Annotated in this window: 49 protein-coding genes (2 of these 49 running past the window's edge); 31 read left to right on the top strand and 18 right to left on the bottom strand. The window is 68.6% G+C overall.

Going from position 1 to position 56,529, the window contains the following annotated elements:
* Positions 1-865, top strand: partial view of a replicative DNA helicase gene (locus ACJ7VY_RS09570; RefSeq protein WP_054666361.1) — the 3' portion only. 551 nt of this gene lie to the left of the window's left edge; 865 of the gene's 1,416 nt are visible here — the last part of the coding sequence; its start codon lies off the left edge, out of view; it ends in the stop codon at positions 863-865.
* Positions 866-878: 13 nt separating this feature from the next.
* On the opposite strand, the gene ACJ7VY_RS09565 is transcribed toward ACJ7VY_RS09570, so the two are convergent.
* Positions 879-2,018 (bottom strand): dipeptidase, encoded by a 1,140-nt coding sequence (locus ACJ7VY_RS09565; RefSeq protein WP_409475492.1) that lies wholly within the window; start codon positions 2,016-2,018, stop codon positions 879-881.
* Between the two features lie 554 nt (positions 2,019-2,572).
* Positions 2,573-5,329, bottom strand: a complete 2,757-nt coding sequence (gene acnA / locus ACJ7VY_RS09560; protein WP_409475491.1) for an aconitate hydratase AcnA — start codon at positions 5,327-5,329, stop codon at positions 2,573-2,575.
* A gap of 280 nt (positions 5,330-5,609) precedes the next feature.
* Here acnA and ACJ7VY_RS09555 point away from each other — a divergent pair, with 280 nt between their 5' ends.
* The 4 genes from ACJ7VY_RS09555 (at position 5,610) to ACJ7VY_RS09540 (ending at position 9,796) form a co-directional block, all read left to right on the top strand.
* On the top strand, positions 5,610-5,852 hold the full coding sequence (locus tag ACJ7VY_RS09555; RefSeq protein ID WP_104938999.1) for an AbrB/MazE/SpoVT family DNA-binding domain-containing protein: 243 nt from the start codon (positions 5,610-5,612) through the stop codon (positions 5,850-5,852).
* The gene (locus tag ACJ7VY_RS09550; protein WP_161613677.1) at positions 5,849-6,250 is read left to right on the top strand and encodes a type II toxin-antitoxin system VapC family toxin; all 402 of its coding nucleotides are present in this window, start codon (positions 5,849-5,851) and stop codon (positions 6,248-6,250) included. Before ACJ7VY_RS09555 ends, ACJ7VY_RS09550 begins: the two co-directional genes overlap by 4 nt.
* 41 nt (positions 6,251-6,291) lie before the next feature.
* On the top strand, positions 6,292-8,883 hold the full coding sequence (acnB, locus tag ACJ7VY_RS09545; protein ID WP_409475490.1) for a bifunctional aconitate hydratase 2/2-methylisocitrate dehydratase: 2,592 nt from the start codon (positions 6,292-6,294) through the stop codon (positions 8,881-8,883).
* Positions 8,884-9,028: 145 nt separating this feature from the next.
* The gene (locus ACJ7VY_RS09540) at positions 9,029-9,796 is read left to right on the top strand and encodes an SDR family oxidoreductase (RefSeq protein WP_409475489.1); all 768 of its coding nucleotides are present in this window, start codon (positions 9,029-9,031) and stop codon (positions 9,794-9,796) included.
* 33 nt (positions 9,797-9,829) lie between these two features.
* Here ACJ7VY_RS09540 and ACJ7VY_RS09535 read toward each other — a convergent pair whose 3' ends face one another.
* Together ACJ7VY_RS09535 and ACJ7VY_RS09530 are read right to left on the bottom strand one after the other, a co-directional pair.
* Positions 9,830-10,393, bottom strand: coding sequence for a response regulator transcription factor (locus ACJ7VY_RS09535; protein ID WP_104938996.1), 564 nt, complete (start codon positions 10,391-10,393; stop codon positions 9,830-9,832).
* On the bottom strand, positions 10,390-11,625 hold the full coding sequence (locus tag ACJ7VY_RS09530) for an ATP-binding protein (protein WP_104938995.1): 1,236 nt from the start codon (positions 11,623-11,625) through the stop codon (positions 10,390-10,392). The genes ACJ7VY_RS09535 and ACJ7VY_RS09530 overlap by 4 nt, the downstream gene beginning before the upstream one ends.
* 79 nt (positions 11,626-11,704) lie before the next feature.
* On the opposite strand from ACJ7VY_RS09530, the gene ispG reads away from it, so the two are divergent.
* The 3 genes from ispG (at position 11,705) to ACJ7VY_RS09515 (ending at position 14,565) form a co-directional block, all read left to right on the top strand.
* Complete coding sequence (gene ispG / locus ACJ7VY_RS09525; RefSeq protein ID WP_104938994.1) at positions 11,705-12,970, top strand: flavodoxin-dependent (E)-4-hydroxy-3-methylbut-2-enyl-diphosphate synthase; 1,266 nt, start codon at positions 11,705-11,707, stop codon at positions 12,968-12,970.
* Positions 12,936-13,649, top strand: a complete 714-nt coding sequence (locus tag ACJ7VY_RS09520; RefSeq protein WP_409475488.1) for a phosphatase PAP2 family protein — start codon at positions 12,936-12,938, stop codon at positions 13,647-13,649. Before ispG ends, ACJ7VY_RS09520 begins: the two co-directional genes overlap by 35 nt.
* A 268-nt stretch (positions 13,650-13,917) precedes the next feature.
* Positions 13,918-14,565, top strand: a complete 648-nt coding sequence (locus ACJ7VY_RS09515; protein ID WP_104938992.1) for a response regulator — start codon at positions 13,918-13,920, stop codon at positions 14,563-14,565.
* A 77-nt stretch (positions 14,566-14,642) separates the two neighbouring features.
* On the opposite strand, the gene ACJ7VY_RS09510 is transcribed toward ACJ7VY_RS09515, so the two are convergent.
* Positions 14,643-17,789, bottom strand: a complete 3,147-nt coding sequence (locus ACJ7VY_RS09510; RefSeq protein ID WP_409475487.1) for a ribonuclease E/G — start codon at positions 17,787-17,789, stop codon at positions 14,643-14,645.
* Positions 17,790-18,198: 409 nt separating this feature from the next.
* On the opposite strand from ACJ7VY_RS09510, the gene ACJ7VY_RS09505 reads away from it, so the two are divergent.
* Positions 18,199-19,188, top strand: coding sequence for an RluA family pseudouridine synthase (locus tag ACJ7VY_RS09505; protein ID WP_409475486.1), 990 nt, complete (start codon positions 18,199-18,201; stop codon positions 19,186-19,188).
* 100 nt (positions 19,189-19,288) lie between these two features.
* On the opposite strand, the gene ACJ7VY_RS09500 is transcribed toward ACJ7VY_RS09505, so the two are convergent.
* Together ACJ7VY_RS09500 and ACJ7VY_RS09495 are read right to left on the bottom strand one after the other, a co-directional pair.
* Positions 19,289-19,702 (bottom strand): energy transducer TonB, encoded by a 414-nt coding sequence (locus tag ACJ7VY_RS09500; protein ID WP_313231059.1) that lies wholly within the window; start codon positions 19,700-19,702, stop codon positions 19,289-19,291.
* A 1-nt stretch (position 19,703) separates the two neighbouring features.
* A complete protein-coding gene (locus ACJ7VY_RS09495) occupies positions 19,704-20,048 on the bottom strand; it encodes a 4a-hydroxytetrahydrobiopterin dehydratase (protein WP_054668699.1) in 345 nt (114 codons plus the stop codon).
* An 88-nt stretch (positions 20,049-20,136) separates the two neighbouring features.
* On the opposite strand from ACJ7VY_RS09495, the gene ACJ7VY_RS09490 reads away from it, so the two are divergent.
* Complete coding sequence (locus tag ACJ7VY_RS09490; RefSeq protein ID WP_409475485.1) at positions 20,137-20,736, top strand: NfuA family Fe-S biogenesis protein; 600 nt, start codon at positions 20,137-20,139, stop codon at positions 20,734-20,736.
* A gap of 18 nt (positions 20,737-20,754) precedes the next feature.
* Positions 20,755-22,506: a hypothetical protein gene (locus tag ACJ7VY_RS09485; protein ID WP_409475484.1), complete on the top strand. Its 1,752-nt coding sequence runs from the start codon at positions 20,755-20,757 to the stop codon at positions 22,504-22,506.
* A 341-nt stretch (positions 22,507-22,847) separates the two neighbouring features.
* On the opposite strand, the gene ACJ7VY_RS09480 is transcribed toward ACJ7VY_RS09485, so the two are convergent.
* Positions 22,848-23,309: a cytochrome c gene (locus ACJ7VY_RS09480; RefSeq protein ID WP_312347346.1), complete on the bottom strand. Its 462-nt coding sequence runs from the start codon at positions 23,307-23,309 to the stop codon at positions 22,848-22,850.
* A 9-nt stretch (positions 23,310-23,318) separates the two neighbouring features.
* Positions 23,319-23,711 (bottom strand): c-type cytochrome, encoded by a 393-nt coding sequence (locus tag ACJ7VY_RS09475; RefSeq protein ID WP_409475483.1) that lies wholly within the window; start codon positions 23,709-23,711, stop codon positions 23,319-23,321.
* Between the two features lie 205 nt (positions 23,712-23,916).
* Here ACJ7VY_RS09475 and ACJ7VY_RS09470 point away from each other — a divergent pair, with 205 nt between their 5' ends.
* From ACJ7VY_RS09470 to ACJ7VY_RS09450, 5 genes are read left to right on the top strand one after another with little or no spacing between them, the layout of a single operon-like run.
* Positions 23,917-25,056 carry an efflux RND transporter periplasmic adaptor subunit gene (locus ACJ7VY_RS09470; protein ID WP_104938984.1) on the top strand — a complete coding sequence of 380 codons (1,140 nt, stop codon included), beginning with the start codon at positions 23,917-23,919 and terminating at the stop codon, positions 25,054-25,056.
* A complete protein-coding gene (locus ACJ7VY_RS09465) occupies positions 25,053-28,544 on the top strand; it encodes an efflux RND transporter permease subunit (protein WP_240211999.1) in 3,492 nt (1,163 codons plus the stop codon). The genes ACJ7VY_RS09470 and ACJ7VY_RS09465 overlap by 4 nt, the downstream gene beginning before the upstream one ends.
* Before the next feature lie 5 nt (positions 28,545-28,549).
* Positions 28,550-31,627, top strand: a complete 3,078-nt coding sequence (locus ACJ7VY_RS09460; RefSeq protein WP_313231051.1) for an efflux RND transporter permease subunit — start codon at positions 28,550-28,552, stop codon at positions 31,625-31,627.
* A gap of 52 nt (positions 31,628-31,679) precedes the next feature.
* A complete protein-coding gene (locus ACJ7VY_RS09455; RefSeq protein WP_313231050.1) occupies positions 31,680-32,393 on the top strand; it encodes a DUF4386 family protein in 714 nt (237 codons plus the stop codon).
* 11 nt (positions 32,394-32,404) lie between these two features.
* Complete coding sequence (locus ACJ7VY_RS09450) at positions 32,405-32,815, top strand: DUF6326 family protein (RefSeq protein ID WP_313231049.1); 411 nt, start codon at positions 32,405-32,407, stop codon at positions 32,813-32,815.
* A 22-nt stretch (positions 32,816-32,837) separates the two neighbouring features.
* Here ACJ7VY_RS09450 and ACJ7VY_RS09445 read toward each other — a convergent pair whose 3' ends face one another.
* The 6 genes from ACJ7VY_RS09445 to ykgO form a co-directional block, all read right to left on the bottom strand.
* Positions 32,838-34,067, bottom strand: a complete 1,230-nt coding sequence (locus tag ACJ7VY_RS09445; RefSeq protein WP_409475482.1) for a TraB/GumN family protein — start codon at positions 34,065-34,067, stop codon at positions 32,838-32,840.
* Entirely contained in the window at positions 34,060-34,590 is a 531-nt protein-coding gene (locus ACJ7VY_RS09440; RefSeq protein ID WP_313231047.1) for an N-acetyltransferase family protein, read from the bottom strand. Before ACJ7VY_RS09440 ends, ACJ7VY_RS09445 begins: the two co-directional genes overlap by 8 nt.
* Before the next feature lie 15 nt (positions 34,591-34,605).
* Complete coding sequence (locus ACJ7VY_RS09435) at positions 34,606-35,490, bottom strand: carbon-nitrogen hydrolase (RefSeq protein WP_161613692.1); 885 nt, start codon at positions 35,488-35,490, stop codon at positions 34,606-34,608.
* Positions 35,491-35,617: 127 nt separating this feature from the next.
* Positions 35,618-36,652 (bottom strand): agmatine deiminase family protein, encoded by a 1,035-nt coding sequence (locus ACJ7VY_RS09430; protein WP_313231042.1) that lies wholly within the window; start codon positions 36,650-36,652, stop codon positions 35,618-35,620.
* Between the two features lie 124 nt (positions 36,653-36,776).
* Positions 36,777-37,109, bottom strand: a complete 333-nt coding sequence (locus tag ACJ7VY_RS09425) for a hypothetical protein (protein ID WP_104938975.1) — start codon at positions 37,107-37,109, stop codon at positions 36,777-36,779.
* 235 nt (positions 37,110-37,344) lie between these two features.
* The gene (gene ykgO / locus ACJ7VY_RS09420; protein WP_005409283.1) at positions 37,345-37,470 is read right to left on the bottom strand and encodes a type B 50S ribosomal protein L36; all 126 of its coding nucleotides are present in this window, start codon (positions 37,468-37,470) and stop codon (positions 37,345-37,347) included.
* A gap of 189 nt (positions 37,471-37,659) precedes the next feature.
* On the opposite strand from ykgO, the gene cmk reads away from it, so the two are divergent.
* The 8 genes from cmk to galU all read left to right on the top strand — a co-directional run bounded on the left by cmk (position 37,660) and on the right by galU (position 46,017).
* Positions 37,660-38,337 (top strand): (d)CMP kinase, encoded by a 678-nt coding sequence (cmk, locus tag ACJ7VY_RS09415; protein WP_161613695.1) that lies wholly within the window; start codon positions 37,660-37,662, stop codon positions 38,335-38,337.
* Positions 38,338-38,530: 193 nt separating this feature from the next.
* The gene (gene rpsA / locus ACJ7VY_RS09410) at positions 38,531-40,222 is read left to right on the top strand and encodes a 30S ribosomal protein S1 (RefSeq protein ID WP_054666289.1); all 1,692 of its coding nucleotides are present in this window, start codon (positions 38,531-38,533) and stop codon (positions 40,220-40,222) included.
* Between the two features lie 89 nt (positions 40,223-40,311).
* Positions 40,312-40,617 (top strand): integration host factor subunit beta, encoded by a 306-nt coding sequence (locus tag ACJ7VY_RS09405; RefSeq protein ID WP_054666286.1) that lies wholly within the window; start codon positions 40,312-40,314, stop codon positions 40,615-40,617.
* Between the two features lie 152 nt (positions 40,618-40,769).
* The gene (locus ACJ7VY_RS09400; RefSeq protein ID WP_313248482.1) at positions 40,770-41,060 is read left to right on the top strand and encodes a lipopolysaccharide assembly protein LapA domain-containing protein; all 291 of its coding nucleotides are present in this window, start codon (positions 40,770-40,772) and stop codon (positions 41,058-41,060) included.
* A gap of 6 nt (positions 41,061-41,066) precedes the next feature.
* On the top strand, positions 41,067-42,245 hold the full coding sequence (lapB, locus tag ACJ7VY_RS09395) for a lipopolysaccharide assembly protein LapB (RefSeq protein WP_240212006.1): 1,179 nt from the start codon (positions 41,067-41,069) through the stop codon (positions 42,243-42,245).
* A 3-nt stretch (positions 42,246-42,248) separates the two neighbouring features.
* The gene (locus ACJ7VY_RS09390; protein ID WP_293764041.1) at positions 42,249-43,235 is read left to right on the top strand and encodes a lipopolysaccharide biosynthesis protein; all 987 of its coding nucleotides are present in this window, start codon (positions 42,249-42,251) and stop codon (positions 43,233-43,235) included.
* A 2-nt stretch (positions 43,236-43,237) separates the two neighbouring features.
* Complete coding sequence (locus tag ACJ7VY_RS09385) at positions 43,238-45,139, top strand: nucleoside-diphosphate sugar epimerase/dehydratase (RefSeq protein ID WP_313253146.1); 1,902 nt, start codon at positions 43,238-43,240, stop codon at positions 45,137-45,139.
* Positions 45,139-46,017 carry a UTP--glucose-1-phosphate uridylyltransferase GalU gene (galU, locus tag ACJ7VY_RS09380; RefSeq protein ID WP_293764037.1) on the top strand — a complete coding sequence of 293 codons (879 nt, stop codon included), beginning with the start codon at positions 45,139-45,141 and terminating at the stop codon, positions 46,015-46,017. Before ACJ7VY_RS09385 ends, galU begins: the two co-directional genes overlap by 1 nt.
* Before the next feature lie 617 nt (positions 46,018-46,634).
* On the opposite strand, the gene ACJ7VY_RS09375 is transcribed toward galU, so the two are convergent.
* The 3 genes from ACJ7VY_RS09375 to ACJ7VY_RS09365 form a co-directional block, all read right to left on the bottom strand.
* Positions 46,635-47,843, bottom strand: coding sequence for an acetyl-CoA C-acyltransferase (locus ACJ7VY_RS09375; protein ID WP_321988899.1), 1,209 nt, complete (start codon positions 47,841-47,843; stop codon positions 46,635-46,637).
* Positions 47,844-47,912: 69 nt separating this feature from the next.
* Positions 47,913-50,285 carry a 3-hydroxyacyl-CoA dehydrogenase/enoyl-CoA hydratase family protein gene (locus tag ACJ7VY_RS09370; RefSeq protein ID WP_409475481.1) on the bottom strand — a complete coding sequence of 791 codons (2,373 nt, stop codon included), beginning with the start codon at positions 50,283-50,285 and terminating at the stop codon, positions 47,913-47,915.
* A gap of 31 nt (positions 50,286-50,316) precedes the next feature.
* Complete coding sequence (locus ACJ7VY_RS09365) at positions 50,317-50,970, bottom strand: TetR/AcrR family transcriptional regulator (RefSeq protein ID WP_104938970.1); 654 nt, start codon at positions 50,968-50,970, stop codon at positions 50,317-50,319.
* 208 nt (positions 50,971-51,178) lie between these two features.
* Here ACJ7VY_RS09365 and ndk point away from each other — a divergent pair, with 208 nt between their 5' ends.
* The 7 genes in view from ndk to der are tightly spaced (at most 58 nt apart) and all read left to right on the top strand, a layout consistent with a single transcriptional unit that may run on beyond the window.
* A complete protein-coding gene (gene ndk / locus ACJ7VY_RS09360; RefSeq protein ID WP_104938969.1) occupies positions 51,179-51,604 on the top strand; it encodes a nucleoside-diphosphate kinase in 426 nt (141 codons plus the stop codon).
* Positions 51,605-51,627: 23 nt separating this feature from the next.
* On the top strand, positions 51,628-52,845 hold the full coding sequence (rlmN, locus tag ACJ7VY_RS09355; protein WP_104938968.1) for a 23S rRNA (adenine(2503)-C(2))-methyltransferase RlmN: 1,218 nt from the start codon (positions 51,628-51,630) through the stop codon (positions 52,843-52,845).
* On the top strand, positions 52,838-53,629 hold the full coding sequence (gene pilW, locus ACJ7VY_RS09350; RefSeq protein ID WP_237723439.1) for a type IV pilus biogenesis/stability protein PilW: 792 nt from the start codon (positions 52,838-52,840) through the stop codon (positions 53,627-53,629). The genes rlmN and pilW overlap by 8 nt, the downstream gene beginning before the upstream one ends.
* A 6-nt stretch (positions 53,630-53,635) precedes the next feature.
* Positions 53,636-54,487, top strand: coding sequence for a helix-turn-helix domain-containing protein (locus ACJ7VY_RS09345; RefSeq protein WP_409475480.1), 852 nt, complete (start codon positions 53,636-53,638; stop codon positions 54,485-54,487).
* A gap of 58 nt (positions 54,488-54,545) precedes the next feature.
* Positions 54,546-55,187: a YfgM family protein gene (locus tag ACJ7VY_RS09340; RefSeq protein WP_104938967.1), complete on the top strand. Its 642-nt coding sequence runs from the start codon at positions 54,546-54,548 to the stop codon at positions 55,185-55,187.
* Positions 55,187-56,383, top strand: coding sequence for an outer membrane protein assembly factor BamB (gene bamB / locus ACJ7VY_RS09335; protein ID WP_313248505.1), 1,197 nt, complete (start codon positions 55,187-55,189; stop codon positions 56,381-56,383). Before ACJ7VY_RS09340 ends, bamB begins: the two co-directional genes overlap by 1 nt.
* Before the next feature lie 12 nt (positions 56,384-56,395).
* Positions 56,396-56,529, top strand: the 5' end (the start) of a protein-coding gene (gene der, locus ACJ7VY_RS09330) for a ribosome biogenesis GTPase Der (protein ID WP_104938965.1). 1,267 nt of this gene lie beyond the right edge of the window; only the first 134 of its 1,401 coding nucleotides appear in the window; its start codon is at positions 56,396-56,398; the stop codon falls past the right edge of the window.

The following is a 56,529-nucleotide window of genomic DNA, read 5'->3' as shown; positions in this document are numbered from 1 at the left end:
CGGCGCGTTGAAGGATGCGTTCGAGGAACTGCGCAACCGCTTCGAGAACGGCGGCAACATCACCGGCCTGCCAACCGGTTACAACGAATTCGATGCGATGACCGCCGGCCTGCAGCCGACCGACCTGATCATCCTGGCCGCGCGCCCGGCGATGGGCAAGACCACCTTCGCGCTGAACATCGCCGAGTACGCGGCGATCAAGTCGAAGAAGGGCGTGGCGGTGTTCTCCATGGAAATGTCGGCCTCGCAGCTGGCCATGCGCCTGATTTCCTCCAACGGCCGCATCAACGCCACGCGACTGCGCACCGGCCAGCTCGAGGACGAGGACTGGAGCCGCGTCACCAGCGCCATCCGCATGCTCAAGGAAACCAAGATCTTCATCGACGACACCCCGGGCGTGTCGCCGGAAGTGCTGCGCTCCAAGTGCCGCCGGCTCAAGCGCGAGCATGACCTGGGGCTGGTGGTGATCGACTACCTGCAGCTGATGAGCGTGCCCGGCAACAGCGAGAACCGCGCCACCGAGATCTCGGAGATCTCGCGTTCGCTCAAGGGACTGGCCAAGGAGCTGAACGTGCCGGTGATCGCGCTGTCCCAGCTCAACCGCTCGCTGGAAACGCGTACCGACAAGCGCCCGGTGATGGCCGACCTGCGCGAATCGGGCGCCATCGAGCAGGACGCGGACATGATCGTGTTCATCTACCGCGACGAGTACTACAACAAGGAAAACTCGCCGGACAAGGGCCTGGCCGAGATCATCATCGGCAAGCACCGTGGTGGCCCCACCGGATCGTGCAAGCTGAAGTTCTTCGGCGAATACACCCGCTTCGACAACCTCAGCCACGACAGCGTCGGCGCGTTCGAGTAACGCGCCGGCGATCTCAGCCGTTGCCCCAGATATCGCCGAAGGCGCGGGCGAAGTTGGCGCCCAGGACTTTGTCCACCACGCGCGGCGGGTGCCCGCGGCGCAGCAGCGCATCGGCCACCTGCGCCAGCCGGCGCGGGCTGTTGGCGTCGGGCAGGTAGGGCGTGCGGTTCTCGCCCGGCGCACCGGTGCCGGCCAGCCGGCGTTCGCGCATCTGCCGGTCCATGTCGCGGATGTCCTGCGCGTCCACCGGGAAGAACAGCGCGTCGCTGCCGATCCCGACGTGATCCTCGCCACACACGCGCAGCGCGTGCTCGAGGTGCGCGATGTAGTCGGCCAGCAGCGGCTGGCGGCTGTCTTCGGTGAGGAACGGCAGCATGTAGATGCCGACCACGCCGCCCTTGTCGGCCATCGCCCGCAACTCGGTATCGCGCTTGTTGCGCGGATGCTCGAACACCGCGCTGCAGCCGGCGTGGGTGATCAGCGGTGGCGTGCGGCTGGCCTCGATGCCTTCGCGCGTGGCCAGGGCGCTGGAGTGGCTGAGGTCCAACGCCACGCCGCAGTCGTTCATGCGGGCCACGGCTTCGCGCCCGAGCGGGCTCAGGCCACTGGGCGCGGCGTCCAGGCAACCGCCGCCGAACGGCGAGGCGTGGTTGTAGGACAACTGCATGACCCGTACCCCGAGCCCGCGGAACAGGTCGATGCGCTCGAGCCTGTCCTCGAGCATGGTGGCGGCCTCGAACGAGAAGATCAGCGCCACCCGGCCTTCGCGCTTGGCGCGCGCCAGGTCGGCGTGGTGGACGACCTTGAGGAACATCTCCGGCAGCGATTCGACCAGTTGCTGCGCGCGGGCGATGTCGGCGACGGTTTCCTCGAATGACCCGGCCGCGCCGCCGAGCGTGGTCTTGATCGCGCTGATGCCCGAGTCGCGTATCTGACGCAGGTGCAGCGCCTGCGCATCGTCATCCAGCAGCGCGCCGATCGACGCCAGCACATTGGCATCCAGGACCAGGGCGCGGGCATACAGCGCACTGCTGTCGGCCGAGGCAATGGCGGCGGGCGCTGTCCCGTTCGTCGCGGCGGCCGGCACGGCCAGCCCCGCCAGCAGACCGCCGCCCCAGCCCAGCACGCGGCGACGCGATGCATCGATACCCATCGAACTCCCTTCGTGGCGATGACAGACGGCGATCATGGCCCAATGGATACGCCCGGCACAAACCCGGGGGCCGCGCGTGGTGCCGGCCGGAACGCCTGCGCGCTCCACGCGATGCCAGTCTCGCCGTCGTTGCCGCCGGTCTTCCGGGTTGCAGCAGGCCGCCCCTGCGGGCGAGTGCAGAGGGCCTGTGCGCGGCCCTGCCGCGCGGTGCGGGGCAGAGCCTTCAGGTTGCAGCAGGCACTTACGTCATCTTCTTCGCTGCCGGTGGGCGAAGTACGTGTGGAAGCAGGTCCCTAGCGGGTGAGGGCGGACCACCCGCGCGCGGCACTGCCGCGCGGTACGGACGAACGCCCCGCGCGCTGCGCGGGGCAGGGCAGGGCCTTCAGGTTGCAGCGGGCGCTTACGTCACCTTCTTCGCTGCCGGTGGGCGAAGTACGTGTGGCGACAGGCCCACTCGCGGATGACGGTGGACCAACCGTGCGTGGTACTGCCACGTGGTGCGGACGAACGCCCCGCGCGCTGCGCGGGGCGGGGGTGCGTGTTGCCGCAGGCGCCTACGCCACCTTCTTCGCCGCCAGCTGGCGGAGGACGTACTGCAGCAGGCCACCATTGCGGAAATACTCGACTTCCTTCGGCGTCAGCAGCAGCACATGCGCCTGGAAGCGGGTCACACGGCCGTCGGAGCGGGTCGCGGTGACGCTGGCGCGCTTGGACTGGCCGTCCTCCAGTCCGGTGATGTCGAACACCTCCGAGCCGTCCAGCCCGAGCGTCTGCGCGTTCTCGCCCGGCAGGAACTGCAGCGGCAGCACGCCCATGCCGACCAGGTTGGAACGGTGGATGCGCTCGAAGCTCTCGGCGATCACCGCCTTGACCCCAAGCAGGTTGGTGCCCTTGGCGGCCCAGTCGCGCGAGGAGCCGGTGCCGTATTCCTTGCCGGCCACCACCACCAGCGGCGTACCGGTGGTCCTGTACTTCATCGCCGCGTCGTAGATGGACATCTTTTCCGGCGGCTGCACGCCGAAGTACAGGGTGTTGCCGCCTTCCTCGCCGCCGAACATCAGGTTCTTGATGCGGATGTTGGCGAAAGTGCCGCGCACCATCACGTCGTCGTTGCCGCGGCGGCTGCCGTAACTGTTGAAGTCGGCCGGCTGCACGCCGCGCGACTGCAGGAAGCGGCCGGCGGGCGAGTCCTTCTTGATGTTGCCGGCCGGGGAGATGTGGTCGGTGGTGATCGAGTCGCCGAACAGGCCGAGCACGCGCGCGCCATGGATGTCGGCGATGCTGCCCACGGCCATGGTCATGCCGTCGAAGTACGGCGGGTTCTTGATGTAGGTGGACGCCGCGTCCCACTGGTAGGCCTGGCCCTCCGGCGACTCGATCCGCGCCCAGCGGCTGTCGCCCTTGAACACGTCGGCGTAGTTCTGCTTGAACATCTCCGGGCCGACGGTAGCGGCGATGACGTCGCCGATTTCCTTGTTGCTGGGCCAGATGTCGCGCAGGTAGACGTCGTTGCCGTCGTGGTCCGTGCCCAGCGGTTCGCGGGTCAGGTCGATGTTGACCGTGCCGGCGATGGCGTAGGCCACCACCAGCGGCGGCGAGGCCAGGTAGTTGGTCTTGACCTCGGGATGCACGCGGCCCTCGAAGTTGCGGTTGCCCGACAACACCGAGGCGACCACCAGGTCGCCGGCGGCGATGCCGGCGCTGACCTCGGTGGGCAACGGGCCGGAGTTGCCGATGCAGGTGGTGCAGCCGTAGCCGACCACGTAGAAGCCCAGCTTCTCCAGCGCCTTCAGTACGCCGGCCTTTTCCAGGTAGTCGGTGACCACCCGCGAGCCCGGCCCCAGCGAGGTCTTGACCCAGGGCTGGCGGGTCAGGCCGCGCGCGGCGGCGTTGCGCGCCAGCAGGCCGGCGCCGATCATCACCGCCGGGTTGGAGGTGTTGGTGCACGAAGTGATGGCGGCGATCACCACCGCGCCGTCCTTCAGCCGCACCTTGCGGCCGTCGATCTCGATGTCGGCATGGCCCTTGGCCAGTTGCTCGTTGCCCACCGCCGCGCCGCCGCCCTCGTTGATGAACTCGGCGACCTCGCCGTTGCGCTGGTCGCGGTTGGCAGTGAGCCCGACCAGCGCATCAGCGAAGTTCCGGCGCACGTCCTGCAGCAGCACCCGGTCCTGTGGGCGCTTGGGGCCGGCCAGCGACGGCTGCACCGTGCCCATGTCCAGTTCCAGCGTGGCGCTGTAGCGCGCATGCGGGCTGTCCGGCGCGTGCCACAGGCCCTGGGCCTTGGCATAGGCTTCGACCAGCGCGATCTGCGCGTCGCTGCGCCCGGACAGGCGCAGGTAGTTCAGCGACTCGGCGTCGATCGGGAAGATGCCGCAGGTGGCCCCGTACTCCGGCGCCATGTTGGCGATGGTGGCGCGGTCGGCCAGCGGCAGGTGCTGCAGGCCATCGCCGTAGAACTCGACGAACTTGCCGACCACGCCCAGCGCGCGCAGCATCTGGGTGACGGTCAGCACCAGGTCGGTGGCGGTGGCGCCTTCGGGCAGGCGGCCGCTGAGCTTGAAGCCGACCACCTGCGGAATCAGCATCGACGAGGGCTGGCCGAGCATGGCGGCCTCGGCCTCGATGCCGCCCACGCCCCAGCCGAGCACGCCGATGCCGTTGATCATGGTGGTGTGCGAGTCGGTGCCGAACACGGTGTCCGGGAACGCCCAGCGGATGCCGTCCACGTCGCGCTCCATCACCACCCGGGCCAGGTTCTCCAGATTCACCTGGTGCACGATGCCGGTGTTCGGTGGCACCACCTTGAAGTTCTCGAACGCCTTCTGGCCCCAGCGCAGGAAACCGTAGCGCTCGCGGTTGCGTTCGAACTCGATGCGGCCATTGAGGTCCAGCGCGTCGGCGCGGCCGAACACATCCACCTGCACCGAGTGGTCGATCACCAGTTCCGAGGGAATCAGCGGGTTGATCTGCTCGGCGCGGCCGCCCAGCCGGGTGACCGCATCGCGCATCGCCGCCAGGTCGACCACGCACGGCACCCCGGTGAAGTCCTGCAGCACCACCCGCGCCGGCATGAAGGCGATCTCGGTGTCCGGTTCGGCCTGCGGATTCCACCTGGCCACCGCCTCGATGTGCTCGGGGCCCACGGTCTGGCCGCCGTCCTCGTGGCGGAGCAGGTTCTCCAGCAGGATCTTCATCGAGTAGGGCAGGTGCGAGAGGTCGAAGCGCTCGCCCAGCCTGGGCAGGCTGCAATAGGTGTAGGTCTGGTCGCCGACGGTGAGTTGGCTGCGGGTGGAGAACGAATCGCTCATGGCTGACTCCTGTTGCGGATGGCGTGCGGCGGCGCCCAGGCGCGCGCTGGCTGGCGCGGTGCGCCCCGTTCAGTGAAGCGGTCGCCCGAGTATGGACGATCTTTCCGGGGGCGGGGCCGGTGCAGGCCCCCGAGCATACGCACCGGTTTGTTGCAGCCATGTCACGGGAGGGGCGCAGACCCTTGCGGCACAAGCCTTGTGGCGCTGCCAGGGGCGCCCCGTGCGCTTGGGTATGCGGGTCAAAGTATGTATAATTCGTGCATACTTTGGAGAGCGCCCGATGGAAGCCACCGTTGCTGAACGCGGACAGATCACCCTGCCCAAGGCCGTGCGCGACGCGCTGGGCCTGACCAAGGGCACGCTGTTGAAGGTCGAGCTGGAAGGCAGTCGCATCATCCTGCGCAAGAGCGTGGACGATGCCATTTCCCGCGCCCGTGGCAAGTTCGCGCTGGACGGCTTTCCGTCCGCCGAGCAGGCCGTGCGTACCGTGCGCGACGAGGCCGGCGAGGCCGGCGGCGCATGATCGCCGTCGATTCCCCGGTGCTGATCGAACTGCTCAGCGACGGCCCCCGCGCCGACGCGGTGGAGGCCTGCCTGAGGCAGGCGCTGGTCGGTGGCCGGGTGGTGGTCTGCGGCACGACCCTGGCCGAGATCTGCGCCTCGCTGCGTGGCGGCGCGCAGGTACAGGAGGCGCTGGAGGAAATGGGCATCCATTTCAGCCCGCTGGAGGCCAAGTCGGCGCTGCGCGCCGGCGAGATGCACCGCCGCCACCGCCAGCGCAACGCCGGCGACAGCCGCCGCATCGACGATTTCATGGTCGGCGCCCACGCCCTGCTGCAGTGCGACGGCCTGATCACCTGGAACGACACGTTTTACCGCGACTACTTCAAGGGCCTGAAGCTGATCGTGCCGCAAGCCTGAGCCCATACCCCATTCCTCATCCGTACCACCCGGGAGTTGTCATGTTGGAAGCCTACCGCCACCACGTAGCCGAGCGCGCCGCGCTCGGCATCCCGCCGCTGCCGCTGAGCGCACAGCAGACGGCCGACGTCATCGAGCTGTTGAAGAACCCGCCGGCGGGCGAGGCCGAGTTCCTGCTCGACCTGATCACCCACCGCGTGCCGGCCGGCGTGGACGATGCCGCCAAGGTCAAGGCGTCGTACCTGGCGGCGGTTGCCTTCGGTACCGAGAAGAACGCCCTGATCAGCCGCGAGCGCGCCACCGAACTGCTGGGCACCATGCTCGGCGGCTACAACGTCGCGCCGCTGATCCAGCTGCTGGACGACGCCCAGGTCGGCGCCATCGCCGCCGACGCGCTGAAGAACACCCTGCTGGTGTTCGATGCGTTCCATGACGTGCAGGAAAAGGCCAAGGCCGGCAACGCCAACGCGCAGGCCGTGCTGCAGAGCTGGGCCGACGCCGAATGGTTCACCAGCAAGCCGGAAGTGCCGCAGAGCCTGACCATCACCGTGTTCAAGGTGCCGGGCGAGACCAACACCGACGACCTGTCGCCGGCGCCGGATGCCACCACCCGCCCGGACATCCCGATGCACGCCCTGGCGATGCTGAAGAACAAGCGCGACGACGCGCCGTTCACCCCGGAAGAAGACGGCAAGCGCGGCCCGATCCAGCAGATCCTGTCGCTGAAGGAAAAGGGCCACCTGGTCGCCTACGTCGGCGACGTGGTCGGCACCGGCTCCTCGCGCAAGTCGGCCACCAACAGCGTGCTGTGGTGGACCGGCGACGACATCCCGTACATCCCCAACAAGCGCGCCGGCGGCGTGTGCCTGGGCGGCAAGATCGCACCGATCTTCTACAACACCATGGAAGACGCCGGCGCGCTGCCGATCGAGCTTGACGTGTCGAAGATGGAGCACGGCGACGTCGTCGAGCTGCGTCCGTACGAAGGCAAGGCGCTGAAGAACGGTGAGGTGATCGCCGAGTTCGAGGTGAAGTCCGAAGTGCTGTTCGACGAAGTGCGCGCCGGCGGCCGCATTCCGCTGATCATCGGCCGCGGCCTGACCGCCAAGGCGCGCGAGGCGCTGGGCCTGCCGGCCACCACCCTGTTCCGCCTGCCGGTGCAGCCGGCCGACACCGGCAAGGGCTACTCGCTGGCGCAGAAGATGGTCGGCCGCGCCTGTGGCCTGCCGGAAGGCAAGGGCATGCGCCCGGGCACCTACTGCGAACCGAAGATGACCTCGGTGGGGTCGCAGGACACCACCGGCCCGATGACCCGCGACGAGCTCAAGGACCTGGCCTGCCTGGGCTTCTCGGCCGACCTGGTGATGCAGTCGTTCTGCCATACCGCCGCCTATCCGAAGCCGGTGGACGTGAAGACCCACCACACCCTGCCGGAGTTCATCTCCACCCGCGGCGGCGTGTCGCTGCGCCCGGGTGACGGCGTGATCCACAGCTGGCTCAACCGCATGCTGCTGCCCGACACCGTCGGCACCGGCGGCGACTCGCACACCCGTTTCCCGGTGGGCATCTCGTTCCCGGCCGGTTCGGGCCTGGTCGCCTTCGCCGCGGCCACCGGGGTCATGCCGCTGGACATGCCGGAGTCGGTGCTGGTGCGCTTCAAGGGCCAGATGCAGCCGGGCGTGACCCTGCGTGACCTGGTCAACGCGATCCCGCTGTATGCCATCAAGCAGGGCCTGCTGACCGTGGCCAAGGCCGGCAAGAAGAACATCTTCTCCGGCCGCATCCTGGAGATCGAAGGCCTGCCGGAGCTGAAGGTGGAGCAGGCGTTCGAGCTGTCCGACGCCTCGGCCGAACGCTCGGCCGCCGGCTGCACCGTGCGCCTGAACAAGGAGCCGATCATCGAGTACCTCAACAGCAACATCACGCTGCTGAAGTGGATGATCGCCGAAGGCTACCAGGACGCCCGCTCGCTGGCGCGCCGGATCGAGAAGATGGAAGCGTGGCTGGCCGACCCGCAGCTGCTGGAGCCGGATGCAGACGCCGAGTACGCCGCGGTCATCGAGATCGACCTGGCCGACATCCACGAGCCGATCGTGGCGTGCCCGAACGACCCGGACGACGTCAGGACCCTGTCCGAAGTGGCCGGCGCCAGGATCGACGAGGTGTTCATCGGTTCGTGCATGACCAACATCGGCCACTTCCGTGCCGCCGCCAAGCTGCTGGAAGGCAAGCGCGACATCCCGACCCGCCTGTGGGTGGCCCCGCCGACCAAGATGGATGCCTCCGAGCTGACCAAGGAAGGCGTGTACGGCACTTTCGGCAGCGCCGGCGCGCGCATGGAAATGCCGGGCTGCTCGCTGTGCATGGGCAACCAGGCGCAGATCCGCGAAGGCTCCACCGCGATGTCGACCTCGACCCGCAACTTCCCCAACCGCCTGGGCCGCAACACCAACGTGTACCTGGGCTCGGCGGAACTGGCGGCGATCTGCTCGCGCCTGGGCCGGATCCCGACCAAGGAGGAGTACATGGCCGACATCGGCGTGATCAACGCCAATGGCGCGGAGATCTACCGCTACATGAACTTCGACCAGATCGCGGACTACAAGGACGTGGCCGACACCGTCGCGGCGTAAGCCACGGCGGCACGCACTACCCGAAAGGCCCGGCGCATGCCGGGCTTTTCGTTTCCATGCGCTGCGCCAATGCCACGTCCGATAGCGGCGAGCGCCGCGCGCCGCGGGCCTTCATCCTGCGCGCTCCATCCATCGGGAGCCGCATATGAAGGCATTGCACGACAAGACCATACTGATCACCGGCGCCAGTTCCGGCATCGGCCGCGCCGCCGCGCTGCTGTTCGCCGCCGAAGGCGCGCGGGTAGTGCTGGGCGCGCGCCGCGGCGCCGAACTGGAGGCGCTGGCCGCGCAGGTCCAGGCCGCCGGCGGCGCCGCCACCTGGCTGGCCGGCGACGTGCGCGAGGAGGCCTACGCACAGGCGCTGGTGCGCCATGCCGAGGACACCTTCGGCCCGCTGCATGCGGCCTTCAACAACGCCGGCGTACTGGGGCCGCTGCAGCCCACGCCCGAGGTCGCGCTGGGCGACTGGCAGCATGCGCTGGCGGTCAACCTGACCGCGGCCTTCCTTGGCGCCAAGCACCAGATTCCGTCGCTGCTGCGCACCGGCAGTGGCGCCAGCCTGGTGTTCACCTCGACCTTCGTTGGCCACACCGCCGGCTTTCCGTGCACGGCCGCGTATGCGGCCAGCAAGGCCGGCGTCATCGGCCTGGTGCAGTCGCTGGCGGCCGAGCTCGGGCCGTCCGGGGTGCGCGTCAATGCGCTGTTGCCCGGCGGCACCGACACGCCGATGGCCCGCGAGATGAACCCCGACGAGGCGGCGCTGGGCGCGGTGGCGCGCCTGCATGCGCTGCGCCGCCTGGCGCAGCCCGAGGAGATCGCAGCCGCGGCGCTGTTCCTGGTGTCGCCGGCATCCTCGTTCGTCACCGGCACCGCGATGCGGGTCGATGGCGGGGTGTCCATCCAGCGCGGGTAAGGCACCCCGCTTCCGGAGCGGCGGTGCGCGGCGTCAACGGTGCGGATCGCGCTCCGGGCTCGGCCGCTTGAGCAGCTTGCGCTGCAGCGAGCGGCGATGCATGCCGAGCAGGCGCGCGGCGGCCGAGACGTTGCCGCCGGTTTCGTGCAGCGCCTGCTGGATGTGTTCCCACTGCAGGCGGCTGATCGGGGTCATCGCATCGGGCGGCTCGACGTCCTCATGTTCCTCGCCGCCCTCGTCGGCCTCGCCCAGCGCGCGCAGGATCATCGGCACCGTCGCCGGCTTGGGCAGGTAATCGTCGGCGCCCAGCTTGATCGCCTCCACCGCGGTGGCGATCGACGCGTAGCCGGTGACCAGCAGGATGCGCATGTCCGCGCGCAGCGCGCGCAGCGGCTGGATCAGCGCCAGGCCGGATTCGCCGCCAAGCTTGAGGTCGATCAGCGCGAACGCCGGCGGCGCGCGCGTGGCCTGCTCCAGCGCACCTGCGATGTCATGCGCGGTGACGGTCTCGATCTCGCGCCGGGCGAGGCTGCGTTGCAGGGTGCGCAGGTACAGCGGATCGTCGTCGACCAGCAGGCCGTGGGCAGAAGGGCTCATGGATTGGCTTCCATATTGACAAGGGGCAGCCGGAAACCGACGCGGGTACCGCGGCCTTCGGCCGGGCGCATCCACAGTTCCCCGTGCAGCCGTTCGATGGTGGCATGCGACAGCGCCAGGCCCACGCCCATGCCGCCGGTCTTGCCGCTGTTGAACAGGGTGCCCGGCAGCGCCGCATGGGCGGCGTCGTTGGCCTTGAAGCCGGGGCCGTAGTCGCGGACTTCGCCGTACAGGTGGTCGCCGTCGATGCGGATGTCCAGGTCGACCTGGCCCTGCCCGGTCTGTTCGCCGGCGTCGGCGGCGTTGTTCAGCAGTACCTGCAGCAGGTGGCCGACCCCCGGGTCCAGCGCCAGCTGCAGCGGCGCGTCGGCGTTGCGCCGCAGGTGCACGGTCGGGCGCACCAGGCGCCATTGCTCGAGCACGTCGCCGATCGACACGCGGGCGCGGCGGCGCGCGCCTTCCGCCGGCGCCGCCAGCGCCAGCACCCGCTCGCGGCATTGCACCAGCAGCCCGCGCAGGGTGTCCATGTCTTCCTGCATCAGCGGGTCGCCGGCGTACTGTTCGGCGATGTCGTCGGCCAGCAGGGTCATGGTCGCCAGCGGGGTGTTCAGTTCATGCGCCACCGATGCCGCATGGGTGGCCAGGGCGACGATGCCCTCGTTGCGCACGAAGCGTTCGCGCAGCAGCGCCAGCTGGTTCTCGCGCTCGCGCAGCGCCGCGGCCAGCCGCGTCGAGAACACCAGCACGACCACGCTGGAGAGCAGGAAATTGGCCGCCGCGCCCCACAACTGCAGGCTCATCGAATCGAAGTAACCGCCGTGCAGCGGCAGCCCGAAGATCGCGCTCACCGCATACCCGGCAACGCACGCCGCGGCCACCGCATGGGTCCAGCGCAGCGGCAGGGCCAGCGCGGCGAGCGCGATCAGGACCAGGAACAGCGAGCCGAACGGATTGGTGATGCCCCCGCTCCAGCCGACCATCCAGGTCAGCACGGTCACGTCCACCAGGATGTGGCCGAAGGCGGTGACCGGGGCAGGGTCGCTGTCGTGTACCCGCAACTGCACGTACAGGTTGAACAGCGCCAGCACGCACACGCCGCTCCACAGCGGCAGCTGCGGCAGGTCGAGTCCCAGCAGCCCGGTGGCGACCAGGATCGCGCTGGCCTGGCCGGCGGTGGCCAGCCAGCGCAGGCTGCACAGGGTGCGAAGGAACGAGGCGTCGGCGGAATCCATGCGCGCATCGTAATGGGTCCAGGTGGGCGGTGCTCATGGTTCATGCGGTGGCGCGGGGCGGCGCGCTAAAATGCGCGCCATGCACGACGCCGTCACCCGCCCGACACCTCCCGCCGACGCCACCGCCTGGCCCCGCCGCATCACCCATGCCGTCGATATCGGCGGGGTGAAGGTCGGCGGCGGGCATCCGGTGGTCGTCCAGTCGATGACCAATACCGACACCGCCGATGTCGCCGCCAGCGTCCGCCAGGTGGCCGAACTGTGGCGCGCCGGTTCGGAAATGGTGCGGCTGACCGTCAACAACGCCGAGTCCGCCGCGGCCATTCCGCGGATCGTCGACAAGCTGCGGATGATGGGCGTGGAGGTGCCGCTGATCGGCGACTTCCACTACAACGGCCACCAGCTGCTGGCGCAGGAGCCGGCCTGCGCCGAGGCGCTGGCCAAGTACCGCATCAACCCGGGCAACGTCGGCTTCGGCAAGAAGAAGGACACCCAGTTCGCGCAGCTGATCGAGTTCGCCATCCGCTACGACAAACCGGTGCGCATCGGCGCCAACTGGGGCTCGCTGGACCAGACCCTGGCGGCCAGGCTGATGGACGAGAACAGCCAGCGCGCGCAGCCCTGGGACGCCGGCCGGGTGCTGCGCGAGGCGCTGATCCGCTCGGCGCTGGATTCGGCGCAGACCGCGGTCGAACTGGGCCTGCCGCGCGAGCGCATCGTGCTGTCGGCCAAGGTCAGCGGCGTGCAGGAACTGATCGCGGTCTACCGTGACCTGGCCAACCGCTCCGATTTCGCCCTGCACCTGGGCCTGACCGAGGCCGGCATCGGCAGCAAGGGCATCGTCGCTTCGTCGGCGGCGCTGGCGGTGCTGCTGCAGGAAGGCATCGGCGACACCATCCGCATCTCGCTCACGCCCGAGCCGGGGCAGCCGCGCACCCAGGAGGTCATCGTCGCCCAGGAACTGCTGCAGACCACCGGGCAGCGGGCGTTCACGCCGATGGTCACGGCCTGCCCGGGCTGCGGGCGCACCACCTCCGAGTTCTTCCAGGAGCTGGCCAAGGTGGTGCAGAACCATGTCCGCGAGAAGATGCCGGTGTGGCGCGTGAGCCACCCGGGCGCGGAAAACATGACCCTGGCGGTGATGGGCTGCATCGTCAACGGCCCGGGCGAATCGCGGCACGCCAACATCGGCATCTCGCTGCCGGGCACCGGTGAAGCGCCGGCCGCGCCGGTATTCGTCGATGGCGAGAAGAAGGTGACGCTGCGGGGCGAGAACATCGCGCAGGAGTTCGTGGCGCTGATCGACGAGTATGTCGAGAGCCGCTATGCGCGCCACGCCGGCTGAATCACGCCGCGAAGCCGCCGGCGTGCGCGACTGGCTCGCGCACAACGCCTGGCGCGTGGTCGTGCTGTTCGTCTGCCTGCTGCTGCCGCTGGCCGGGTTCGTTGCGCTGGCCGAGGAGATCCACGAGGCCGAGGCGCTGTACCTCGACCACGCGCTGCTGTGGCGCATGCACGGGCTGGCGTCGCCCGCGCTGGATGCGTTCTTCCTGCTGATGTCGCGGCTGGGCTACCAGTGGGGCGTGATTCCGCTCGACCTGCTGGTGGTGGCGGTGCTCGCATTCCGGCGTCGCTGGCGCGACACGTTGTTCGCCGCCACCGCTTTCGCGGGCTCGGCGCTGTTGAACATCGGCAGCAAGCAGCTGTTCCAGCGCGAGCGGCCGAGCCTGTGGGAATCGATCGCGCCGGAAAGTACCTTCAGTTTTCCCAGCGGGCACGCGATGGGGTCGATGACGCTGGCCGCCACCGCGCTGTTCCTGGCCTGGAATACGCGCTGGCGCTGGCCGGTGGCGGTTGCCGGCCTGGTCTTCGTGCCGTGCGTCGGGCTGTCGCGGGTCCACCTGGGCGTGCATTACCCCTCCGATATCCTGGGCGGCTGGTGCGCCGCGCTGGCATGGGTGACCGGCGTGCACGTATTGTTGTTCCGCCGCCGTTGGTCACCACCGGTTGCGGTGAATCCCTAACTGGCTGAGAGGGATGCACTGATGGCCGCGCGCCGCTGCGGCATGCAGCATGTCATGGTCGCTCACCCGGGGCTTGTCATGATCGGGTCATGCGTGGACAGGGGAGTCGTCCACGTGCGTCGTCCCCTGGGGGCGGGACCGGCCACTTGATTGATAATGAGGGCAGCTTGCGTGACGGCGCGTGGTGGAAAATCCGCGCCCTGGCTCCGGACCACGGAGCCGCAGCCAGCTGCGACTGTCACTGGGTGTCGGGGGGAGGAAGCGGGTAGTGACGATAACGGTATTTCTGATTGACGACCACGCGCTGGTGCGCACCGGTCTGCAGATGATCCTTGCCGGTGAAACCGGCATCGAGGTGGTGGGTGCCGCGGACAGTGGCGAGGTGGCACTGCCGCAGATCCGCCGGCTGAAGCCCGACGTGGTGCTCTGCGACCTGAACCTGCCGGGGTTGAGCGGGCTGGAGATCACCGAGCGCATCGTCAAGGGCGACCATGGCACCCGCGTCATCATCGTGTCGGTGCTGGAAGACGGCCCGATGCCCAAGCGGCTGCTCGAGGCCGGGGCGTCGGGGTATGTCGGCAAGGGCGGCGACGCCCGCGAGCTGGTGCGCGCGATCCACGATGTGGCGCAGGGGCGGCGCTACCTGGCCAACAACATCGCCCAGAACCTGGCGTTGTCCAACATCGACGGCGACGTTTCGCCCTTCGACGAGCTTTCGCCACGGGAACTGGAAGTGGCCCTGCTGCTGGTCCAGGGGCATCGCCAGGAAGAGATCGCGCGTCGCCTCAGCCTGAGTGCCAAGACGGTCAATACCCACAAGTCGCGCCTGTTCCAGAAGACCGGGGTGCAGGACAACATCGCGCTGGCGCGGCTGGCGGCCCAATATGGCGTGGGCGATCCGTCGAAGGTGATCTGACCCGCCTGGCAGTGAGGTCAGCGCATGAAAAAAAAGCGGCCCGGGGGCCGCTTTTTTCATTGCATGACGCGCTGCCTTCAGGCGTCGCGACGCGGCTCTTGCGCATGCGTCGTGGCGGCGTCGGCCCCGACCTCGGCTGCTGCTTCGGCTTCGGCTTCGGCTTCAGCGGCAGCTGCCACCACCGCCTCGGACGCCACCACCGCAACCTGCGGCATCGGTTCGGTGGAGGCGTGCCGTGCCTCGGTTGCCGGCGCCGCTGCCGTGGCCTCGGCGAACAGCTTGCCGTTCTCCGGCAATGCCGGCGCCGGAGCGGCGTCGGCAACCGGCAGCGGCTCGGCGTCGGCCGCAGCTGCAACCGCAACCGGCTCCGCGGGCGCGACCACGGCGGTGACCGGCGCGGCGGGCGTGGCGTCCACCAGCGGTTCCGGACCGGCCGCCTGCGGCGCGGCCACAACGGCCGGCTGCACGCTTTCCGCGGCCGGGGCCACGGCGGGCGTGGGTTCCGGTGCCGGCGTCACCACGGCCTGTGCCGCGGCCTCGGGCTGCGCGGCGACCATCGTCTCCGGACCGGTGGCAGTGCCCTCCGGGTCCGGTGCGGCCGGCGTTGCCGCCGGCGCGGCCTGCTGCGCCACCGGTGCCTCGGTGCGTGCGGGGCGCGGTGCGCGTGCGGGCGCACGGACGATTGCCGGCTCGTCCTCGAAATCGAACTCCGGCTGCGCCGCGGTCGGCGCGGTGGCAGTCGCGCCGAGCTCGTTGCCGGCGTCCTCGGCCTCGTCGGCGAGGTCGTCATCGTTGCCCAGCACGTCGGCCTCGGCGTTGCCGGTGCCTTCGGCATTGCCGCGACGGCGGCGGCGACCGCCACGACGGCCGCGGCGGCGACGGCTGGCGCCATCCCCATTGCCGTCATCGTTGGCCACGGTGGCGGACTCGTCGGTCACGCCGACCTGCGCGGTGGCCGCGGCCACCGCTGCGGTGTCGTCCGCGAGCGGCAGCTGCACCTTGGCAGGGGCCTCGGTGGCATTGGTGTCCACGCTCGCGACCACGGCGGCGGCCATGGCCGGGGCGTCAGCCACGACCGGGCGCGGCGCGTCGGCCTGCGGCTGCCGTGCCGGCTTTTCGCTGGCCGGCTGCACCGCCTTGTCCACTTCCTGCTGCGGCTTCGGCTGCTTGGGCTGCTTCGGCGGCTTGGGCTGCTGCTGCTCGTTGTTGCGCGGCTGCTTGCCCTGCTGCGCCTGTTGTTCGCCGCGCTGCTTGGGCGGCTGCTGGCCGGCGTTCTGCTGCTGCGGGTTGCCCGCGCCCTGGCGGCGTTCGTCGCGACGCTCCTCGCGGCGCTGCTCGTCACGGCGGTTGCCGTTGCCATTGCCGCCGGCACGCGCCTGCTGGCCGTTGTTGCCGCCGTTGTTATTGCGGCCATCGCGGCGCTGGGTGTTGCGGTCATTGCGGTTGCCGCGGCCGCCGTCCTGGCGCGGCTGCGGCTGGGCCGGTGCCGCGGCGGGGGCGGTCTCGCCGCCAAAGACCCGCTTGAGCCAGCCCATCACGCCGCCGCCGGCCGGTGCCGCAGGGGCGGGCGCGGCGACCGGTGCCGGTGCCGGCGCCGGTTCCGGGATCTCGCGCACCGGGGCCGGCTGGCTGTGCTTGACGTGGGTCACCGCCGGTGCCGGCGGGATGTTCAGCTGCGCCTTGGTCAGGGCGTGCACCGGCAGCTTGCGCGGGGTGCCGCGCTGGTAGCTCGGCCTGCCCGATTCCTCGCCCAGCTCGTTCTCGCGCAGGCGGGTGACTTCGTAATGCGGGGTGTGCAGCTGCTCGTCGGCGACGATGATGATCGGCGCGTCATGGCGGCGCTCGATCTCGCGCAGCGCACTGCGCTTCTCGTTGAGCAGGAAGTTGGCGATCTCGACCGGGGCCTGGACCAGCACCTGCCCGGTGTTCTCCTTCATCGCATGCTCTTCGGCGACGCGGATGATCGACAGCGACAGCGACTCGACGCTGCGCATGCGGCCCTGGCCGTCGCAACGCGGGCACACGATCTGGCTGGACTCGCCCAGGCTCGGGCGCAGCCGCTGGCGGCTCATTTCCATCAGCCCGAAGCGCGAGATGCGGCCCAGCTGCACGCGCGCGCGGTCGTACTTCAGCGCGTTCTGCAGGCGGTTCTCGACCTCGCGCTGGTGCTTGTTGGAGGACATGTCGATGAAATCGATGACCACCAGGCCGCCCAGGTCGCGCAGGCGCAGCTGGCGGGCCACTTCCTCGGCGGCCTCCAGGTTGGTCTGGAACGCGGTGTCCTCGATGTCGCTGCCCTTGGTGGCGCGGGCCGAGTTGACGTCGATGGCGGTCAGCGCCTCGGTCTGGTCGACCACGATCGAGCCGCCGGACGGCAGGCGCACGTTGCGCTCGTAGATCGCCTCGATCTGCGATTCGATCTGGAAGCGGTTGAACAGCGGGATGTCGTCCTTGTAGTGCTTGAGCTTGCGCAGGGTCTGCGGCATCACCTGCTGCATGAACTCGCGCGCGGTCTCGTACAGCTCCTCGGTGTCCACCAGGATCTCGCCGATGTCGGCGCGCAGGTAGTCACGCAGGGCGCGCACGATCAGGCGCGACTCCTGGTAGATCAGGAACGGCGCCGGCTTGGCCAGCGCGGCCTCGGCGATCGAGCGCCAGACCTGCAGCAGGTAGTCCAGGTCCCACTGCAGCTCCTCGGCATCGCGGCCGACGCCGGCGGTGCGGATGATCACGCCCATGTCGTCGGGGATGTTCAGCTTGTCCAGCGCGTCCTTGAGCGCGGCGCGGTCCTCGCCCTCGATGCGGCGCGAGACGCCGCCGGCCGACGGCGAGTTCGGCATCAGCACCATGTAGCGGCCGGCCAGCGAGATGAACGTGGTCAGCGCGGCGCCCTTGTTGCCGCGCTCCTCCTTGTCCACCTGGACCACCACTTCCTGGCCCTCGCGCAGCAGCTCGCGGATGCCGGCCTTGTTGTGGTCGACACCGGCCTGGAAGTAATCGCGGGAGATTTCCTTCAGCGGCAGGAAGCCGTGCTTGTCACCGCCGTATTCGACGAAAGCCGCTTCGAGGGAAGGTTCGAGCCGGGTGATGCGGCCCTTGTAGATGTTGGACTTCTTCTGTTCCTTGGACGGCTGTTCGATGTCGATGTCGTACAGGGTCTGGCCGTCCACGATGGCCACGCGCAGCTCTTCGGCCTGCGTGGCATTGATCAGCATTCGCTTCATTGTGCGTTCCTCGCGCGCTGCTACCGCGCGGAACGCCATGGCGTTTCGCCTCTGGACACGGGTCGCCGCCCCTCGCGCAGGCGCGGGTAGGGCGGCTTGGGTTTCCAGCGCTACGACACCACGGCAGGCCGCGGGAGCGCTTGTGTTCTTGGTTTCAGGTGTTTCGGGGCCGGCGGCCGCTCCGGCCGTGGCCGGGGCGTCGCACGGGACATGTTGTTTCGTCCAGCACGGATGCTTTTGGCATCCGGCGATGGCCGGGAGCGCCGACGAGCCGCTAACATGGCCGCCCCGGGGGCGGTGGCCGCGCACTGTGCCGGATCCGTCGGAAGCCGGGCTTCTGGCCCTGGTCAACTTCCAACGAAATCAAACCCTTATATCGCTCCCCGAGTGTAGCAGAATAAACAGGCAGATGACTGACTACGAAGACCGCCGCGCACCCTCCGCGGGCAAATCCAGCGTGCGCATGATCAAGGTTCCGGAAGACCGGGCCGGGCAGCGCCTGGACAACTTCCTGCTGGGCCAGCTCAAGGGGGCGCCGCGCAGCCTGGTCTACAAGCTGGTGCGCAGCGGCCAGGTACGGGTCAATGGCGGCCGGGCCAAGGCCGAGCGCAAGCTGGAGGCCGGCGAGGAGGTACGGGTGCCGCCGGTCAATCTCGCCGAGGTTGGAGACAAGGCGCCGCCGCCGGCCGGCTTCCTGCAGCGCATGGAGCAGGCCATCGTGTTCGAGGATGCGCGGCTGCTGGTGATCAACAAGCCGTCCGGCGTGGCCAGCCATGGCGGCAGCGGCATCAGCCATGGCGCGATCGAGACCATGCGCGCGCTGCGCCCGAACCAGGGGCTGGAGCTGGTCCACCGGCTGGATCGCGACACCTCGGGGCTGCTGGTCATGGCCAAGAAGCGCTCGGCGCTGTCCGAGCTGCAGGCGCTGCTGCGCGAAGACCATGACGGTGCCGGCCCGGGTGGCATCCGCAAGCGCTACCTGACCCTGCTGGTCGGACGCATGCCCGACGGGGTGATGAGTGTGGACGCGCCGCTGCACGTGGGCCTGCGCCAGGGCGGGGAGCGCCATGTGCAGGTGAATGCGGCGGGCAAGCCGTCGCTGAGCCACTTCAGGGTGCTGGAGCGGCGCGGTGGCCATTCCTACTGCGAGGTGAAGATCGACACCGGGCGCACCCATCAGATCCGCGTGCATGCCCAGCACATCGGCCATCCGGTGGCAGGGGACGACAAGTACGGCGATCCTGCGGTCAACAAGCGGCTGCGCGAGCAGATCGGCCTCAAGCGGCTGTTCCTCCATGCAGCCTCGCTGGAGTTCGCCCTCGATGCCGGCAGGACGCCCTATGTGCTCAATGCGCCGCTGGCGCCGGAGCTGGTGGAGGCGCTGGACCGGTTGCGCTGACCGCACGCGGTTGCAGCGGGTGGATGGCGCCCGGCCCGATGCCTGCGCCGACCCGCGGGCGGCGGCCGGTAGGGGGCCGCCCCGGGGATGCGAGCGGGGCTCAGCCGCCGCGCCGCATCCGTTCCTCGATCGCAAAGCAGCTGTCCGGCTTCGGCTGTGGTGGGTTGAAGCTCACCGGCACCTGGATGGTGGTCGGCACCGCCTGGCCATTGCGGGTGGCGGCCTTGAACTTCCATTCGCGCACGCGCTGGATCGCCGCATCGTCGAGCTGGCTGTTGCCGCTGCTGGTGAGCAGCGTGACTTCGGTCGGGGTGCCCTGCGGCCCGACCACGACCTTGAGCACGCTCTGGCCGCCGACCCCGCTGCAGGCCAGTTCGACCGGGTAGTCCGGTGGCGGTGTCTGCACCGCGGCCACTTCGGTGGGGGCGACCACCGGCGCGGCCGGTCCGGAAGGGCTGCAGGCACTGAGCAGGAGGGCGGTGACGAGGGAACCCGGCAGGAGATGCGCTTTCATGTCATTGCTCCACAAGTGCGGATGCCTTGGCGGCACAGATGAAATCGTTCTCGCTCAGGCCGCCCACGTCGTGGGTGGAGAAGCGGACGATGGCGCGGTCGTAGTGCACCCCCAGGTCGGGGTGGTGGTCCTCGCGGTGCGCGACCCAGGCCAGGGCATTCACGAACGCCATGGTGCCGTGGTAGTTGTCGAAGCTGAACGTGCGCACCAGGGCGTGGCCGTCCTCGGCCAGTTCCCAGCCCGGGACCTGCGGCAGCAGTTCGGCCAGCCGCGCCGCGCCGAGCCGGTGCTCGCTGCCCCTGCGTGGAATGCAGTGCGCCTGCGCGAGTGGAATCAGATCGGCCATGGGAATCTCCATCGAAGGGGCTGAACGGTGCCGCGCGTGGAATCACTGTCCCATCAGCAGCCACCAAGACACGGCTAGAATACCCCGCATGATCCAGATTTCAGATACTGCCCAGCGCCATTTCCGCAAGCTGATCGAACGCGAGGCCGTGCCCGGCATGGGCGTGCGCCTGAGTGCGGTCGAACCGGGGACGCCGCGCGCCGATGCGCACCTGGAGTTCGCCGAGCCGGCCGATCTGCTGGGTGACGAGTGGGCGGTGGACTGCGACGGCTTCACGCTCTACGTGGCGGCCACCAGCGTGGCCTGGCTGGATGGCGCCGAGATCGACTACGTCACCCAGGCGGCCGGCACCCAGCAGCTGACCATCAAGGCGCCCAGGATCAAGGGCGAAGCGCCCCGCGAGGCGGCGTCGATGGTCGAGCGCGTGCACTGGGTCATCGAGAACGAGGTCAACCCGCAGCTGGCCTCGCACGGCGGGCGCGTGGCGGTGCAGGAAGTGTCCGCCGATGGCGTGGTGCTGCTGCGTTTCGGTGGTGGCTGCCATGGCTGCGGCATGGCCGACGTGACCCTGAAGCAGGGCATCGAGAAGACCCTGATGGCCCGTGTCCCCGGCGTTACCGCGGTGCGCGACGCGACCGACCACGCCAGTGGCCAGGCGCCCTACATTCCGCGCGGCAGCGCGGGCTGAGCGACCCGCCACGTGCCGGTGACGACGGTTGCCGACCTGATCGACCTGCTGGCTGCCCGCCGCAAGGGCAGCCTCCTGCATGACCGCCGCACCGGCTTCCCCTACAGCTGGAGTGCCTGGCTGCGAGGGGGCGGCCAGGCAAAAGGGCTGGCCTTCGCTGGCGCCGATGCCGCTGCCGCAGCGCCGCCTTGGCGTGGCCCGCATTCCCGCGGAAGCGGCCGTCCGGTTTCGTTCCAGCGTGCCTTGCTGCAGTTGTTGCGCTGGGCCGGGGATGACCCGCCGGCAGACGACCAGCGCCGCATCCGCTGGTTTTCCGCGCTGTGCAGCGTGGCCCTGCATCTGCTGTTCGCGGTACTGCTGGTGTGGGTGGCGCTGGTACGCAGCACCGTGCCCGAGCCGGGGGCGGACGAGGGGGAGCGGGTCCGGGTCGAGTACCTGGGCCGGGGCACCCCGGAACAAGAAGGTGGCGGTGCACCGCGGGATGCGGGCGCGTCGGCGGATCACGCGCAGGCAGCGGCGGCCGGCGCGCTGGCCGACGCTTCGTCGCCACAGGCACCGCCGCAGTCGCAGCCGCCACCGGCGGTGCAGGACGGCAGTGTCGATCCCGCACCGGCGGACACCCCGCAGCCGGCACCCGACGCGGTGGCGCAGCAGCCGCTGCAGGTCACCGAGGTGGCGCGGCCCACCACCGATTTCGTTCTGCCCGCGCCCACGCTGGCCGAGCCGGCGCTGCGCGTGCAGGTGCCGCAGGTGCGCGAGCGTACCGTCGAGAGCGTGGTGGAGCGGCCGGCGAACGTGCGCGCGCTGCCGCTGCCCGATGTCGCCATGCGCGCCCCGGCGATGCCGCAGGTGCAGGTGCGCGAGCGCCCGGTAGAGACCGCGCCGGTGCAGCCGGTGGCGATGGCGCAGGTGCGTCCACGCGAACCCCAGGTGCGCGTGGAGAGTGTCGCGCCGGCCGTACGCGAGCGGCAGATCGAGACCGCGCCGCGGCAGCCGGTGGCGCTGTCCACGGTGCCGGTACGCGAAAGCGGCGTGCAGGTGAAGGCGGCGGACCTGGTGGTGCGCGAGCGGCAGGTGCCGGGCGTGGCCGATGCCGCTCCGGCGCCGGCGGCCGGCGCCGGTGTGGCGACCGCGACCACCACTGGCGCCACGGCGCAGGGATCACGGCCATCGCCGGCTGCGGCTGCGGACGGGCGCGCGGCCAACAGTGCGCCGCAGGCGGGCGCCAGTGCCGGCGCCGGTCCACAGCCGCGGGATCGCAGCGGCGGTTGGGCGGCACCGGTCCGCTCGGACGACTGGGGAGCCTCGCAGCGGCAGGCGGCGGGCGAGGGACGGGCTGCCTCCGACGCCGGGCGTGGCCTGTACAACCGTGATGGCAGCGTGCGCCTGGCGGGCGATGCCGGGAAGGATGCGGCGTCGCCCGATCGCGGCGCGCCGGGTGGCGAATCCGACAACTGGAGCAGGGAGCAGCTCGATCGTGCCGGCACCTGGCTCAAGCGTCCGCCCTACGAGCATGCGCCGACTTCGTTCGACAAGTACTGGGTACCCAACGAATCGTTGCTGGCCGAGTGGGTGCGCAAGGGCATCAAGAGCATTGAAATCCCCATCCCCGGTACCGGTACCCGCATCTCCTGCGTGGTGTCGGTCCTGCAGTTCGGCGGCGGCTGTGGCCTGCGCAACCCGAACATGCAGGAGCAGTCGGCCACGGCGCGGCCGCCGCCGGACATTCCGTTCAAGCAGGAACTGCAGGACGACAACGGCAGCCGTTGAGCGGGCGAAGCTGTGGTTGCCGTCGCCCTGCCGCCCGCCGCCGGGGCGCTAGCGGCTCCTGTGGTGCCGCATGGTGCGCGCCAAGGCGGGGGAACAGCGGCATGCCGCAGACGCGCGACGCGAGGGTTCCAGATGCCGCCCCCGGGACTGGTCCGGGCGGGATCGGTGATGAGCCGCTCCGGTTACGCGCGGATACCGGGGAATCCGGCCGTGGCTGCCGGCCGCGCGACCCGCGCGGCGACCAAGCGTTTTCCGGGTGCGTGCTGTCGCGCGGCGCTCACGCCCGGCCCGGCCAGGTCCGGCGCGCGGGGCCGGCACGCGCAGGTGCCGGCGCGGTGCCGTTACTTGAGGCCGTGCAGGTCCCGCAGCTGGCTGGGGCGCGAGCCGAAGTAGGCCGCCAGGTCGGCGATGTCCTGGTCGCTCAGGCCGGCCGCCTGCGGCGACATCAGCATGTGCTCGCGATCGCCGCTGCGATACGCCTGCAGGGCATGGGCGAGGTAATCGCCATACTGGCCACCGAGCCGTGGATAGCCCGGATCGATCGGCGCGTTGCCGTCGGCACCATGGCAGTCGATGCAGCTCTGGCCGGTGGCCTTGCCCTTGCTGTTGGCCAGCTGCTCGCCGGCGGCGATGCGCCCCTGCGGCAGGCCGGCCGACGAACTGGAACCATGTTCACCGCTGGCATGGCCGGGGTCGGCAGCGGATTTTGCGCTGGACTCCACTTCCGACTGGGTGCAGGCGGCCACCGCGCAGGCAGCGAACAGGGCGATGGCGAGACGCGAGGCGTGCTTGGCTTTCGACATGAGCGGTGCTTACTTGAGAGTGGACAGGTAGGCGGCGAGATCAGCGATTTCCTGCGTGCTGAAACTCATCGATTGCGCCTGCATGGTCGGATGCTTGCGCTTGCCTTCGCGGTATTCGGTCAACGCCTGGCCCAGGTACTGCGCCGACTGCCCGCCGATCTTCGGCACGCGGTAACTCGGATAGGCGTTCTTGTAGCCGGTGATGCCATGGCACCCCTGGCAGGTGTAGGCCAGGGTGCGCCCGGCCTCGGCATTGCCGGTGGCCGGCACCGCCGCGGGAGCGGGCGTGGCGGCGGGTGCGGGGGCGGAAGGTTCAGACTGCTGCGGGTCGGCTTGTGCGGCCGCCCCGAAGGGCAGGGCCAGAGCCAGGGCGAGACATACGGCAAACGGCTGCGGGCGCATGGTTTCCTTGTCCGGTATGCGGGTCTGTTCGTTCCGCCGTGGGGACACGGAACGGCCCGAGTATAGCCCGCGTATTCACCGGTTCGGAACCATTCATGAATGCTGCGACGCGGCATGCGGGCATGACCTTTGGGGCATGGTGTCGTCGTGGGGTGGTGCAATACTTTGCTACAACACCAGCCACTGCATCTCCAAGGACCCCATGATGTCGCCAATCCTTACCCCTTACGGCCGCACCGGACGCTGCGCCGCCGCTCTCCTCGTCACTTCGGTGTTGTTGCTCGGGGGCTGCAAGGCCGGTGGCGAGGATGCCAAGGACAAGCCCAAGGAAGAGCAGAAGGCAAGCGACGCGGTCCCGGTCGAAGTGGCCAAGGCGGCACGCCGCGCCATCGCCGCCAGCTACACCGGTACCGCCTCGCTTGAGCCGCGCGCCGAGTCGCAGGTGGTCGCCAAGACCTCGGGCGTGGCGCTGGCGGTGATGGTCGAGGAAGGCCAGCAGGTCAGCGCCGGGCAGCCGCTGGTACGGCTGGACCCGGACCGCGCGCGGCTGGCCGTGGCGCAGAGCGAAGCGCAGATGCGCAAACTGGAAAACAGCTACCAGCGTGCGCAGAAGCTGGTCCAGCAGCAGCTGGTTAGCGCCGCCGACGTGGACCAGCTGCGCTTCGACCTGGAGAACGCGCGCGCGCAATACCGGATGACGGCGCTGGAGCTGTCCTACACCACGGTGGTGGCGCCGATCTCCGGGGTGATTGCCTCGCGCGACATCAAGCCAGGCAATTTCGTGCAGATCAATTCGCCGATCATCCGCATCGTCGACGCCGGCAAGCTGGAGGCCACGCTCAACGTGCCCGAGCGCGAGATCGCCAAGCTCAAGCCGGGGCAGGCGGTGACGCTGGTCGCCGACGCATTGCCGGGGCGCACGTTCGACGGCGTCGTGGACCGCGTGTCGCCGGTGGTGGACACCGGCACCGGCACGTTCCGCGTGGTGGCCTCGTTCTCGGGCGAGGGCGACCTGCAGGCGGGCATGTTCAGCCGCCTGAGCATCAACTACGACCAGCGCGCCGACGCGCTGGTGGTGCCGCGTACCGCGCTGCTCGAGGACGGTGGCGAGCCCGCCGTGTACGTGGTGCGCGACGGCAAGGCGACCCGTACCCGGCTCAAGCTCGGCTATGACGATGCCGGTTGGATCGAGGTGCGCGAAGGCCTGCAGCCGGGCGAGGAAGTGGTGATCGCCGGCAAGGCGGCGCTGCGCGAGGGCAGCGCGGTGCAGGTGATCGGCAAGGAGAAGGCGGTCGCCGCCGCGGCGCCCGCCAAGGCACCGGCCGCACAGGCAGCCAAGCAATGAGTGCGCGCGATCCGTCGGTTCCCGGCGGTGGCGGCTTCGATCTGATCGAGTTCGCCACGCGCCGTCGCGTCACCATCGCGATGATGACGCTGACCCTGGTGCTGTTCGGCCTGATCTCGCTGTCGAGCCTGAAGGTCGAACTGCTGCCCGACCTGAGCTACCCCACGCTCACCGTGCGCACCGACTATGAAGGCGCGGCGCCGGCCGAGGTGGAGACGCTGATCTCGCAACCGGCCGAGGAAGCGCTGGGCATCGTCAAGGGCCTGCGCAAGCTCAAGTCGATCTCGCGCACCGGGCAGAGCGACGTGGTCCTGGAGTTCGCCTGGGGCACGGACATGCAGCAGGCCGGGCTGGACGTGCGCGACAAGATGGAGACGCTGCAGCTGCCGCTGGAGGCCAAGCCGCCGGTGCTGCTGCGCTTCAATCCGTCGACCCAGCCGATCATGCGCCTGGCGCTGTCCTCCAGGCAGGACGGTGGCAGCGAGGCCGACGCGGTGCGCCGGCTGATGGAACTGCGCCGCTATGCCGACGACGACCTCAAGCGCAAGCTCGAGCCGGTCAGCGGCGTGGCCGCGGTCAAGGTCGGCGGTGGCCTGGAAGACGAGATCCAGGTGGATATCGACCAGCGCAAGCTGGCGCAGCTGGGGCTGTCGCTGGACAGCGTGATCCAGCGCCTGCAGCAGGAGAACGTGAACCTGTCCGGCGGCCGCCTGGAAGAGGGCTCGCAGCGTTACCTGGTGCGCACCGTCAACCAGTTCGCCACGGTCGAGCAGATGCGCGAGATGCTGCTCAACACCGCCGCCGGCTCGGGTGCCTCCTCGGCCGGCGAGAACCGCCAGCTGATGACCGCGATCCTCGGCAGCCGCGATCCGAACGTGATCGCCGCGCTGCGCAGCGATGGCAGTGGCGGCGGCACCTCGCCGGTACGCCTGAAGGACGTGGCCGACGTGCGCCAGGGCTACAAGGAGCGCGAGGCGGTGATCCGCGCCGGCGGCCACGAAGCGGTCGAACTGGCGATCTACAAGGAAGGCGACGCCAACACCGTCTCCACCGCCGATGCGCTGGAGAAGAAGCTCGAGGCGATCCGCAAGCAGATGCCCAAGGACATCGAGATGACCACGGTGGAGGACCAGTCGGTCTTCATCCGCCACGCGATCAAGGACGTCAAGATCGACGCGGTGATCGGCGGCCTGCTGTCGGTGCTGATCATCTTCCTGTTCCTGCGCGATGGCTGGAGCACGTTCGTCATTTCGCTGTCGCTGCCGATCTCGATCATCGCCACGTTCTTCTTCATGGGCCAGCTCGGGCTGAGCCTGAACGTGATGTCGCTGGGCGGCCTGGCGCTGGCCACCGGCCTGGTGGTGGATGATTCGATCGTGGTGCTCGAATCCATCGCCAAGGCGCGCGAACGCGGCATGGGCATCCTCGAGGCCGCGATCAAGGGCACCCGCGAGGTGTTCATGGCGGTGGTCGCCTCGACCCTGACCACCATCGCGGTGTTCCTGCCGCTGGTGTTCGTCGAAGGCATCGCCGGGCAGCTGTTCCGCGACCAGGCGCTGACCGTGTCGATCGCCATCGCGGTGTCGCTGGTGGTGTCGATGACCCTGATCCCGATGCTGAGCGCGCTCAAGGGCCGGCCGCCGCTGGAGTTCCCGGCCGAGGATCCGCGCCAGCCGTGGCGCCCGGAGCGCCGCTGGCAGAAGCCGGCCGCGTTCGCCGGCCGCGGCATCGGCGCCATGTTCCGCTACGGCTTCTATGCCGCGGCGTGGCTGGTGGTGCGCATCTTCCGTGGCATCGCCGCGGTGGTCGGGCCGGTCATGCGCAAGGCCAGCGACATCGCCATGGCCCCGTACGGCCGTGCCGAACGCACCTACCTGCGGCTGTTGCCCGCCGCGCTGGCACGGCCGTGGCCGGTGCTCGGCGGCGCGGCGCTGGCGTTCGCGCTGACCCTGGCGGCATTGCCGATGCTGGGCGTGGACCTGATCCCGCAGCTGGCGCAGGACCGCTTCGAGATGACCGCCAAGCTGCCGCCCGGCACGCCGCTGGCGCAGACCGATGCACTGGTGCGCGAAGTGCAGCGCAAGCATGCCGGCGAGGACGGCATACGCCTGCTGTACGGCGTGTCCGGCACCGGCACGCGGCTGGACGCCAGCCCGACCGAGAGCGGCGAGAACATCGGCAAGCTGTCGGTGGTGATGAGCGATACCTCGCGCGAACCGGAGCTGACCGAGAAGCTGCGCCAGACCATGAAGGCATGGCCGGCGGCGCAGGTGGATTTCGCGCGCCCGGAACTGTTCGCGCTGTCGCCGCCGCTGGAGATCGAGATCGAGGGCAACACGCTCGACGCGATCCGGGTGGCCGGCAACCGCCTGGCCGGCATGCTGCGACAGAACCCGCACTACGCCGACGTGAAGTCGACGGTCGAGCAGGGCTTCCCGGAAATCCAGGTGGTGTTCGACCAGGACCGCGCCGCGGCGCTGGGCCTGACCACGCGCCAGATCGCCGATGCGGTGGTCAACAAGGTGCGCGGCAACGTCGCCACCCGCTACAGCTTCCGCGACCGCAAGATCGACGTGCTGGTGCGCGTGCAGGAGTCCGAGCGTTCCTCGGTCGAGGACATCCGCCGCCTGATCGTGCACCCGACCGGCGGCAAGCCGGTGGAACTGTCGTCCGTGGCCGAGGTGGTGGCGACCACCGGCCCCAGCGAGATCCACCGCGCCGACCTGCGCCGGGTGGCGATTGTCTCGGCCAACCTGCGCGGCATCGACCTGGGCACGGCGATCACCGAAGTGCAGAAGATGGTGGCCGACAACCCGCTCGGCACCGATGTCGGCATGCACATCGGCGGGCAGGGCCAGGAGCTGGGCGAATCGATCCGTTCGCTGCTGTTCGCCTTCGCCCTGGCGGTGTTCCTGGTGTACCTGGTGATGGCGTCGCAGTTCGAATCGCTGCTGCACCCGTTCGTGATCCTGTTCACCATCCCGCTGGCGCTGGTCGGCGCGGTCGCGGCGCTGCTGCTGTCGCGCTCGCCGGTCTCGGTGGTGGTGTTCATCGGCCTGATCCTGCTGGTCGGGCTGGTGGTGAAGAACGCCATCATCCTGATCGACAAGGTCAACCAGCTGCGCGAGGAAGGCGTGCCCAAGCGCCAGGCGCTGGTGGAGGGCGCGCGCTCGCGACTGCGCCCGATCATGATGACCACGCTGTGCGCGGTGTTCGGCTTCCTGCCGCTGGCGCTGGCCTTCGGCGAAGGTGCGGAAGTGCGCTCGCCGATGGCGATCACCGTGATCGGCGGCCTGCTGGTCTCGACCCTGTTGACGCTGCTGGTGATCCCGGTGGTGTACGACCTGCTGGACCGCAAGGCCGACGCGTTCTATGCCGAGCGTGGCCGCCGCGCGCGGCAGCAGGCGCAGCAGGTCGAGCAGGTGCTGGCGCACGAGCATGACGCGCTGGGCGATGGCGCCACCGGCGGCGACGGGCTGAAGGGCTGATACGGATGAACATCACCGAGCTGTCCATCCGCCGCCCCGTCACCACCATCATGCTGTTCGTGTCGATGGTGGCGATCGGCCTGATCGCCGCCTTCCGGCTGCCGCTGGAAGCCGAGCCGGAAGCCACCATTCCCTTCTTCTTCGTGTCGCTGCCGTACCCGGGGTCGACGCCGGAGGAAGTGGAGCGCAACCTGCTGCGGCCGGTCGAGGAGGCCATCGCCACGATGCCCGGCATCAAGTCGATGAACGCCCGCGCCAATGCCGAGGGCGGGCAGATCCAGGTCGAGTTCAGCGACTGGAACCGCGATATCGCCATGGCCGCGTCCGAAGCGCGCGAGCGCATCGACGCGGTGCGCGACCAGTTGCCGGACGATTTCCGCCGCTACTACGTGCAGCGCTGGAGTACCAGCGACCGCGAGGCGATGAGCCTGCGCCTGACCAGCGACGAGGACCTGACCGCGCGCGCGGATCTGATCGAACGCAGCATCAAGCAGCGCCTGGAACGCCTGCCCGGGGTGGCGCGGGTCGAGGTCGAAGGTGTCGCCAAGCAGGAAGTACTGGTGGCGCTGGACAAGGACCGGCTGAGCGCGCACGGGGTGGCGCTCAACGAGCTGGTGCAGAAGCTGCAGGCGGCCAACTTCTCGGTGTCGGCCGGGCAGATCACCGAGGCCGGCCGGCGCCTGCGCGTGCAGCCGCGCGGCGAGCTGCTGGAACTGCAGGCGCTGCGCAACCTGCCGGTCGACAAGCGTGGTACCCGGTTGTCGGACATCGCCGACGTCAGCCTGCAGCCGCAGCGCATGAACTACGTGCGGCAGATGGAGGGCAGGCCCAGTGTCGGCGTCGACGTATACAAGGAGCGCTCGGCCAACCTGGTGGACCTGTCGCGCGCGGTGCGCGCCGAGATCGAGCGGCTGCAGGAAGACCCGGCGATGCGTGGTGTCGGCATCGAGGTCACCGACGACCAGGGACAGGCGGTGACCAGTTCGCTGCTGGCGCTGGCCGAGGCCGGCGCGATCGGCCTGCTGCTGTCGGTGATCGTGCTGTACGCCTTCCTGCGCCATTGGCCGTCGACGCTGATGGTGTCGCTGGCCATCCCGATCTGCTTCATCATGACCCTGGGGTTCATGTACTTCGCCGGCATCACCCTGAACATCATTTCGATGATGGGCCTGCTGCTGGCGGTGGGCATGCTGGTGGACAACGCGGTGGTGGTGGTGGAGAGCATCTACCAGGAGCGCGAGAAGTACCCCGACCAGCCTTCGCTGGCCTCCATCATCGGTACCCGCCACGTGGCCATCGCGCTGTCCGCCGGCACCCTGTGCCACTGCGTGGTGTTCCTGCCGATGATGTTCGGCGAGAAGAACATCATCACCATCTACCTGTCGCAGCTGGCGGTGACGATCTCGGTCTCGCTGCTGGCCTCGTGGCTGGTGGCGGTGAGCCTGATCCCGATGCTGTCGGCGCGGATGAAGACCCCGCCGGCGCTGAAGTCGCCGCTGATCAACCGGATGCAGGAACGTTATGCGCGCGCGCTGCGCTGGACGCTGCAGCACCGCGGCTGGGCGGTGGGCGGCATCCTCGCCATTTCCCTGGCCAGCGTGTATCCGATGACGCATACCAGTGGTGGCGGCGACGACGACAATCCGAGCGAGATCAACATCTTCTACCAGTGGCGTGGCGCCTACTCCAAGGAGGAGATGGGCCGCGAAGTGGCGCGGGTGGAGGCGTTCGTCAATGCGAACCGCAAGCAGTTCCACATCGACCGCGTGTTCAGCCGCTACAGCGAACAGGGCTGGGCGCAGACCCGCCTGTTCCTGGATACCGAGGACCCGGCGCTGAGCGAGAAGATCAAGGAGGAGGTGCGCAAGGGGCTGCCGCAGTCGGCGCGCGCCAAGATCGGCATCGGCTGGCCGGGTGGCATGGGCAGCGACGGCCAGGGCATCCGCTTCAGCCTGGTGGGGGATTCGACCCAGACCCTGAAGGAGCTGGCCGACGACATCGTGCCGATACTGGCCCGCGACCCGAAGCTGCGCGACGTGCGCGTGGACACCGGCGACGCCAACACCGAACTGGCGGTGCGGGTGGACCGCGAGCGTGCCGCCGCCTATGGCTTCAGCGCACAGCAGGTGGCGCAGTTCGTCGGCATGGCGCTGCGTGGCTCCTCGCTGCGCGACTTCCACCGCGACGACGTCGAGATCCCGGTCAACGTGCGCTTCGCCGGCTCGGAGAACTATGGCATCGAGGACTTGTCCTCGTTCATGGTGCGCACTGCCGGCGGCAAGGAGGTGCCGCTGCTGGCGATGGTGGACGTGAACGTCACCCCGGCGGCCAGTTCGATCCAGCGGCTGAACCGGCAGACCATGCTGCGGGTCGAGGCGGGGCTGGCCAAGGACGTGCCGATGGACCAGGCGCGCAAGGCGGTCGAGACCACGCTGGACGGCGTGCAGTTCCCGCCCGGCTACGGCTACACCTTCGCCGGCGCCGGCTTCAACATCAACTTCGATGGCATGCAGCAGATGGTGAACAGCATCTTCATCGCGCTGATCCTGATGGTGGTGATCATGGCCGCGGTGTTCGAATCCCTGCTGTTCCCGGCGGCGATCATGTCCTGCGTGCTGTTCTCCATCTTCGGCGTGTACTGGCTGTTCTGGCTCACTGGCACCGAGATGAACATCATGGCGGTGATCGGCATCCTGGTGCTGATGGGCGTGGTGGTGAACAACGGCATCGTGATGATCGAGCACATCAACAACCTGCGCCGGCGCGGCATGGCGCGCACCGATGCGCTGGTGGAAGGCAGCCGCGAACGCCTGCGCCCGATCATGATGACCATGGGCACGGCGATCCTGGCGATGATCCCGATCGCGCTGAACACCAAGACCGCCGACGGCATGCCGCCGTACTACCCGATGGCACGCGCCATCGCCGGCGGGCTGGCGTTCTCGACCGTGGTCAGCCTGCTGTTCCTGCCGACCATCTACGCGATTCTCGACGACCTGCGCACCGGCACGGCGCGCCTGGTGCGGCGTGCGCGCGGGCTGTCGCCACTGCCGGAGGTGGGGCCGGCGCCGGTGCAGGAGTAACGCCATCGTGCTCCCGCCATGCCGGCGGGGGCCCTTTCCAGGGGAACCACAGATGCCACACGTACTTCACCCGGGCGGCCGGCTTGCCGGTGTCCTGTACCTGATCGTCGTCGTCACCGGCATTTTCTGCCTGGCTTATGTACCGGCGCAGCTGGCCGGCGCAGACGCCGGCGCACTGCTGGACAACGTGGTCGCCAGGCAGGCGTTGTTCAAACAGGGCGTGGCGGCGTTCGTCGTCGAACAGGTGGCCTACCTGCTGCTGGCACTGGTGCTGTACCGCGCCTTCCAGGATGTCAGCCGAGGCGCGGCGACGCTGATGCTGGCGTTCGTGGCGATGGGCGTGCCACTGGCGCTGGCGGCGTTGTCGCACCGGCTGCAGGCGCTGGCGCTGCTGACCGATGCCGACAGCGCGCAGCTGCTGTCGCTGGAACAACGCCAGCAGCTCGCGCACGCGGCGTTGAAGGCGTACCGCGGCGGCATGCAGCTGGTGCGCGTGTTCTGGGGCCTGTGGCTGCTGCCGCTGGGCTGGCTGGTGCTGCGCTCGCGCCGCCTGCCGCGCCTGCTCGGCGTGCTGCTGGTGCTGGGCGGGCTGGGCTATGTGCTGGATGTGCTGGCGGAACTGCTGGTGCCGGGCTACGCGGACTGGTGGATTTCCGCCCACCTGACCCTGCCGGCCTCCGTCGGCGAGATCGGTACCTGCCTGTGGCTGCTGCTGTTCGGCCTGCGCACGCGGGGCCGCGATGCCGTGCCATCCGCTGTCCATTGAGGAGACGTCCCATGCAAAGCCGTTCCCCGCTGTCCGACCCGCCGCTGTCGCCGCGCATCAAGCTCTCGGCGCTGTGGGCCAGCCTGACCTTCTGCTACCTCTACGGTGATTACTTCGGCCTCTACCGGCCCGGCAAGCTGAAGTACATGCTCGACGGCGGCGGTCCGATGGGGCCGAGCAGCCAGGGCTCGCTGCTGTTCGTCGCGCTGCTGCTGGCGGTGCCCGGGCTCATGGTGTTCCTGTCGCTGGCGCTGCCGGCGCGCGTGGTGCGTTGGCTGGGCATCGGCCTGGCCCTGTTCTACGCCGCCTTCGTCGCGCTCACCATGCCGGGGGCATGGTGGTTCTACCTGGCCTACAGCAGTATCGAGATCGTGCTGTGCCTGTTGATCGTGGGCCTGTCCTGGCGCTGGCCGCGGGCCTGAGGGCCGCGCCAGCGCCGGCGCATCACACCAGCTTGCCGTACACGGTGAAACCGGTCAGCCACAGGCCGAGCATGCTGCCGAGGTTGGTGAGCATGAAGGTCAGCACGATGCGGGTGACACGGTTGCGGTACCAGCCCTTGAGCGATTGCGCGTCGTCGCGCAGGCGCAGGAAATCGGCGTAGGCCGGCCGCCGCAGGCGCGTTTCCACCAGCGCCGCGAACGCGCCGGTGGGGATGCTCAGGCGGAACGGCTTGAACGGCGCCACCAGCACCGCGGTCAGGATGCTCAACGGGTGGCTGCCGGCCAGCAGCGCGCCAAGGCCGGCCAGGCCGCCGGTGTAGAGCGCCCAGGTCGCGAGCATGTCCGCGCCCATGCCCATGCCGCCCTTCCAGAAGCCGACGCCGATGCCGGCCAGGACCACGGCCAGGATGGTCAGCGTGATCCACGGGATGTTGCGCTTCTTCGGCACCGCCTCCAGCGCCTGGCGCAGTGGGCCGGGCGCTTCGGTGTCGGTTTCTAGGTAGCGCGCGAGCCCGGCGAGGTGGCCGGCGCCGACCACCGCCAGTACGTTGCGCTGGCTGTCGCTGCGCTCTTCGCGCAGGCGCGTGGCCATGTAGCGGTCGCGCTCGCCGATGATGCTCTCGTACAGCGCCGGGCTTTCGCTGGCGAATTCGCCGAAGCTCGATTCGAGCATGTCGCCCTGCTTCAGCTTCTCGATCTCGTCCTCGCCCACGTCCTCGGACGAGAACAGGCCGGCGCCGAGCCCGGCGACGAGCTTGAGCTTGCCGATGAAGCCCAGGCGCTGCGAGGCGCGGCGGAAGGTCAGGCCGACATCGCGGTCGATCAGGTGCACCGGCAGGCCACGTTCCTGCGCCAGCGTCACCGCGCGCTTGAGCTCTGCGCCCGGTTCGATGCCCAGCTGTTCGGCGAGCCGGCGCTGGTAGGCGGCCAGGGCCAGGTTGGCGGCGAACAGCGCGACCCGGTTCTTGCGGATCACCTCGATCAGGTCCAGCTGCGCCAGCGCGTCCGGGTTGGTCAGGGCCTGCAGCCGCTGCGGATCGAGCTCGACCGCGACGGCGTCGTACTGGCCGCTGCCGATGGCCTGTTCCACCGCCTGCACGCTGGTGGCGGATACATGGGCGGTGCCCAGCAGGGTGTAGCGCACGCCATCGCGTTCGACGATGCGCAGCGGCTGGCCGGCGAGCAGTTCGCTGCCGTTTTCGGAGTGGGTGTCGGTCATTGCGTCATTCATTGGAGGGGGCGCTGCCGGCGCCATCGCCGAGCGCGCGTTGCATCTGCACCGTGTCCAGCCAGCGGCCGTGCTTGCGGCCCAGGCCGCGGAACACGCCCACGAGCTGGAACCCGAAACGCTCGTGCAGCCTGATGGAGGCGCTATTGGCGGGCTCGCCGATCACCGCGACCATCTGCCGGTAGCCACGCGCGGTGCAGGCGTCGATCAACGCCTGCAGCAGCGTGCTGCCCACGCCGCGGCCCTGGAAGCGGGCATCGACGTAGACCGAATTCTCCACCGTCCACTGGTAGGCGATGCGGCTGCGATAGGTGTTGGCGTAGGCATAGCCGGCGACCTGGCCGTCGATCTCGGCGACCAGGTAGGGAAAGCCACGGGCGAGGATGTCCTGCATGCGCCGCAGCATCTCGGCTTCGTCCGGCACCTCGTATTCGTAGGTGTTGACGAAGTCGGTCACCTCGATTGCGTAGATCGCGGTGATGGCGGCGATGTCGGCCGCGCCGGCATCACGGATGTGCACGGCCATGCGCAGGGTTCCCGGTCAGTCGATGTAGCGCTTGAGCAGGTCGCCGTACGCATCGATGCGGCGGTCGCGCAGGAACGGCCAGATGCGGCGCACGTGCTCGCTGCGCTGCAGGTCCACCTCGCAGACCAGCACGGTCGGCTCGGTGCCGGCCTCGGCCAGGAACTCGCCCTGCGGGCCGAGCACGTGGCTGTTGCCCCAGAACTGGATGCCCGACGCGCCCAGCGGCGACGGCTCGTGGCCGACGCGGTTGCACGACAGCACCGGCACGCCGTTGGCCACGGCATGGCCACGGTGGCTAAGCACCCAGGCGTCGCGCTGGCGGTTCTTCTCGTCCTGCATGTCGTCCGGATCCCAGCCGATGGCGGTGGGGTAGAGCAGCAGCTCGGCGCCGGCCAGCGCCATCAGGCGCGCGGCTTCCGGATACCACTGGTCCCAGCACACCAGCACGCCCAGGCGGCCGACCGAGGTGTCGATCGGCTTGAAGCCGATGTCGCCCGGGGTGAAGTAGAACTTCTCGTAGAAGCCCGGGTCGTCGGGAATGTGCATCTTGCGGTACTTGCCCAGCAGGGTGCCGTCCTTCTCGAACACCACCGCGGTGTTGTGGTACAGGCCGGCGGCGCGGCGCTCGAACAGCGAGCCGACGATGACCACGCCATGCTGCCTGGCCAGCGCGCCCAGGCGCGCGGTGCTCGGGCCGGGGATCGGCTCGGCCAGGTCGAACTCGTCCACCGATTCGTGCTGGCAGAAATACGGGCCGTTGTGCAGTTCCTGCAGCAGCACCAGCTTGGCGCCCTGCGCCGCGGCTTCGGCGACGCGGGCCTCGATCACGGCCAGGTTGGCGGCGGCATCGCCGTGGTTGCGTTCCTGGATCAGGGCGACAGTCAGGGAATGTGTATTCATGCGGGCATTGTAAACCTGGGGGAGCAATGGCCCCTGCACAAGGGGCCATTCGCGCCGGGCATGGGAAAGAGGAGGGCGCCGGGCCTCGTGCCTGCCTGGCAGGGACGGGGCAAGCGGACGCCAGGCTTCAGCCCAGCAGGCCGGCGGGCAGCTGCATGGTGATGCAGTGCAGGCTGCCGTTCTGCCAGATCAGCGGCCGGCACGGCACCGGCACGATCTCGCGGTCCGGGAACGCGCGTGCGAGCACGTCGCGCGCCGTGTCGTCGGCAGGGTCGCCGTAGGCCGGCATCAGCACGGCGCCGTTGATGATCAGGAAGTTCGCGTAGGACGCGGCCAGGCGGCGCCCCTCGTCGATCACCGGTTGCGCCCACGGCAGCGGGAACAGGCGGTAGGGCTGGCCATCGCGGGTGCGCAGCGCGGCCAGTTCGGCCCCCATCGCCTTGAGTTCGGCATGGTGCGAGTCCTGCGGGTCGTCGCAGTCCTGGTAGACGATGCTGTCGGCCGAGGCGAAGCGGGCCAGGGTGTCGACATGGGCATCGGTGTCGTCGCCTTCCAGATAGCCGTGGTCCAGCCACAGCACGCGTTCCTGGTGCATCCACTGCGCCATGTCGGCGGCCAGCGATGCGCGGTCGCGCTCCGGGTGGCGTTCGTGCAGGCACTTCCAGGTGGTCAGCAGGGTGCCGTCGCCATCGGTGTCGATGGCGCCGCCCTCCAGCGCGAAGGCGATGCTGCGCACCTGGGCGTTGTTGAACACGCCGGCGTCATGCAGCACCCCGACCAGCTGGTCGTCCAGGCTCGCCTCGAACTTGCCGCCCCAGCCGGTGAAGCGGAAATCCAGCAGCTGGAAGCCGCCGTCGGCACGCCTGAGCGTGATCGGGCCGGAGTCGCGCAGCCAGGTGTCGTCGTACGCTGCGGTGATGAAGCGCACGCGCGCCATGTCGATGCGGTTGGAACGCAGGCGCATCTCCGCGTAGGTCTCGATATCGTCGTCGGCCACGCAGATCAGCACCGGCTGGAAGCGGGTGATGGCGGCGACCAGCGCGATATAGGTCTCCTCGACCTCGGCCAGGCGTTCGGCCCAGTCGGTATCGGCATGCGGCCAGGCGATCAGGACGCCGGACTGGGCTTCCCATTCGGCGGGAAAACGAAGTGCATCGGTCATTGCGGGTAGGTGCTCGGATCATGCCCGGCGCGAAAGTCCGGTGCGTTGGCGCGCCTGCCGGTGCCGGGAGGCGCGGGGGAGGGCGCCGCCCGGGGCCGCCATTGCAGCCCCGGAGTGGCGGAGATCAGCGGACCGGCGGTTTGGGGCCGATCTCGTCGGGGCCTGCCTGGTTGGCGACCACGTCGATCACCCGCTGCTTCTCGAAGTAGACGGTGAAGGCCGGGTAGACCCAGCGGTTGATCGTGGGCCACTGGCGCTTCTGGCCGCCGCGCGGTTCCAGCCGTTCCTGCGGGGCGCCGAAGCGCGCCTGCACCTGGCCCATCGACTCGCCGCGCGCCGGCAGCGTGCCCGCCGGCTTTTCCTGGGCCCGCTCGATCAGCAGGGTGTCGGCCAGCGCCGTGGTGGGTGCCGCGATGATCGCGGCGCTCAGGGCCAGAGCCCGGATGGTCTGCTTCATGGTCGCTTCTCCCCGGAGGACAAGTGGCGATTACAGCAAAAAAACAGCGTCGATAAAGCGGCAGGCAGCCCTGTTCCGCGCTGCCGGGCGCGGCATGCGTGCGGCGGACACGGCGGTTGCAGGATACGCGGCCGGCCGTGAGCGGGGCACGAAGATGCAGAAAGCCGCCCGGGGGCGGCTTTCTGCGAAGATCCGGAATCCTCGCGGATTCCGCTGGCGGCGAACGCCAGTCGGCTCAGCGCTGGCGAGCCTTGAAGCGCGGGTTCGACTTGCAGATCACGAAGATCTTGCCGCGACGGCGAACCACCTTGCAGTCACGGTGACGGGCCTTCGCCGACTTCAGGGAGGACAGGACTTTCATGGCATACCTCGGCGGATACGTTGGAGTTCTTCAGGGAGCGTAGCCGCGGATATGCAGGTTGACGCTCGTTCAAGCCCGCCATTCTACCGGGCAATTCCATGTGGGTTCAAGTGGTTGCGTGCAATCGGCGGCAGGCGGGCCGGGCGCGGCGCTAGAATGGGCGGATTCCCGTTCCAGCGCAGGCCGCAGATGAGTCCACTTCCCCCCGTTCTTACCATCGACGGCCCGTCCGGGGCCGGCAAGGGTACCGTCAGCCGCATCGTCGCGCACCGGCTGGGCTGGCACTACCTGGATTCGGGGGCGCTGTACCGGGCGGTGGGGGTGGCCGCCAGCTGGGCCGACATCGATACCTCCGACGCCTCGGCGCTGGTGCGCTGCACCTTTGACACCCGGATCCGCTTCGTCGAGCGCGGCGAGAGCCTGCGGGTGCTGGTCAACGATACCGATGCCACCGACGAGCTGCGCCTGGAGACCACCGGGGCGCTGGCCTCGGCGATCGCCGCCATCCCGGAGGTGCGGGCGGCGCTGAAGGAGCGTCAGCGCGCATTCAGGATGCCGCCGGGGCTGGTCGCCGACGGTCGCGACATGGGGACGGTGATCTTCCCGGACGCCCCGTTCAAGGTATTCCTGACCGCCAGCGCCGAGGAGCGGGCGCACAGGCGGCATAAACAGTTGAAAGAAAAAGGGGTTTCGGTTAACTTTGATGACCTCCTGCGCGAGATCATGGCCCGCGACGCCCGTGATGCACAACGCGCAGTGGCGCCCCTGAGGCCGGCCGATGACGCCGTCCTCATCGACACCAGCGGTATCGGCATCGACGACGTCGTTGCCAGGGTGCTGGGCCTGCTTCCTTCGCCGGAAGCGTGACCCGCGGTTCCGTGAGAGCGGCCGGTGACGGCCGCCGTCGCGCAAATCGAAGTTGTACAAGGCTCCGTCGTGCAGGGTGCACGGCGGTTTTTCCACTCCACACACGGCCGCCGGCACGGGGTCGACCAACAGGCGGGCGGCGCGCATTCCCCGAAGGGAGCGGCCTGCCCATGTGTTCAACTGAGTAAATCCAATGACCGAATCATTTGCAGAACTGTTTGAAGCCAGCCAGGCCAATCTGGCCAAGCTGAAGCCGGGCGCCATCGTCGTCGGCACCGTCGTCGACGTCCGCGGCGACGTGGTGGTGATCAACGCCGGTCTGAAGTCCGAAGGCATCGTGCCGATCGAACAGTTCCGTAACGACGCTGGCGAAATCGACGTGGGCGTGGGCGACCAGGTGAAGGTCGCGCTCGACTCGATCGAGAATGGCTTCGGCGAAACCGTCCTGTCGCGCGAGAAGGCCAAGCGCGCCATGGTGTGGGACGAGCTGGAAGAAGCGTTGGAGAAGAACGAGACCATCACCGGCCGCATCAGCGGCAAGGTCAAGGGTGGTTTCACCGTCGACATCAAGGATGTCCGCGCGTTCCTGCCGGGTTCGCTGGTCGATGTGCGCCCGGTGCGCGACCCGGCCTACCTGGAAGGCAAGGAGCTGGAGTTCAAGCTCATCAAGCTCGACCGCAAGCGCAACAACGTGGTCGTTTCCCGCCGCGCTGTCGTCGAGAGCGAGCACTCGGAAGAGCGCGAGCAGCTGATGGACAAGCTGCAGGAAGGCGCGATCCTGAAGGGTGTCGTCAAGAACCTGACCGACTACGGCGCGTTCGTGGACCTGGGCGGCATCGACGGCCTGCTGCACATCACCGACATGGCATGGAAGCGCGTGCGCCATCCGTCCGAAGTCGTGAACGTCGGCGACGAGCTGGACGTGCGCGTGCTGAAGTTCGACCGCGAGCGCAACCGCGTGTCGCTGGGCCTGAAGCAGCTGGGCGAGGATCCGTGGGACAACATCTCGCGTCGTTACCCGGCCAACAGCCGCGTGTTCGGCAAGGTCTCCAACGTCACCGATTACGGCGCGTTCGTCGAGATCGAGCCGGGCGTCGAGGGCCTGGTGCACGTGTCCGAGATGGACTGGACCAACAAGAACGTCAACCCGTCCAAGGTCGTGCAGGTTGGTGACGAAGTCGAAGTCATGGTGCTGGACGTCGACGAAGAGCGTCGCCGCATCTCGCTGGGCATGAAGCAGGTTGCCGCCAATCCGTGGGAAACCTTCGCCGCCACCCACAAGAAGGGTGACAAGGTGTCCGGCCAGATCAAGTCGATCACCGACTTCGGCATCTTCATCGGCCTGGACGGCGGCATCGACGGCCTGGTCCACCTGTCCGACATCAGCTGGAACACCACCGGCGAAGACGTCGTCCGCAACTTCAAGAAGGGCGATACCCTGGACGCCGTCGTCCTGGCCGTCGATCCGGAGCGCGAGCGCATCTCGCTGGGCGTGAAGCAGCTGGAGCAGGATCCGTTCGGCCAGTACATGGCGGCCAATCCGAAGGGCTCCAAGGTCGAAGGCGTGGTGAAGGAAGTCGACGCCAAGGGCGCCGTGATCGAGCTGGCCGACGGCATCGAAGGCTACGTCTCGGCCCGCGACATCAGCCACGACCGCGTCGACGACGCCTCGCAGCACCTGAAGGTGGGCGACAAGGTCGAAGCCAAGTTCGTGGGCATGGACCGCAAGGGCCGTACCATGCAGCTGTCGATCAAGGCCAAGGACGAAGCCGAGACCGCCGAAGCGCTGGCCGAGTACAACAAGTCCTCGACCGAAGCCGCTGCCGGCACCACCAGCCTGGGTGCGCTGCTGCGGGCGCAGCTGGGTGGCAACAAGTCCGAGTAATCGGCCTTGAGCTTGTCGTAGATGCAACCTGGGCGGCCCGGACGAAAATCCGGGCCGCTTCGGGGTTTTACCTTCGTGACGAGTCCGCAATGACCAAATCCGAGCTGATCGAAATCCTTGCGCGCCACCAGGCGCACTTGAAGGCCGATGATGTCGATCTGGCCGTGAAGTCGTTGCTGGAGATGATGGGCGGCGCGCTGGCGTCCGGCGACCGCATCGAGATCCGTGGCTTCGGCAGCTTTTCGCTGCATTACCGGCCGCCGCGCATGGGGCGCAACCCGAAGACCGGCGAATCGGTCGCCCTGCCGGGCAAGCATGTCCCGCACTTCAAGCCCGGCAAGGAGCTGCGCGAGCGCGTGAGCGACGTCGTGCCGCTGGAAAGCGACCCGGCCTGAGTTCCTGGTCGCCGCGATCCGTGGCGGCATCCCCCGGATCCATCGACAAGTGGCCCCGGCAACCGTTCGGGGTGGTTTTTTGATCCGCCTGCTGCGGATCGTCGCCACGGCCGTTAAGCTAGTGGCTCTGTGGACATGGAGCAGGCTGCCGCATGAAGGCTGTCCGTCTGTTGATTCTGCTGGCCGTGCTGGTCGGTGGCCTGGTGATAGGCTCGCTCAATTCGCAGCCCGTCGATATCCGGCTGGCGTTCTGGGCGCTCAGCACCACCTCCGGGATCGCGATCATCGTGTCGTTGCTGTTGGGCGCGCTGGTGGGCGGCGGGCTGGTGCTGGCAGGCGTGGTCATCCCGCTGTATGCCCGACTCCGGCGTGCCAACAAGGCCGCAGCAGGCGCGGCCGGCGCCGCGGCGCCGCAGGCGCCTTCCCCCTTCGACGGACGCTGATCGACGATGGCTTTCATCAGTGAGTGGTTCTGGTTCTTCCTGTTCCTGCCGATCGCCGCGCTGGGCGGCTGGGTCGTGGGCCGGCGTGGCGGCCAGCGCCATAGCGAGAACCAGGTCAGCCGCCTGTCGAGCACCTATTTCCGCGGCCTGAACTACCTGCTCAACGAGCAGCCGGACAAGGCGATCGAGCTGTTCCTGCACATTGCCGAGCTGGATCGGGAGACCTTCGAGACCCAGCTTGCGCTCGGCCACCTGTTCCGGCGCAGGGGGGAGGTGGATCGGGCCATCCGCCTGCACCAGGGGCTGGCCAACCGCCAGGACCTGTCCGACCAGCAGCGGGTACAGGCCCTGCTCGCGCTGGGCGAGGACTACATGAAGTCGGGCCTGCTGGACCGTGCCGAGACCGTGTTCACCGACCTGGCGCGCATCGACCAGCGCGCACCGCAGGCGTTGAAGCACCTGATCGGCATTTACCAGGCCGAGCGCGACTGGGAAAAGGCGATCGAGAACGCGACGCGCTACGAGCAGGTCACCGACGAGCCGATGGGCAAGCTGATCGGCCAGTTCGAGTGCGAGCTGGCAGAACGCCATCGCGCCGCCGGGCGGCTGGACGAGGCGCGTGCGGCGATCGGGCGTGCCAATGCCGCCGATGCGATGAGCGTGCGGGCCGGCATCATCGAGGGCCGTCTGGAAAGCGACTTCGGCAACGATGAGGCGGCCGTGCGCGCGTTCGAACGTGCGGCGCGCAACGATCCCGATTACCTGCCCGAGATCCTGCCGCAGCTGCTCAAGAACTACCGCAACGTGGGTGATCTGGCCGGCGCGCGCGCGTTCCTGGCGGAAATGACCGAACACTACCGCGGCATCGCCCCGGTGCTGGCGCTGTCGCGGTTGATGGAGGAGCAGGAAGGCGCCGGCCCCGCGCGGGCCTACCTGGGCCGCCAGTTGAAGGACCGTCCCTCCGTGCGTGGCGAGTCGGCGCTCATCGACCTGACCCTGGCCGAGGGCGCGGACCCGGTGGCGACGCTGCAGGACCTGAAGCACATCACCGACCAGTTGCTGGTGCGCAACCCGGCCTATCGCTGCACCCGCTGCGGGTTCGGCGCGCGTACCCACCATTGGCAGTGCCCGAGCTGTAAGGAATGGGGGACGGTCAAGCCGCTGCTGAATTACGCGGTGCTCTGATCCATGCAGCCGGTGTGGATGATACCGGGCCTGTTATCGGTCTTCGTGGTTTCGGCGCTGCTGACGGCGCTGGCGCGTGGCTATGCGCTGCGCCGGCAGTTGCTGGACCAGCCCGGGGAGCGCAGGAGCCATGCAGTCGCGACACCGCGTGGCGGTGGCATCGCCATCGTCGCCTCGCAACTGCTGGCCTGCCTGTGCATCGGCCTCCTGTCCCCGGGTGCCGCGCCGCCGCTCGCGGTGTTTTCCGCGGGGCTGTTGCTGGTGGCGGGCATCGGCTGGTGGGACGATCACCGACCACTGCCGGCGCTCCCGCGCCTGGCGGTGCATGCGCTGGCCGGCATGTTGCTGGGGGGGCTGGTCTGGCACGGGACCGGTGACCTCCTGCTGGGCGGTTTCAGCGCGCTGCTGGCCATCGGGCTGGTCAACGTCTGGAACTTCATGGACGGCATCGATGGCCTGGCCGCCACGCAGGCACTGCTGGCGGCGCTGGCCTACGCCCTGGTGCTGCCGGCGCCGGTCGCCGCGTTGGCGCTGGTCCTGGCGGCGGGCGTGGCGGGTTTTATCCCGTTCAATTTTCCCCGGGCGCGGATTTTCATGGGCGATGTCGGCAGTGGCGCCCTGGGGTACCTGCTCGCCGCGCTGGTGGCCCTGGGGCTGGCCAGCCACAGCGCCCCGCCGGCGGTGCTGCTGATCCCGCTTGCCGCATTTCTGGTCGATGCCGGGCTCACCTTGGCGGGCCGCATTTTGAGGGGCGAGCGCTGGATGGAGGCGCACACCCAGCACCTTTACCAGCGCTGGGTGAAAGCCGGCCACAGTCACGTCACAGTCACACTGGGCTACGCATTGTTCGGGGCTGCCGGAGTCGTGCTGACCGTTGTTTCCGTGCGGCTGCCTTCGCCATGGAGCCAGTTGGCGGCCATTGCGTGGGCGGCCGCGGCGGCGGGTCTCTGGTTCGTTCTGCGCAACAAGTCGATCAATAGGGAAGGATGACCATGGCGGTCTGGCGACGGCTGGCAGGAAATTTTCCACGCATCGCGGTGATGCTGCATGACCTGGTCATGGTCTGGGCGTGTTGGCAGCTGCTGCACGTGGCCCGCTATGCGATGCTGGCGGGCGCGCCGGCCATTCCCCTGTTCAGTTTCGATGTCGCCATCGTGATGCTGCTGCAGGCCATGGCGTTCCATTATGTGGGCCTGTACCGCGGGCTGTGGCGCTTTGCCAGCGTCACCGACCTGGTCAACATCTTCAAGGCCTGCTTCCTCGGCGTCGGTGCGATCGTCCTGGTATTCAGCTACCGGCGCCTGAACGGCATCCCGATGTCGGTGCTGGCGATCTATCCGTTCGCGCTCGCGGCGCTGCTCGGCGGGCCGCGCCTGCTGTACCGCGCGTGGAAGGATCATCAGTCGATCCATTCCGATGCGCGCGCGCGCCGGGTGCTGGTGCTGGGCGCCGGTCACGCTGCCGAAGCCCTGGTCAAGGACCTGCGCCGATCGGGCGATTACGAGCCCGTGGGCCTGCTTGACGACTCACCGCACCTGAAGGGCGCCAAGCTGCAGGGCATTCCGATCCTGGGAACCATCTCCGACGTGGCATCGGTGGCCAGGGAAACGGCGGCGAAGCTGCTGGTGATCGCCATTCCCACCCTGGATGCGGCCGGCATGCAGCGGATCGTGGCGCTGTGCGAGAGCACCGGGCTGCCGTTCCGGACCGTGCCGAAGCTGAGCGATGTGCTGGAAGGAAACTCGCTGCCCGGGCAGTTGAAGGAGGTGGCGATCGAGGACCTGCTCGGCCGCAAGCCCATCCAGCCGGACTGGGCGCTGATCCGGGGTTGGTTGCGCGGGCGCACGGTGATGGTCACCGGCGCCGGCGGATCGATCGGCTCGGAGCTTTGCCGGCAATGCGCGCGTCATGGCGCGGGCAGGATCGTGCTGCTGGAAATCAGCGAGATCCTCATGCTGAACATCCAGAGCGAGCTGTGCCGCAACTTCCCGCACCTGGAGATCGAGTGCGTGCTGGGTGACTGTGGCGACCCTGCGGTCGCCCGCCATGCGCTTGGCCTGTATCGCCCGGACACCGTGTTCCATGCTGCGGCCTACAAGCAGGTCCCGTTGCTGGAAGGGCAGATGCGCGAAGCCGTCCGCAACAACACGCTGGCGACGGAATGCATGGCGCGTGCCTGCCAGGAGCAGGGCGTGGACAATTTCGTGTTCATCTCCACCGACAAGGCGGTCGACCCGGCGAATGCGCTCGGCGCGACCAAGCGCTATGCCGAGATGATCTGCCAGAGCCTCAACGAGAAGAAAGGCACGCGCTTCGTCACCGTGCGCTTCGGCAACGTGCTGGGCTCGGTGGGCAGCGTGGTTCCGCTATTCCGCGAACAGATCCGCAAGGGTGGCCCGGTCACCGTGACCCATCCCGAGGTCAGCCGCTACTTCATGACGATTCCCGAAGCCTGCCTGCTGATCCTGCAGGCGGCGGCTTCGTCCTCGCGTGGCGCGATCTACATGCTGGACATGGGCGAACCGGTGCTGATCCGGGTGCTCGCCGAGCAGATGATCCGCCTTGCAGGACAGCAGCCGGGTGCCGATATCGCCATCGTCTACACCGGCTTGCGCGCGGGCGAGAAGCTGCACGAAAGCCTGTTCTACTCGGATGAGAACAGCCGACCCACCGCCCATCCCAAGGTGCTGGAGGCGGGCGTGCGCGAGTTCTCCACCGAGCGCGTGCTGGGCAGCCTGCCGCGGCTGCGCGAGGCGGTAGCCAGCTATGATACCGAGGCCATGCAGGCCATCCTGTCTGCCGTCATCCCCGAGTATTCGCCCTTGCGCGAAACGGTGGGGCAAAGCGCCAGGACCAATATCGTCCCGTTTCCCAAAGAGGCTGGTAGGAACTGATGTCCCGACGCATTCGCAAGGCGGTTTTCCCTGTCGCAGGTCTGGGCACGCGCTTCCTGCCCGCCACCAAGACCGTTCCCAAGGAGATGCTGCCGATCATCGATCGTCCGCTGATCCAGTACGCCGTCGATGAGGCGATCGAAGCCGGTTGCGACACGCTGGTGTTCATCACCAACCGCTACAAGCACGCGGTCGCGGACTATTTCGACAAGGCCTACGAACTGGAGCAGAAGCTCGAGCGCGCCGGCAAGCAGGAACAACTGGAGATGATCCGCCACGTGCTGCCCGAAGGCGTACGCGCGATCTTCGTGACCCAGGCCGAAGCCCTGGGCCTGGGGCATGCCGTGTTGTGCGCGAAGGCGGTGATCGGCGACGAGCCGTTCGCGGTGCTGCTGCCGGATGACCTGATCTGGAACCGGGGCGACGGCGCGCTGAAGCAGATGGCGGATCTGAACGAAGCCAGTGGCGCCAGCGTGATCGCGGTCGAAGACGTGCCGCATGACAAGACCGCCAGCTACGGCATCGTCGCCACCGAGGCCTTCGATGGCCGCAAGGGCCGTATTTCGCAGATCGTGGAGAAGCCGAAGCCGGAGGACGCACCGAGCGACCTGGCGGTGGTCGGCCGCTACGTGCTGAGCCCGAAGATCTTCGAGCTGCTCGAGCAGACCCAGACCGGTGCCGGTGGCGAGATCCAGCTGACGGATGCGATCGCCGAGCTGCTGAAGACCGAAGAGGTCGATGCCTACCGTTTCGAGGGCACCCGTTTCGACTGCGGCACGCACCTGGGCCTGGTGGAGGCGACGATCCGTTTCGCGCTGGACAACCCGAAGCTGGCCGGGCCGGCGCGGGAGAAGCTGGCGGCGATGTTGGCGGAATAAGGGTTTTATCAAGCGCTCCGTTCGCGCTTTGATTGATACGTGATGGGCGGGACGGGTGGGCCTTTGCAGGACACGCCGTAAACCCGTCCATGGGGGCTCGTTCGCCGCATCCATGCGGCGAACGGTCCTGCAAAGGCCCACCCGTCCCGCCTGTCAGGTTTCCCGCGGGCGCGGACGGCAAGAGCAAAAGCAAACAAGGCAGCCCATGGCTGCCTTTTCTGCTTGTTGGGGTCAGCCCCCCTTTGCGTAGCAAAGGGCTCTGACCCCAACTCTGACCTTGCCTTTGCTCATCCCTCCGCCGCGAGGAGGCTGGGAGGGCCGGGTTGGCAGAGCTGCCTGGGACCATTGGCGCCATGGGCCCGAGGCATGCCTCGGGCGGGTTGGGCAGAACGCCCAATCCCGGTCTTGCCGTGTGCGCAGGACAGAACACACGAGCAAGGCGCCATCGAGCCCCCAAGGGTGAGGGCGCTTTGCTTGCGAAGCACTGCTTCGCAAGCGCCCGAACGCCCAGCCGCCAGCGGCTGGGCCGGACCGCGGAGCGGGGTTCATGTCGTGTCCCGGGCAGCCTCACCCACCCGTGCCCCACCGCCAGCAATCAGCCGGCAACGCTTTGAACCTTACAGCGCCTCGAAGATACCCGCCGCGCCCATGCCGGTGCCGATGCACATCGTCACCATGCCGTACTTCTGCTGGCGACGGCGCAGGCCGTGCAGCAGGGTGGCGGTGCGGATCGCGCCGGTCGCGCCCAGCGGGTGGCCCAGGGCGATCGCGCCGCCCAGCGGGTTGACCTTGGCCGGGTCCAGGCCGCAATCGCGGATCACCGCCAGCGACTGTGCGGCGAAGGCTTCGTTGAGCTCGATCCAGTCCAGCTGGTCCTGGCTCAGGCCGGCCTGCTTCAGTGCCTTCGGGATCGCGGCGATCGGGCCGATGCCCATCACTTCCGGGCGCACGCCTGCCACCGAGAAGCTGACGAAACGCGCCAGCGGGGTCAGGCCGTAATCCTTGATCGCCTGCTCCGAGGCCAGCAGCACCGCGCCGGCGCCATCGCTCATCTGCGACGAGTTGCCGGCGGTGACGGTGCCACCGAACTGGCCGTTGCGGAACACCGGGCGCAGCTTGGCCAGGCCTTCAGCCGAGGAATCCGGGCGCGGGCCCTCGTCGGTGTCGGCGATCCTGTTGCGGGTGATGATGCGCTGGCCATCGGCCAGGTCCGGCAGGTGCGAGACGATCTCGTACGGGCTGATCTCGTCCTTGAATTCGCCGTTCTGGATCGCGGCCATGGCCTTCTGGTGCGAGGCCAGGGCGAAGGCGTCCTGGTCTTCGCGCGAGACCTTCCATTCCTCGGCGACCTTCTCGGCGGTGATGCCCATGCCGTAGGCGATGGCCACGTGATCGTTGTCGAACACGCTCGGCGCCATGGCGATCTTGTTGCCCATCATCGGCACCATCGACATCGATTCGGTGCCGCCGGCCAACATCAGGTCGGCGTTGCCCAGGCGGATCGCGTCGGCGGCCTGCGCCACGGCTTGCAGGCCGGAGGAGCAGAAGCGGTTCACGGTCTGCGCGGCGACGGTGTTCGGCAGGCCGGCCAGCAGCACGCCGATGCGCGCCACGTTCATGCCCTGCTCGGCTTCCGGCATGGCGCAGCCGATGATCGCGTCATCGATGCGGTTGACGTCCACGCCCGGGGCCTGCGCGACGACGCTGCGCAGCACGTGCGCAAGCATGTCGTCGGGGCGGGTGTTGCGGAACATGCCCTTGGGCGCCTTGCCCACTGGGGTGCGGGTGGCGGCGACGATGTAGGCGTCCTGGATTTGCTTGGTCATTGCAATGATCTCTTGAATAGGGGTTGGAAGAGGTTGCCGGCCAGCGGCCGGCACTACCGATGTCTTCCGTCAGTTCCGCAGCGGCTTGCCGGTCTTGAGCATGTGCGCGATGCGGGCCTGGGTCTTTTCCTGCTGGGCCAGTTCGACGAAGTGCTTGCGCTCCAGGGCCAGCAGCCACTCTTCGTCCACCACGGTGCCGCGGTCGACCTTGCCGCCGCACAGAACGGTGGCGATGCGCTCGGCGATCTCGTAGTCGTACGCGCTGATGAAGCGGCCTTCCAGCATGTTGACCAGCATCATCTTGAAGGTGGCGATACCGACGTCGCCGGCCACCTGGATGCGGCGTGCCGGCAGCGGCGGACGGTAGCCCGCTTCGGCCAGGGCGCGTGCTTCGGCCTTGGCGATGTACAGCGCCTCGTAGCTGTTGAACACGACCTTGTCGGTGCTGCGCAGCAGGCCCAGTTCCTTGGCATTGACCGCCGAGTTGGACACCTTGGCCATCGCCACGGTCTCGAAGGTCTTCTTCAGTTCGGCGAACACGTCGCCACCCGGGCCCGCGGCCTGCGAGGCGCGCACGGCCAGTTCCTTCAGGCCGCCACCGGCCGGCAGCAGGCCGACACCGGCCTCGACCAGGCCGATGTAGCTTTCCAGGAAGGCCACGGTCTTGGCGCTGTGCATCTGGAACTCGCAGCCGCCGCCCAGGGCCAGGCCACGCACCGCGGCCACCACCGGCACCAGCGAGTATTTGATGCGCTGGCTGGTGCGCTGGAAGTTGGCGACCATTTCCTCGAACTGGTCGACCTTGCCGGCCTGCAGCAGGCCGAGGGCGCCGGCCAGGTCGGCACCGGCGGAGAACGGTTCCTTCTGCTGCCAGATCACCAGGCCCTGGAAATCCTTCTCAGCGCGGCTGACGCATTCCTGCAGGCCGTCCAGCACCTGGTCGGAGACGGTGTTCATCTTGGTCTTGAAGCTGACCACGGCCATGCCATCGCCGTCGTGCCACATGCGCAGGCCGTCGTTCTCGAACACGGTCTCGCCCGGCGCGAACTGCTCGCCCAGCAGCGGGTCCGGGAAACGCTGGCGCTGGTACACCGGCAGCGACGAGCGCGGCAGCTTGGCGTTGCGCGACGGGCTGTAGCTGCCCTCGGCGGCGTGCACGCCATCGCGGCCATCGAACACCCAGTCCGGCAGTGGGGCGTTGCTCATGCTCTTGCCGGCGACGATGTCATCGGCGATCCACTGCGCGACCTGCTTCCAGCCCGCGGCCTGCCAGGTTTCGAACGGGCCCAGCGACCAGCCGTAGCCCCAGCGGATCGCAAGATCGACGTCGCGCGCGGTCTCGGCGATGTCGGCCAGGTGGTAGGCGCTGTAGTGGAACAGGTCGCGGAAGGTCGCCCACAGGAACTGCGCCTGCGGGTGCTGGCTCTCGCGCAGCCTGGCGAACTTCTCGGCCGGGTTCCTGATCTTCAGGATCTCGACCACTTCCGGCGCGGCGGCGCGGTCGGCCGGACGGTAGTCCTGCTTCTCCAGGTCCAGCACCACGATGTCCTTGCCGACCTTGCGGAAGATGCCGGCGCCAGTCTTCTGGCCCAGCGCGCCCTTGGCAATCAGCGCATCCAGCCACTTCGGCGACTTGAAGAATGCATGCCACGGGTCGTTCGGCAGGGTGTCGCCCATGGTCTTGATCACGTGGGCCATGGTGTCCAGGCCGACCACGTCGGAGGTGCGGTAGGTCGCCGACTTCGGGCGGCCGACCAGCGGGCCGGTCAGGCCATCCACCTCGTCGAAGCCCAGGCCGAACTGCTGGGTGTGGTGGATGGTGGACAGGATCGAGAACACGCCGATGCGGTTGCCGATGAAGTTCGGGGTGTCCTTCGCATACACCACGCCCTTGCCCAGGGTGGTGACCAGGAATTCTTCCAGGCCTTCCAGCACGGCGGCATCGGTGGTGGTGGCCGGGATCAGCTCGGCCAGGTGCATGTAGCGCGGCGGGTTGAAGAAGTGCACGCCGCAGAAGCGGTGGCGCAGCTGTTCGGGCAGCACGTCGGCCAGCTTGTTGATGCCCAGGCCCGAGGTGTTGGAGGCCAGCACCGCGTGGTCGGCCACGAACGGGGCGATCTTCCTGTACAGGTCCTGCTTCCAGTCCATGCGCTCGGCGATGGCCTCGATGATCAGGTCGCAGTCCTTCAGTTGCTCCAGGCCGGAGTCATAGTTGGCCGGGGTGATGGCTTCGGCCAGCGACTTGCTGGCCAGCGGCGCCGGGCTCAGCTTGCCCAGGTTGGCGATTGCCTTGAGCACGATGCCGTCGGCCGGGCCTTCCTTCGCCGGCAGGTCGAACAGCACGGTGTCGACGCCAGCGTTGGTGAGGTGGGCGGCGATCTGGGCACCCATGACGCCGGCACCCAGCACGGCGGCGCGGCGGATCAGCAGGGAATTGGACATGGTGTAGGGCCTTTGTTGGTACCGGGTGGAATCAGGGGGAGGCGGGCGCGGCGGCGCCGTGTGCGCTGGCGCGGAACCCGGCCTCGGCGAAATGGATCAGTTCGTTGGCGGCCTTGCTGCGGTGCGCGGCCTCGCTGATGCCGTGCGGGCGCTTGATCAGGCCGAAATCGGCCATCGCGTAGGTCAGCGCGCCGGCGAGGAAGTCCAGCCGCCAGTACAGCTCTTCCTTGCTCAGGCCGGGCACGCAGGCGCCGATGGCCTTGCCGAACTCACGCAGCACGTGGCCGTAGTGGTCGGACAGGAACTTGCGCAGGTTGTCGTTCTTCTCGGCATAGGCGCGGGCGATCACCCGCACGAACGCGCCCCCGCTCTGCCGGTCCTGCGCCATCGCCAGCGCCGGCTCGACGAAGGCGGCCAGCACCGCGCGCAGGTCACCGGGGCGGATGGCGCGGGCCTGTTCCAGCTGGGCCAGGCGGGCGGCGGTCATTTCGTCCATGCGCCGGCGGAACACCTCGTTGACCAGGTTTTCCTTGGAACCGAAGTGGTAGTTGACCGCGGCAATGTTGACGTCGGCGTGGCTGGTCACCTGCCGCAGCGAGGTGCCGGCGAAGCCGTACTGCGCGAACAGTTCCTCGGCGGCGCAGAGGATGCGGTCCTTGGTGGAGAAGCTGGCGGGTTTGCCCATGGCGATGCAGTCAATCAAACGATTGTTTGGATGCTACGCCCGGCGGGGCGCAGGGTCATGCTGCTTTGCAGCATCATTTATCTGGCGCTGTGCAAAGCCCCCGGGCACCCGTTAGAATTGGCAACCGCAATTCAGGCTAAGCCCGCGTCCGCACGCGGGTTTTTTTCATGTACCCTCGGGCCGACCGGCCCAAATCCGGAGAATTCCCATGGCGCTGGAGCGCACCCTTTCCATCATCAAGCCCGATGCCGTCGCCAAGAACGTGATCGGCGAGATCTACGCCCGCTTCGAAAAGGCCGGCCTGAAGATCGTGGCCGCCAAGTACAAGCAGCTGTCGCGCCGCGAGGCCGAAGGCTTCTACGCCGTGCACCGCGAGCGTCCGTTCTTCAACGCGCTGGTCGAATTCATGATCTCCGGCCCGGTGATGATCCAGGCGCTGGAAGGCGAGAATGCCGTGCTGGCCCACCGCGAACTTCTGGGCGCCACCAATCCGAAGGAAGCCGCGCCGGGCACCATCCGCGCCGACTTCGCCGAATCCATCGACGCCAACGCCGCCCACGGCTCGGACTCGGTCGAGAACGCCGCGATCGAGATCGCCTACTTCTTCGCCGCCACCGAAGTGGTCTCGCGCTGAGCAGTACGTAGAAGGTTGAAGCCGTGAACGAGGTCGTACAGTCCCCCGCCATCCAGCCGCTGCCGAAAACGACGCCGGCGGCTGGCAAGCAGAACCTGCTCGACCTCGATCGCGCGGGCCTGGAGACGTTCTTCGTCGAGACCCTCGGCGAACAGAAGTTCCGCGCCCACCAGGTGATGAAGTGGATCCACCACCGTTACGTCACCGATTTCGACCAGATGACTGACCTCGGCAAGTCGCTGCGCGCCAAGCTGCAGCAGCATGCCGAGGTCGTCGTCCCCAATGTCGTGTTCGACAAACCGTCCGCCGACGGCACCCACAAGTGGCTGCTGGCGATGGGCGTGGATGGCAGGAATGCCATCGAGACCGTGTACATCCCGGACAAGACCCGCGGCACGCTGTGCGTGTCCTCGCAGGTCGGCTGCGGCCTGAACTGCACCTTCTGTTCGACCGCCACCCAGGGCTTCAACCGCAACCTGACCACCGCCGAGATCATCGGCCAGGTGTGGGTCGCCGCGCGCCACCTGGGCAACGTGCCGCACCAGATGCGCCGCCTCACCAACGTGGTGATGATGGGCATGGGCGAGCCGCTGATGAATTTCGACAATGTCGTGCGTGCCATGAGCATCATGCGCGACGACCTGGGCTACGGCCTGGCCAACAAGCGCGTGACCCTGTCCACGTCCGGGCTGGTGCCGCAGATCGACCGCCTCTCGGTCGAAAGCGACGTGTCGCTGGCGGTGTCGCTGCACGCGCCCAACGACGCGCTGCGCGAAACTCTGGTGCCGCTCAACAAAAAGTACCCCATCGCCGAATTGATGGCGTCCTGCGCGCGCTACCTGCGCGGCAACAAGAAGCGCGATTCGGTGACCTTCGAATACACCCTGATGAAGGGCATCAACGACCAGCCCGAGCACGCCCGCCAGCTGGCGCGGCTGATGCGCCAGTTCGACAACGCGGTGCAGGCCAAGGACTCGGGCAAGGTCAACCTGATTCCGTTCAACCCGTTCCCGGGCACCCGCTACGAGCGTTCGGACGAGGAGCAGATCCGCGCCTTCCAGAAGATCCTGCTCGACGCGCAGGTACTGACGATGGTGCGGCGCACCCGCGGCGACGACATCGATGCCGCCTGCGGCCAGCTCAAGGGCCAGGTGATGGATCGCACCCGTCGCCAGGCCGAGTTCAACCGGCTGCTGCAGGCCCAGGACGCGCCCCCGGCGCAGCGGGACGCGCTTGGTTGAGCGCCTGCTCGCGTCGGTGCTGGTCCTGCTGCTGCTTGCCGGCTGCGGGCATGGCACCAAGGCGACCAGGGTCCGCTGGGGCCAGGAGATGGCGCAGCCCGTAGAGGTGCATGACGACCGCCAGGTGCGCGCGCGCCTGCGCTACCAGGAACTGCTGCGGCTGGTCGGCGACCGGCTGGGCCGGGGCGACCTGGATGGCGCCTTCAAGCACGCCCGCTCGGCGCAGAGGCTGGCGCCGGACGATCCGGCGGCGTACACCCTGCAGGCGGTGATCGAAGGGCGGCGGGGCAACATGGAGGAGGCCGGCCGGCTGTACCGGCGCGCCGCCGAGCTTGCGCCGCGCCAGGGCGACGTGCTCAACAACTATGGCGCCTGGCTGTGCGCCAACGGCCATCCGGCCGAGGCGCTGGTCTGGTTCGACCGCGCCGTGGCCGATCCCGGCTACCAGGAACGTGCCGATGCGCTGGCAAACGCGGGCGGCTGCGCGCTGGAAGCGGGGCAGGGCGAACGCGCCGGGCAGGACCTGCGTCAGGCGCTGGAGCTTGACCCGGACAACGCATATGCGCTGGAGGCGATGGCGCGCAACGAGTTCCGGCTGGGGCGCTATTTCGAGGCGCGCGCGTTCTACCAGCGGCGCCTGGCGGCTGCGCCGGCCACGGTTTCCGTGTTACAACTTGCCATTCAGATTGAAGAACGGCTGGGCGACAGCAGTGCCGTCAGCCGATACCAGCAGCGGTTGCGTGAGGAATTTCCTGCCGGCGCAACCCCGAATTCCCAGGGCTGATGCATTGTGAGCAATGATCCGGGTATGAACGCTTTTGAGGGGGCGGTGGGCTGCGGGGAGCAGCTTCGCCAGGCGCGCCAGGCGGCTGGCCTGTCGCTGGAGGAAGTGGCGGGGCGGCTGCACATGCCGGTGCAGGTGGTTGCCGCGCTGGAGCAGGAACATTGGGAGCGCCTGGGCGCGCCGGTGTTCGTGCGTGGCCAGCTGCGCAGCTATGCGCGGCTGCTGGGCGTCAACCTGGACGGGCTGCTGCAGCAGGCGCGGATCGCGCCGGTCGAGCCGCCCAAGCTGGTCAGCCATACGCATACCCCGCGCGTGCGCCGGGCTGCCGAGAGCCTCGGTCGCCGGGCGGTGTACGTGGTGATCACCGCGGTGCTGGCGGTGCCGGTCTGGTACGCCTTCCAGAGCAAGTTCGGCGATGCGCCGCCCAGTACCGCGTCGCTGGACGTGGTGCCGGACCCGGCGTCGGTGGCCGCTGCCGGTAGCGCCGGCAGCGACGAAGCGGCGGCACGCCCGCAGCAGGAGCGGGCGCCCTACATCGCATCGATGGCGCCCCTCGCGCGGCAGGCGGCGGAGCCGCAGGCGCTGGCGTCGACGGGCATGAGCCTGGAGTTCCGCGGCGACAGCTGGGTCGAGGTCTCCGCGCCGGATGGTTCCATCGTCGAGAAGGCGCTGATCCGCGCCGGCGAGAAGCGCAGTTACAGTCCCGGTCAGGTCGGCCGCATGAAAGTAGGCAACGCCTCGGAAGTGGACTTCCGCCAGAGCGGCGGCAATGTCGACCTGGCGCCGTTTACAAGCGGTAATAATGTGGCCCGCTTTACGGTATCCTCTGACGGCTCCGTGGCGCCGGTTTCGCACTGAAACAAGCGCAGATCAAAACATCAAGGCTCCCCCGGCAGGAGTGGAGCGAGAGTTACGCATGGCGATTGACGACCTGCTCGACGAGCATGAACAAGGCGAACGTGTCCGCACCTGGCTGCGCCAGAACGGCGCTGGGATCATTGGCGGGGTGGTGCTTGCGCTGGCCTTGATCATGGGCTGGAAGTGGTGGCAGAACGACCAGGTGGGCAAGCTGGCGCAGGCCAACAGCCGCTATGACGCGGTCAGCCGCAGCCTGCAGTCCAAGAACCTGGACGAGGCCGCCAAGGAAGTGGCGGCGCTGGAAGGCAGCAAGGCCGGCATCTATGCCGACCTCGCCGCGCTGGAGCTGGCCAAGGCGCAGGTCGAGGCGGGCAAGAACGACGATGCGATCAAGACCCTGCGCGGGTTGAAGGTCGAAGGCGAGTTCAAGCTGCTGATCGACCAGCGCATTGCCCGCCTGCTGATCGAAACCGGCAAGGCGGCCGAAGCACAGGCCCTGCTTGGCAAAGCCGATGACAGCGCCAGCCTGGAGATCCGCGGTGACGCGCTGGTGGCGCAGGACAAGCGCGAGCAGGCGCGCGAGCTGTACGCGCAGTCGCTGGCCAAGCTCGACGTCGCCGCGCCGCAGCGTCGCCTGCTCGAAATCAAGCTGATGGACGCCGGCGGTACCGTGGCCGACCCTGCGGCGGAGAAGAACTGATGAAACTCAAGCATGTGGCGGGCATCGCGCTGGTCGCGGTGGCGCTGAGCGGTTGCTCGACGGTCAAGGGCTGGTTCGCGGGCAAGGATGCCGAGGCCAAGAAGGCGCTGGAGCCGGCCGAACTGGTCAAGTTCGAGCCCACGCTCAAGGTCAACCGCATCTGGTCGGCCAACGTCGGCAAGGGTGAAGGCCGCATCGGCGTGCGCCAGGCACCGGCCGTGGCCGATGGCCGCGTCTACGCCGCGGCGGTCGAAGGCGGCGTGCATGCGCTCGACCTGCAGACCGGCAAGCAGGTGTGGGAATACACGCCCGCCAAGGAAAAGAAGAAGGCCAAGCTGCGCCTGTCCGGTGGTCCGGGCGTGGGCGAGGGGCTGGTGGTCATCGGCACGCTGGACGGCCAGGTGATCGCGCTGGACGCGTCCAACGGCAGCGAAAAGTGGCGCGCGCGCGTCCCCGGCGAGATCATCGCCGCCCCGGCGGTCGCGCAGGGGCTGGTGTTCGTGCGCAGCAACGACGGCCGCACCACCGCGCTGGATGCCGGCAGCGGCGAACGGCGCTGGTTCAATGCGCAGGAGCTGCCCTCGCTGACCGTGCGCGGCAACGCGCCGGTAGTGGCGGGCCCGGGCGTGCTGTTCATCGGCAACGACGATGGCACCCTGGCGGCGCTGGCCATGCAGGACGGCCGCCCGCTGTGGGAGCAGACCATCGGCACCCCGGAAGGGCGTACCGAACTGGAGCGCATGGCTGATGTCGACGGCGCCCCGGTGCTGGAAGGCAACAACCTGTACGTGACCAGCTTCAAGAACCAGACCCTGGCGATCGAAGGCCCGAGCGGGCGTCCGCTGTGGTCGCGCGACCATGGCGGCGGTGGCGGCCTGGCCGTCTCCTCCGGCCACGTGGTGGTCACCGACGGCAAGGGTACGGTCTACGGCCTGGACAAGACCTCGGGCGCGGCGATGTGGTCGCAGCAGGCGCTGGCGCGGCGCTCGGTGACCGGCCCGGCGATCCAGGGCGATTACGTCGTGGTCGCCGATTACAAGGGATACCTGCACTGGCTGCAGATGGGCGATGGTGCCCTGGCGGCCCGTGAAAAGAGCGGGGGCGACCCCGTGGTCGCGCAACCCATCGTCGCCGAAGGCGTGCTGCTGGTGCAGAACGTGGACGGCAAGCTGACCGCCTGGCGGTTGGCGAACTAAGGAGTCCAAGCGATGCTGCCTTTGGTCGCCCTGGTTGGACGGCCGAATGTCGGCAAGTCGACCATCTTCAATGCCCTGACGCGCACGCGTGACGCCTTGGTCCACGACCAGCCCGGCGTCACCCGCGACCGCAACTACGGCGTGTG

It is taken from the genome of Stenotrophomonas sp. Y-13, assembly GCF_046267925.1.
Lineage (GTDB): Bacteria > Pseudomonadota > Gammaproteobacteria > Xanthomonadales > Xanthomonadaceae > Stenotrophomonas > Stenotrophomonas acidaminiphila_A.
The sequence above is the reverse complement of the archived record's forward strand: the minus strand, read 5'-3'. Positions and strand labels throughout refer to the sequence as shown.

Coding starts and splice junctions, on each gene's coding strand:
- acnB (WP_409475490.1), top strand. CDS start 6,292: ATGTTGGAAGCCTACCGCCACCACGTAGCCGAGCGCGCCGCGCTCGGC.
- ACJ7VY_RS09565 (WP_409475492.1), bottom strand. CDS start 2,018: ATGGGTATCGATGCATCGCGTCGCCGCGTGCTGGGCTGGGGCGGCGGT.
- galU (WP_293764037.1), top strand. CDS start 45,139: ATGTCCCGACGCATTCGCAAGGCGGTTTTCCCTGTCGCAGGTCTGGGC.
- ACJ7VY_RS09550 (WP_161613677.1), top strand. CDS start 5,849: ATGATCGCCGTCGATTCCCCGGTGCTGATCGAACTGCTCAGCGACGGC.
- ACJ7VY_RS09390 (WP_293764041.1), top strand. CDS start 42,249: ATGCAGCCGGTGTGGATGATACCGGGCCTGTTATCGGTCTTCGTGGTT.
- ndk (WP_104938969.1), top strand. CDS start 51,179: ATGGCGCTGGAGCGCACCCTTTCCATCATCAAGCCCGATGCCGTCGCC.
- ACJ7VY_RS09495 (WP_054668699.1), bottom strand. CDS start 20,048: ATGGCCGATCTGATTCCACTCGCGCAGGCGCACTGCATTCCACGCAGG.
- ACJ7VY_RS09400 (WP_313248482.1), top strand. CDS start 40,770: ATGAAGGCTGTCCGTCTGTTGATTCTGCTGGCCGTGCTGGTCGGTGGC.
- ACJ7VY_RS09520 (WP_409475488.1), top strand. CDS start 12,936: ATGTCGAGAGCCGCTATGCGCGCCACGCCGGCTGAATCACGCCGCGAA.
- ACJ7VY_RS09440 (WP_313231047.1), bottom strand. CDS start 34,590: ATGGCCGTGCACATCCGTGATGCCGGCGCGGCCGACATCGCCGCCATC.
- ykgO (WP_005409283.1), bottom strand. CDS start 37,470: ATGAAAGTCCTGTCCTCCCTGAAGTCGGCGAAGGCCCGTCACCGTGAC.
- acnA (WP_409475491.1), bottom strand. CDS start 5,329: ATGAGCGATTCGTTCTCCACCCGCAGCCAACTCACCGTCGGCGACCAG.
- ACJ7VY_RS09505 (WP_409475486.1), top strand. CDS start 18,199: ATGACTGACTACGAAGACCGCCGCGCACCCTCCGCGGGCAAATCCAGC.
- ACJ7VY_RS09405 (WP_054666286.1), top strand. CDS start 40,312: ATGACCAAATCCGAGCTGATCGAAATCCTTGCGCGCCACCAGGCGCAC.
- ACJ7VY_RS09510 (WP_409475487.1), bottom strand. CDS start 17,789: ATGAAGCGAATGCTGATCAATGCCACGCAGGCCGAAGAGCTGCGCGTG.
- lapB (WP_240212006.1), top strand. CDS start 41,067: ATGGCTTTCATCAGTGAGTGGTTCTGGTTCTTCCTGTTCCTGCCGATC.
- ACJ7VY_RS09430 (WP_313231042.1), bottom strand. CDS start 36,652: ATGACCGATGCACTTCGTTTTCCCGCCGAATGGGAAGCCCAGTCCGGC.
- ACJ7VY_RS09460 (WP_313231051.1), top strand. CDS start 28,550: ATGAACATCACCGAGCTGTCCATCCGCCGCCCCGTCACCACCATCATG.
- rpsA (WP_054666289.1), top strand. CDS start 38,531: ATGACCGAATCATTTGCAGAACTGTTTGAAGCCAGCCAGGCCAATCTG.
- ispG (WP_104938994.1), top strand. CDS start 11,705: ATGCACGACGCCGTCACCCGCCCGACACCTCCCGCCGACGCCACCGCC.
- ACJ7VY_RS09555 (WP_104938999.1), top strand. CDS start 5,610: ATGGAAGCCACCGTTGCTGAACGCGGACAGATCACCCTGCCCAAGGCC.
- ACJ7VY_RS09445 (WP_409475482.1), bottom strand. CDS start 34,067: ATGAATGACGCAATGACCGACACCCACTCCGAAAACGGCAGCGAACTG.
- ACJ7VY_RS09455 (WP_313231050.1), top strand. CDS start 31,680: ATGCCACACGTACTTCACCCGGGCGGCCGGCTTGCCGGTGTCCTGTAC.
- ACJ7VY_RS09535 (WP_104938996.1), bottom strand. CDS start 10,393: ATGAGCCCTTCTGCCCACGGCCTGCTGGTCGACGACGATCCGCTGTAC.
- ACJ7VY_RS09450 (WP_313231049.1), top strand. CDS start 32,405: ATGCAAAGCCGTTCCCCGCTGTCCGACCCGCCGCTGTCGCCGCGCATC.
- ACJ7VY_RS09425 (WP_104938975.1), bottom strand. CDS start 37,109: ATGAAGCAGACCATCCGGGCTCTGGCCCTGAGCGCCGCGATCATCGCG.
- ACJ7VY_RS09500 (WP_313231059.1), bottom strand. CDS start 19,702: ATGAAAGCGCATCTCCTGCCGGGTTCCCTCGTCACCGCCCTCCTGCTC.
- cmk (WP_161613695.1), top strand. CDS start 37,660: ATGAGTCCACTTCCCCCCGTTCTTACCATCGACGGCCCGTCCGGGGCC.
- ACJ7VY_RS09365 (WP_104938970.1), bottom strand. CDS start 50,970: ATGGGCAAACCCGCCAGCTTCTCCACCAAGGACCGCATCCTCTGCGCC.
- ACJ7VY_RS09540 (WP_409475489.1), top strand. CDS start 9,029: ATGAAGGCATTGCACGACAAGACCATACTGATCACCGGCGCCAGTTCC.
- ACJ7VY_RS09340 (WP_104938967.1), top strand. CDS start 54,546: ATGGCGATTGACGACCTGCTCGACGAGCATGAACAAGGCGAACGTGTC.
- ACJ7VY_RS09475 (WP_409475483.1), bottom strand. CDS start 23,711: ATGCGCCCGCAGCCGTTTGCCGTATGTCTCGCCCTGGCTCTGGCCCTG.
- bamB (WP_313248505.1), top strand. CDS start 55,187: ATGAAACTCAAGCATGTGGCGGGCATCGCGCTGGTCGCGGTGGCGCTG.
- ACJ7VY_RS09490 (WP_409475485.1), top strand. CDS start 20,137: ATGATCCAGATTTCAGATACTGCCCAGCGCCATTTCCGCAAGCTGATC.
- ACJ7VY_RS09470 (WP_104938984.1), top strand. CDS start 23,917: ATGTCGCCAATCCTTACCCCTTACGGCCGCACCGGACGCTGCGCCGCC.
- ACJ7VY_RS09530 (WP_104938995.1), bottom strand. CDS start 11,625: ATGGATTCCGCCGACGCCTCGTTCCTTCGCACCCTGTGCAGCCTGCGC.
- ACJ7VY_RS09370 (WP_409475481.1), bottom strand. CDS start 50,285: ATGTCCAATTCCCTGCTGATCCGCCGCGCCGCCGTGCTGGGTGCCGGC.
- ACJ7VY_RS09465 (WP_240211999.1), top strand. CDS start 25,053: ATGAGTGCGCGCGATCCGTCGGTTCCCGGCGGTGGCGGCTTCGATCTG.
- ACJ7VY_RS09435 (WP_161613692.1), bottom strand. CDS start 35,490: ATGAATACACATTCCCTGACTGTCGCCCTGATCCAGGAACGCAACCAC.
- ACJ7VY_RS09480 (WP_312347346.1), bottom strand. CDS start 23,309: ATGTCGAAAGCCAAGCACGCCTCGCGTCTCGCCATCGCCCTGTTCGCT.
- ACJ7VY_RS09375 (WP_321988899.1), bottom strand. CDS start 47,843: ATGACCAAGCAAATCCAGGACGCCTACATCGTCGCCGCCACCCGCACC.
- ACJ7VY_RS09385 (WP_313253146.1), top strand. CDS start 43,238: ATGGCGGTCTGGCGACGGCTGGCAGGAAATTTTCCACGCATCGCGGTG.